Here is a 53853-nt window from a genome sequence, read left to right as displayed (position 1 = left end):
GCCAGCACACGCACGCGTTTCATGGCGTCGGGTTGCGTTGGGGGGGCACCGATAGCCAGCGCACCAAGCGCCTCGAAACCTTCGACAACCCGCCCGACCACCGTATAGTCGCGGTCGAGCCGCGGCACGGTATCGCGCATGATATAGAGTTCGCTGTTGGCAGAGTCCTTGGGCATATCATCACGCCCCATGCCTATCACGCCCCGACAGTGCGTTCCCCACGCCCGCACGCTGCCCGGCGGCATGTGACGGTCGGTCATCGCCACATAGGGCGTCGCCCCGATAAAGCCTGTCGTCGCCCCTTGTGGTCGAGCCACCACCGTATGCGGCACGGCGTCGCTCAGCTTGAAAATCGCTTCCAGTGGCAGGTTGGGCAGATCGCTCTTGCCGCCGTCCTTATTGTTCGGATTACCGGTTTGCGCCACGAAATGATCGACCACACGATGGAATAACAGCCCGTCATAGAACCCGCGCCGCGTCAGGGTTTTGATACGCGCGACCGCCTGAGGCGCCATATCGGGCCGCAATTCGATCAGCACCCGGCCCTTGGTCGTTTCGACGATCAGCGTATTATCCGTATCGAGCGGCTTCCAGTCCTGCGCCGCCACCGGACCGGCAGCGATCATCAAGCCCACAATCAATCCCCCCAAAGCTTTCATGATCACGCCTTTTCCACGAAGCTATCGATGACCTTCTTCTCGCCCGAGATATCGAAATCGACGATCAGCTTGTTGCCCTCGGTCGCCATCACCTCGCCATAGCCGAACTTGCTGTGGAAGACGCGTGTGCCGATGGTGAACCCCTTCGATGGCTGCGGTTTCGAGGGCGCGATGCGGTGCGGGGTAGGCTTGCGCTCCAGCCGGCTCATATCCACACCCGACAGGCGATCGCTGAAGCTGTCGGCCTTCTTCTCGTGGTTCGGCTGATAGCCCGCGCGATCCCAGCGCGATTCCTGCGATTGCCAGCCGGCCTGATTATAGCCGGTCTGCGACGAAGCCTCGACGTGGTCGATCGGCATTTCATCGACGAAGCGCGACGGTATCTGGTTTGTCCAGCGCCCGAAGACCTGCCGGTTGGCGACGAAACTGACCTTGGCCAGTTCGCGTGCCCGCGTCAGACCGACATAGGCCAGCCGCCGCTCTTCCTCCAGACTCTTCAACCCACCCTCGTCCAGCGCGCGCTGCGACGGAAACACGCCCTCCTCCCACCCCGGCAGGAAGACGACGGGGAATTCCAGCCCCTTGGCCGCGTGCAGGGTCGAGATGCGCACCGTGTCGTCGCCGCCCTTGCCCTCTATGTCCATGACCAGCGACACGTGTTCCAGATAGGATTCGAGATTATCGAAATCCTGCATGGAGTTCATCATTTCCTTGAGGTTGTCGATGCGCGTGGCCCCCGATACCTTGTCGGCGCGCTGCATGTCGTAATAGCCGCTGTCGGTCAGGACCACGTCGAGCAGGTTGTCGTGCGATGTCGTCGCGACCAGACCGGCCCACTTGCTGTAGTCGCGCAAAAAGGCGATCAGCGGCGTCTTTGTCCGCGTCGGCAATTCGTCCGTCTGCACCAGATCGCGCACGGCGGCCATGACGCTCTGCCCGGCCAGCCGCGCCTGCATCAGAAGCTTCTGCACCGTGGCGTCGCCGATCCCGCGTTTGGGGACATTGACGATGCGCTCGAAGGCCAGATCGTCGTCCGGCGACTGGATCAGGCGCAGATAGGCCAGGGCGTCGCGGATTTCGGCACGCTCGAAAAAGCGCGGGCCGCCAACCACCGTGTAGGGGATTTGCAGCATCAAAAACCGCTCTTCAAACGCCCGCATCTGGAAAGAAGCGCGTACCAGCACGGCCATGTCCTGATATTTACGGCCCTGCTTTTTCAGGCGCTCGATGTCCTCGGCGACGTTCTGGGCCTCGGCAGCCCCGTCCCACAAACCGTTGACGCGGACCTTTTCGCCACCCTGCTGATCGGTGAACAGCGTCTTACCCAGACGCGCGCTGTTCGACATGATCAGGCCCGAGGCCGCCGACAGGATATGCTGGGTCGAGCGGTAATTGCGCTCCAGCCGGATGACCTTGGCCCCCGGATAGTCGCGCTCGAATTTCAGGATATTATCGACCTCAGCCCCGCGCCAGCCATAGATCGACTGATCGTCGTCACCGACGCAGCACAGGTTGCGGTCGGCATTGGTCAGCAGCCTGAGCCACAGATACTGCGCGACATTGGTGTCCTGATATTCGTCGACCAGCACATATTTGAAGCGCCGGTGGTACTGCGCCAGAATGTCCGGATGTTCGGTCAGGATTTTCAGCGTGTGCAGCAACAAATCGCCGAAATCGCAGGCGTTGAGCACCCGCATCCGCTCCTGATACTCGGCATAGATTTGCGCGCCCGTATTGGAGGCGAATTGCGCGCCTTCGTCCGCGGTCATTTTCAGGACCTTGTCCGGCGTCAGGCCCTTGTTCTTCCACTGATCGAGGAAGTGCGCCATGACCTTGGGCGGGAAGCGCTTCACGTCGATGCGGCGCGCCTCCATGATCTGCTTGAGGAGGCGCGTCTGGTCGTCGTCGTCGATGATGTTGAAGCTCGATTTCAGCCCGACCAGATCGGCGTGACGGCGCAAGATTTGCGCGGCGATCGAGTGGAAGGTACCGAGGTTCGACAGGTCGCTGGCCGACGGGCCGATCAGGCGCTCGGCCCGCTCGCGCATCTCCCGTGCCGCCTTGTTGGTGAAGGTGACGCAGAGGATTTCCCACGGCTTCGCCAGACCCTGATTGAGGATATGGGCGATTCGCGTGGTCAGCACCCGCGTCTTGCCCGTCCCGGCCCCGGCCAGAACCAGCACCGGCCCTTGCGTCGAGCGCACGGCGTCAGCCTGTTCGGCATTAAGACCCTGAAAATAGTCGGCTGGGCGGCCAGCGCCGTTAACCGAGGCTTGCTGGCTGATCGACAGGCGTGAGGTTTGGGTTTCGTCTGACTGCATGATCGCAGTTTAGCCCGATCCGAAGATAGAACCAAACGGAAACAGAGAGGTCGCCGGTTTTGGAGGCGCTTATTCACAGGGCCCCGCGTCCGGCCCTCGCTAAACCTTCTTGCGTTTGACCGCCGCCCCCTTGCTCTGCACGAAGGCGAGCGCCGACAGGCGGCAGAACGAGGCCAGCAGACTTTCGCCGCGCCGCGAATCAAGATCGGCGATCAGCGCCGCCAGACTGATTCGCTTGTCCTGCGCCATGCTTTCCAGCACCGCCCAGAACTCCGGCTCCAGCGCCACGGAGGTCGCGTGTCCCGCAAGATTAACCGATCTCTTTTTCAATCCTGGCATAGTGTCCCTCCTGATCCCAGGTTGCCCCCGAAGAGCATGAGTCCCGTCATGCCCGCCCTAGTGTATGCGTTAGAGATACATTTACTTCAAATGTACTTGCGGTATCATTAAACCACTGACATATCTAAGATAATCGAGAGTTCTTTGTTTGATGTGAAACGTCAACTCTTTTTATCCGCGTCGTTTTTTTCAACGCGCAACTGATCCAGTTTACGTCCTTCCAGACGTTGGTTTTCAATAGCGGTTCGCCGTTCCCGCGCCGGAATGCCATAAGTCACCCGGTTTTGCGCCGCTGTCGCCGCCTTTTGATCTTTCCGACGTGCCTTGCGCGCCTTGTTGAGATTGATGATTTCACTCATCCTTACGCCCAAACCCTGATACAGCTTGACGCAACGCCCCCGCGTCGCAACAATTACAAAACGTTTTTTTGCAGATGGTTTTCGTTATACGCCAATACCGTTGCTTATGAAAGAAATTTAACGTGATCACAGCGCTAAACCCTTTATAATCTTGATTAAAACGACGTTACGTCAATGAAATCAACCCTTAAATGCGCGCCCACCGTCCGCTTTCGGAAAGAAAACCAATGACCTTTGTGCTGAACATATTGTGGTTCATTTTCGGCGGCTTCCTGACCGGGCTGGCCTGGTGTCTGGGCGGCTGTCTTCTGGCCATCACCATCGTCGGCCTGCCGTGGGCGGGCGCCGCCTTTCGTATCGCGGGCTTCAGCTTCTTCCCGTTCGGCAAGGCGATCGCCGACCGCGACCTGCACCTGGGTCGCGACGACCTCGGCACCGGTGTGTCGGGCGGCATCCTCAATATCGTGTGGATCCTGCTGGGCGGCTGGTACATCGCGCTGGGGCATCTGACGCTCGCTGTAGCGCAGGCCGTGACGATCATCGGCATTCCATTCGCCGTCAAAAACGTGCAACTGGCGTGGCTGGCGCTCGCCCCCATCGGCAAGATCGTCGTTGAAAAGCCGTAGTCATCCGGTTAGAGCCCGATCCGATTGGATCGAGCTCTAAGTTTTGCCTTGTCGCACATTTGAATCCGAAAACCGTTGCACACTTTTCGGAATGCGCTTTAAGCTTTCTCTAAATATACAGGGAAACGCCATGACCATTGATCGTCGCACGCTTTTGTCCGCAGGCCTGATCACGGCCGCTGCCGCGGGATCGGCCCGCGCCGTGACGCCGCAGGAGGTCATGCCCCTGCCCGACACGACCGAATATATCGACCTGTGGCCCAAGGGACCGGCGGGACGGCTCAACCCGGCCCTCAGCGAAACCTCCCCGGCTTCGGGCGAGCCGCCCATGCGCCGCACCTCCGGCATCGTAAATCCACGCATGGCGGTGTACCGACCGAAGAATCCGAACGGCGGTGCCATGCTGATCATTCCTGGCGGCGGCTACCGCATCGTCTCGATCGACAACGAAGGCCACTATATCGCCCGTTATCTCGCCGCCGCCGGTATCACCGCCTTCGTGCTGTTCTACCGTATGCCTGCCGAAGGCTGGGCCAATCAGGCCGATGCCCCTTTAGCCGACGCCCAGCGCGCCATCCGTCTGATCCGCGCCCATGCCAGGACCTACGGCGTGGACCCGGTCAGGGTCGGCGCTATGGGGTTCAGCGCCGGCGGGCACCTGTGCTGTTCACTGGCCACGCGCTACGCCGCCAATGTCTATCCGGCAGGCGACGCCGCCGATGCGCTGGATGCCCGTCCGGCCCTGTTTGCACCGATCTACCCGGTGGTTTCCATGCGCCCCGGCATCACCCACACCGGTTCGCGCGACAATCTGATCGGCGCCAATGCCGACGAGGCGAAACTGGCCCTTTATTCGACCGACGAGCAGGTCACGGCCGAGACCCCACCCGCCTTCATCGTCCATGCCGAGGACGACAAGACCGTACCGGTCGAGAACAGTCTGCGTCTGCGTGCCGCCCTGCGCAAGGCAGGCGTGGCCGTCGAAACCCATCTTTATCCCGACGGCGGCCACGGATTCGGCCTCAGATACCCCAAGGCTCAATGGGGCGACCTGTTCCTCGCCTTCGCCAAAAATCGCGGTTTGTACAACGGATAAGACGGTTCCGTGCGTACAGAAAACATCTCCGCATGACTCAAATGTAACAATGTTAAATACGCTTCATGACAGAGGTTTAATTTGACCCACAGGCTCAGTTGCGTGATTTTACGGGCAATGATTGGTGGATAAACTATAACCATGCGCGTATCCCTGCCCTTTTTTGCTCTGCTGACCCTGCCGCTGGCGGCTCAGGCCGGTGAGGATCGCGTCGAGTTGAAAAACGTCGCCGCGCGCGTCATCGTCATCGCGCAACCTCGTACCGACGTCGATGTCCGCGTCAAGGCTGGCGCGCGCGCCATGCCGCAGGTGACCATCGCGCGTCAGAACAACACCGTCCGCATCAACGGCAATGTGCCGGCCCGCAATCAGTCCTGCGGTGAGACGACCAATATCTTCGCCTTCAATTTTGCCGACAAGAACGTCACCACGGTAAGGGTTTCGGGGATGGGGCAGGTCAATCTCGGCGACCTTCCGATCATCTATGTCTATACGCCTGAAAACGTCGAAATCGTCAGTCACGGCGCCGTCTACGGCACCCTCAATGAGACCGGTAATCTGAAACTCAGCGTCCACGGTTGCGGCGACTGGCGTCTGGGGCCGGTGCGCGGTGATCTCAAGCTCCTGTCCACCGGATCGGGCAATATCTTCCTGCCCAATGCCGGACGCACCGAAATCGTCAGCGGCGGGTCGGGCGACATCGCCACCGGACCTTTACGCAGCCTCAAGGTCTCGCAGTCGGGATCGGGCGATATTTCCACGGGCCCTATCGCCGAAGGCCTGTCGGCAGCCCAGGCCGGTTCCGGCGACATGGCCATCGCCTCGGTCAACGGGCCCGTCGAGATCAGTCTGGCCGGGTCCGGAGACGTGACCATCGCGCGCGGTCGCGCCCAGAAGCTCGAGATCGCCATTGCCGGATCGGGCGACGTCCATTTTGGCGGCGAAGCTCAGCGGGTCGAAGCCGCCATCGTCGGTTCCGGCGACATCTATGTCGCCCGCGCCACGGGCTCGGTACAGAAAAAGGTGCTGGGGTCCGGCGAAGTCAACGTCGGCGGGCGCTAGAGACCGAGCTTAAATAATATCGTCGTCGTCCTTGAGGCGCTTGCGCAGCGAGGCGCGCAGCACCGACACTCCGATGATCAGCGGTGCCAGCGCCCAGACATAGGTCTTTCGCCACACCGTATCCGCGCGCTTGCGGAAGTAGTAGACCAGCCCCAGCCCCTTGTTCATCTCAACGAAGATCGGCTCGACGCGCGAGGTGTGACCTTCGTGGACAACCTCGGCCTTGGGATGGAACAAGACCGTGCCGCCCTGCTTGCGGATACGCCAGCACAGGTCGATATCCTCGACGTGCAGGAAGAAACGCGTATCGAACCCGCCCATATGCAGGAAATCGGCCCGCGCCATGGTAAAACAGGCACCCGAAATCGCCGGCACGGGGATCGGGTTTTCGGGCAAGTCCTGACCTTCCTGATGGATTTCGTAAGCCTTGAGGAACGGCAAAAAGCGTGACAGTTTCAATAATGACACCAGCGTGGTTACCGGTGTCACTTCACCGCGCCGTGCGCCGCGTTGCTCGGTCAGGTCCGTGTTGAGCACGCGCGCCCCCACCAGACAGGGCCGGGGGTGGTTCAGCGCCGTTTCGACCATCGCCTCGACCGCCCCGTCGCAGAGGCGCGCATCGGGGTTGAGGAACACCAGCCAGGGCTGCGCGGCCAGTTGCGCCCCCAGATTGGCGGCGCGCGCAAAACCGATATTGCCATGCCCCTGCACCAGCAGGAACCGCTCGTAGGACTGATCCAGTTCGCGCAGCATTTCCGCCGTGCGTTCGGGCGAGCCGTTATCGATGAGGATCAGCTGCTGGACGCTGGGCTCGGCCATGACACGATCGATGCTGTCGAACAGCACCTTGCCGGTGTGATAGGCGATCATGATAACCGTCACGCCACGGGTATGCCTCGGCGCGATCGTCGTCTCGATTCCCTTAACCAGATCAACCGCTTCTTCCGACGCCAATCGTTGCGCCTTGAGCAAATCACGGATAGAGGGCGGAAGGGAATGCTGCATCAAAATCGACTTTTTAAAATGGCATCAGGTCTTCAGATCGGGGGGTAAGCACTCGTCACTCAATCGGGCGACCGCTTCGGCGATCGTCAGTACACTCTGTCCCTCTTGACCCAGATAACGCAGGGCCACCTCGCCACTTTCCGCTTCTTTTCGTCCGACGACGGCGATCACCGGCACCTTGGCCAGCGAATGTTCCCGGATCTTATAATTTATCTTCTCATTCCGCAGGTCGGTGTCAACCCTGATACCGCTGGCGCGCAATTTTGCCGCAACCTGTTGTGCATAATCATTAGCATCTGAGGTGATCGGCGCAACCACAACCTGCACCGGAGCCAACCAAAGCGGGAACTTACCCCCATAATTTTCGATCATGATGCCGATAAAGCGCTCGAACGAGCCTAAAATGGCGCGGTGTAGCATTACCGGACGCTGACGCGAGCCGTCTTCGGCGACATATTCCGCATTGAGACGTTCCGGCAGGACGTAGTCGAGCTGGATCGTGCCGCACGTCCACTGTCGGCCGATGGCGTCGCGCACGACGAAATCGAGCTTCGGCGCATAGAAGGCCCCGTCGCCCTCGGCGATGACGGGTTCGACCCCGGCGGCGCGGGCGGCCTCCAGCATCTGAGTCTCAGCCTTGTCCCAGAACTCGTCGGAGCCCGCGCGCTGTTCCGGGCGGGTGGCCAACGCCACATATTCGGCCTGCATGTCGAGATCGGCATGGACCTGACGGCACAGGCGAATGAAGGCCGCCGTCTCTTCGACGATCTGGTCTTCGCGGCAGAAGATGTGGGCGTCGTCCTGCGTGAAGCCGCGCACACGCATCAGGCCGTGCAGGGATCCCGACGGTTCGTAGCGGTGACAGGCACCGAATTCGGCCATGCGGATCGGCAGTTCCTTATAGGAGCGCAGACCGACCTTGAATATCTGCACGTGACCGGGGCAGTTCATCGGCTTGAGCGACAGGGTTTCGCCCTCGACCGTCTCGCAGACGAACATGTTCGGACGGTACTTGTCCCAGTGGCCGGACTTTTCCCAGAAGGTGCGGTCCAGCACCTGCGGCGTCTTGACTTCAGTATAGCCGGCGGCGTCGAGACGGCGGCGCATATAGGCCTCCAGCGTCCGCCACAGCGTCCAGCCGTGCGGGTGCCAGAAGACCATGCCCCGGCCCTCTTCCTGCATATGGAACAGGTTCATCTGGCGGCCCAGCTTGCGGTGGTCGCGCTTTTCGGCCTCTTCCAGACGCGTCACATAGGCCTGCAAATCCTCTTCCGAGGCCCAGGCCGTGCCGTAGATGCGCTGAAGCTGCGCATTGTTCTGATCGCCACGCCAGTAGGCCCCGGCCAGCTTGGTCAGTTTGAACGCCTTGCCCACAAAGCGCGAGGACGGCAGGTGCGGCCCGCGGCACAGGTCTTTCCACGTGTCGCCGTGGCGGTAGACGGTGATGGTTTCCGTGCCCGGCAGGTCGCGTATGATCTCGGCCTTGTAGTGCTCGCCGATTTCCTCGAAATGTTTGATGGCCTCGGCGCGGTCCCAGACCTCACGCACGATCTTCTCGTCGCGGTCGACGATTTCCTTCATCTTCTTTTCGATCTTCGGCAGATCGTCGAGCGAGAACGGCTCGTCGCGGGCGAAGTCGTAATAGAAGCCGTCTTCGATCGCCGGACCGATGGTCACCTGCGTGCCGGGAAACAGCTCCTGCACGGCCTCGGCCAGCAGGTGCGCGGCGTCATGGCGGATGACCTCAAGCATTTCCGGCGCGTCGCGCGTCAGGATTTCGATGGCGGCGCTTTGGTCGATCGGGCGGTCGTAGTCGTAAAGTTCGCCGTCGAGCTTGATCAGCACGGCCTTCTTGGCCAGCGATTTCGACAGACCCTCCGCCACAGCCCGGCCGGTGGTCCCCGGCTCATAGGATCGAACAGCGCCGTCGGGGAACGTAAGGTCTATCATGTTACTTCTCTCGGTTTGCTCAGCCCCTACAACAGGCCAGAGCGTTTATGTAAGCCGCGCCCCTACGACAGGCGCCGGCGGTTTATTTCGCGTCTTTTGGTGGGACCGGATCGTATCCGTGACCGCCGCCGGGACGACACCGGCAAATCCGTTTAACGCCCATCCATGACCCTTTTACCGGGCCGTGGACGATCATGGCCTGTGCCGTATATTCCGAACAGGTCGGTAAAAACCGGCAGGCCTGCCCGATAAACGGCGACAGGGTCAGCTTATAGGCCCTGAGCCCCGTCATGACGGCCTTGGCATAGATGCCGCTCATCGCGCAATACCTTTTGGCGTAAACTACGACAGTGTTTGGGATATTTGCGCGCCCAAGGCAATCGAAAAAGTATGCCACAAAAAAGACATCACGTCATTATCACATCGAAATCACAGAAACGTGAAATCAAGAGGGGTAATATGAAACGTTTGATTATCGTGGCGGGCCTACTGGCCCTGACGGCCTGCTCAAAACCTGTAGAAGAAGCCGCCATGGACAGGTCGGTCGTCGGGCCGGATATGGAAAAGGCCGGACCGTTCGGAAATTTCAAACATATCACCTTCGCTGCCGTCCGGGCCGAAGACACACCCACCGACTCTCAACTGATGCGTATAGAACTGGTCAAGGGCGCAGGCGAAAACGTGGCCACCCTCTATAATCTGTTGTCAGACAGCAAATCCTATATGGCCGGCGTGACCTATCACGCCTTCGTACCCGTCATTGCCGAGACCAATGCCGAGCGTCATGACTACTGGATCGTCGGCATGAACCTGTCGCGTACGCCCGACAGGTCCGTCTATTCCGTCATCCGCTTTGCGCACGGCGCGACCTTTACGCCGGGCCAGACGGTAAAGGTCGATTATCTGAGCCTCGATTGCGACGACCTTGAGGTCGCGCGCCGCCCCGTCAGCTATTTCGAGCCGCAACCGGTCGATGCCGGCACGGACACCAGCGCGTCGGCCAGCGAAGACATCGAACCTCTGGAATTGCCTGAATTCAAACCCGAAGCGGGAGAATGTGAATTCAATAGCCTGACCGAGGCTTACCGCCTTACGCCAGAAATCCTGCGCCGTTACGATCAGATCAAACGCTTCGAAGACGCCCCGACCCCGCGCTGGCTGCCGCTGGTCGCGACGGTGGAATAGTCAGTTTGCCTTGCTCATCGCTTCGACCGTAGCTTCCAGCGCCAGTAGCGTCGAGGCGTGGCGGGCCGGGAAATCCTTGACCGATTTAAGGATGGCGAAGTCGGCGAAGCGCTCCGGATAGGCGTAATCCTCGCCCTTGAGCATGTGTTTCATACTATCGCGCGCAGCGACAATCTCGGCGCGCGAGGCACCGACGACCGACTGGCTGAGAATGGCGGCGGCGGCCTGACCCAGGGCACAGGCCTCGACCTCCTGCGCGAAGTCAGTGACGATATCGTCGGTGAGTTTGACCGCGACGTGGATGGTCGAACCACACAGCTTGGCCGTACGGTCAGCGCTGCCGTCGGGCGTTTCGAGCCGCCCGACGTGCTGAAGCTGCGTCGTCCGGCGCAGAATTTCACGGGAATAGAGTTCGTCGATCATGGCCCACTTTCCCTTCGCCCCTCCGGGGAGAAGGTGCCGTCCAATCCGCAGGGTTGGCGGCGGATGAGGGGGAGTCGCAGGCACCGTTGCCCCCTCACCCCAACCCTCTCCCCGTAAACGGGGCGAGGGGATTTAGCGTTATATCGCCCCTTCGGCCTTCGCCTTCAAGGCCTCGGCGAATTTCTCGAAACCCTCGCGCAGGAACTTGCGATAGCGCTTGCCTTCGCGTTCGGACAGAAAGCCCGAAAACTGCGCGCCGATGGTGAAGTGACAGGCCGTATCCGACAGGATTTCAAACTCGTAGAAGCGGATTAGCGACCCTTCGTAGAACTTTTTCGGCACGCCGATATGGATGTGCGACAGCGGCGTCCAGTCATCGACAAAACCGGCGACTTCCCACGTCCCCAGCCCTTCATAATATTCCTCGAACTTTACCGGCGCGCCGAAACCCAGCGTCCCTTCGGCGGACTTATGGATCGGGCTCCACGACGGCCAGCTATTGATATCGGCCATGATCTCATACGGCACGTCCACCGCCGTCGAAATCCCGATGCGTTTTTCAATCTTCAAGGCCATGCTACACCCCTGCCTTTAGTTTCCCTAGTTCTTCAACTTCCATGTGGCGCCGGTCGGGCCGTCCATGACCTCGACATTCAGCGCGTTCAGTTCATCGCGGATGCGATCGGCCTCGGCCCAGTTTTTCGCCGCCCGCGCATCCTTGCGCGCCACTAGCAGCGCCTCGACCTTTGCCGTCAGGTCGTCGTCGGCCCCGGCCTTGAACCACGCATCGGCATCGCCTTGCAGCACCCCAAGTAACGCTCCCGCCGCCAGCAATTCCGCCTTCAGACGCGGCTTATCCGCCGCCTCCGCCGTTTCCAGCGCATTGGCCAGCGCCGACAGTTCCGCCAGAGCGCGCGGCGTCGCCAGATCATCGCACAGAGCCTCAAGTACCGCTTCCGGCACCTCGGCCTCGACGGTTTCCACATCCGCCGTGCGGCGCAAGGCCCCGTACAAACCATCCAACCGCTTATGCGTCTGGGTCAGCAGGTCATGCGTCCAGTCGAGCGGCGCGCGGTAATGGGCCGATAACAAGGCCACGCGCAGCACCTCGCCGGGGAAGTGCTTGATCAGCTCATGCACCAGTTGCACATTGCCGATCGATTTCGACATCTTCTCGGAATCCATCGTCAGGAAGCCGTTGTGCATCCAGTAGCGCGCATAGGTCTCTTCCTTATGGGAATGACCGTGTTGCGCGCAAACGCCCTGCGCGATTTCGTTCTCATGGTGCGGGAAGACCAGATCGTGGCCGCCGCCGTGGATATCGATCGGCAGGCCGAGATTGGCCTCGATCATGGCCGAGCATTCGATATGCCAGCCCGGACGCCCCTCACCCCACGGGCTTGGCCAGCGCGGCTCGCCGGGTTTCGACGGCTTCCACAGCACGAAGTCCTGCGGGTTCTTTTTGTAGGGTGCCACCTCGACGCGCGCCCCGGCGATCATGTCGTCGAGCGAGCGGTTCGACAGCGAGCCATAGGCCTTGTAGCTTTCGACGTCGAACAGCACATGGCCTTCCGCCGCATAGGCGTGGCCGTTGCGCATCAGCGCCGCGATCTGCGCCACGATGGCGTTCATGTTCTGCGTCACGCGCGGCTGAATCGTCGGCTCCAGAGCCCCGAGCGCCTTCATGTCGGCATTATAGATGTCGGCGAATTTCGAGGTAATGATGTCGATATCGACGCCCTCAGTAATGGCCTTCTGATTGATCTTGTCGTCGACGTCGGTGATGTTGCGCGCATAAACGACATGCTGTTCACCATACAAGGCGCGCAGCAACCGGAACAGCACGTCGAACACCACGACAGGTCGCGCATTACCGATGTGGGCGTAATTATAGACGGTCGGGCCGCAGACATACATCGTCACGCGTTCGGGGTTTTTCGGAACGAATTCCGTCTTTTCGCGCTTCAGCGTGTCGTTGATCTTCAGTTTCATGACGATTTCGGTTGAACTCTTAAGGCTTTGCCCCATATAGACGCTGCGGCGGCTTACCACCAAGCGAATATGCACCGGAACACGTCCAAAAACGTGTTATATTCGTAAGCTGTTCACGAATTAAGGGCCCGGTCTCGCCCCATATACAAGAGGCCAAAGAGGGATGCCACGCGTCATTCCGGAGCCTTCGCTTCGGCGCCACTCGGCCCTCCGGAGAAGAGTAGAGAATTATGGACAGTTTCGAACCCGAACACCGCGAATCCAACGATCCGCTAGTTGCCGCCCTCAACGCCAGCCGCTCCAAAGGCTTTTCCGAAAGCCTGAACGTCGAGCGCCCGACCAAGGCACAGGCCATGGAAGCGGTAAAGACCCTGCTCGCCTGGGCCGGTGACGACCCGTCGCGCGAAGGGCTGATCGACACCCCCAAGCGCGTCGTCGAAGCCTACGAAGAATGGTTCCAGGGTTATCAGGCCGATCCGGCCAAGGAACTGTCGCGCACGTTTGAGGACGTGCAGGGCTATGACGACATGGTCATGCTGCGCCAGATCGACGTCGAATCGCATTGCGAACACCATATGGCGGCGTTCCTCGGCAAGGCCTATGTCGCCTATATGCCGACCTCGAAGGTCGTCGGTATTTCCAAAATCGCGCGTGTGGTCGAAATCTTCTCCAAGCGTCTGCAAACGCAGGAAACCCTGACCAAGCAGATCGCCGACGCTCTGGTCGATTCGCTCAGCCCTCTTGGTGTGGCCGTCCTGATCGACGCCGAGCATCAGTGCATGTCGACCCGTGGCGTCCATCATAAGAACGTCACCACCGTCACCACGCGCTTTACCGGTGTCTTCAAAACCGATCTGGCTTTACAGGACCGCTTCATGCGCTTCTGCCAATCGTAAACAGAGGCACGGCCCGCGTTTCGGATTACCCCAGACGCGGGAAATGTCGTAAACTCGTCATGAAGAATTTGTAATCTTGTGTGACCGAGGGGTTTACATTTGCGTTTGAGTTAGCCTAAATCGGGCATCTTATTTTTAGTGCCCGCTTCTGGCAGGGCCTCTAAGGGAGTTAAACATGGGCGCTAAGCTCGGTGGCGGTGGCGGTTCGCGCTACAATGTCGAACAGAATTCCGAAATCAACGTCACGCCGTTCGTTGATATCATGCTCGTGCTGCTGATCATCTTCATGGTGTCGGCCCCGATGGCAACCGTGTCGATCAAACTCGACCTGCCGCCCGCGGTGCCCAGCCAGGATACGAAGCCGCCGAAGGAGCCGGTGTTCATCTCGATCCAGGGCACCGACGACATCTATATCGGCCCGAACAAGACCTCACTGGCCACCCTGCCGGGCGATCTGGCGGTGGCTCTGGCGGTTGCCAACCCGACCGAAGAACGCGTTCTGGTCCGTGGCGACGCCGACATCGAATATAACGACTTCATGTCGGTGCTGAACGTCCTTCAGGACAACGGCTACTTCAAGGTCGGCCTAATCAACGAAGACATCGAGTAGTCTTTCTGATCCGACGAAAATCCGAACACGCCGGAAGTACCGCTTCCGGCGTGTTTTTCGTTATTCCCTTCGCCCCCCAATTCTTACTTTCGTGGGGGAGAAGGTGGTCCGAAGGACTGGATGAGGGGGCTTCTTTTTTTTAGCTTACTCAGTCTTTTAGCCCTCTCAGCCTCGCCGGCTGGCAACCCAACCCTCTCCCCCAATGGGGAGAGGGGGAATTGGCGAATGACCCCAATCTTTACCCCAACTGACGACGACATCGATGATGACCTGCCGCTCGCCGATACTGGTGAGGTGCTCGAACTCGTCCTGACACCCGATCTGTCGGGCGACCGGCTCGATCGCGCCCTGCTGCCGTTGCTGGGAGAGATGTCGCGCGCGCGTCTGCAAGCTCTCATCGCAGAAGGACGGTTGAGCCTTGACGGGCAGCCCGTCACCGACGGCAAGCACAAGGCCAAGGCGGGAACCTACACACTCACCATCCCTGCTCCCATCGCCGCGATCCCTGAACCGCAAGATATGAAACTGGAGGTGCTGTTCGAGGACGCCCACCTGATCGTCATCAACAAACCCGCCGGCATGGCCGCGCATCCCGCCCCCGGTACGCCTGACGGCACGCTGGTCAACGCCCTGCTGTTCCACTGCGGCGACACCCTGTCCGGCATCGGCGGCGTTTTGCGTCCGGGCATCGTCCACCGCCTCGACAAGGACACGTCCGGTGTCATGGTCGCCGCCAAGTCCGACGCCGCCCACCGTGGCCTGAGCGAACTGTTTTCCCGCCACGATATAGACCGCGCCTATGAAGCGCTGGTTCGTGGCTCACCGAAAAGCCCAAGCGCTACCGTCACCACGCGCATCGGGCGATCCCCGCACGACCGCAAGAAGATGGCTGTGCTGAAAACCGGCGGCCGCGAAGCTATCACCCACTATCGCGTGCTGGAAAGCTTCGGCACCGCTGCGACGCGCGTCCGCTGCACGCTGGAAACCGGGCGTACCCATCAAATTCGCGTGCATATGGCGCATCTGGGCTGTCCGTGTCTGGGCGATCCGGTCTATGGTTCAGGGGCCCCCGCCAAACCGGTCGCCGAGGCCTTACGCGAACAGGGCTTCACCCGTCAGGCCTTGCACGCGGCGCATCTCGGCTTCGTGCATCCCATTACCGGGGAGAAACTGAGCTTCGAAGCGCCTTTGCCGGAGGATATGTCGGCCCTTTATTCCGCCCTCAAAGGGCTCAATTAGAATTACCAACCGGTTCGCATAAAATTTTTTGCTGACGGGGTCTTTATTTCCGAAAAGGAGTCCCTACATGGAAATAGAAGACAAGAGCGTATCTTTTGCCGCGTCTCTGAAGACCCCAAGCGCATTCCAAAAAGTGTGCAGCGGTTTTTGGATCAAATGCGCGACTCTTTAAAAGAGGATATGCCGATGCCGAAAACATCAGGAGCGCCGGGGTCACCCCCGACCCTCGAAGGGGACACTCACATGGCCAGCAACGCCTTATCCATTCCCAATCCTTCGGCCCTGTCGCCCGATGGCGGCCTGAACCGTTACCTGTCGGAAATCCGCAAGTTCCCGATGCTGGCCAAGGACGAAGAGTTCATGCTGGCCAAGCGTTGGTCCGAACACGAAGACCCCAAAGCCGCGCATAAGCTGGTCACCTCGCACCTGCGCCTCGTGGCCAAGATCGCTATGGGCTACCGCGGCTACGGCCTGCCGATCGGCGAAGTGATCAGTGAAGGCAATGTCGGCCTGATGCAGGCCGTCAAGAAATTCGACCCGGACAAGGGCTTCCGTCTGGCCACCTACGCCATGTGGTGGATCAAGGCCTCGATCCAGGAATACGTCCTGCGCTCGTGGTCGCTGGTCAAGATGGGCACCACCGCCGCGCAGAAGAAGCTGTTCTTCAACCTGCGCAAGGTGAAGTCGGAAATCTCGGCCCTCGAAGAAGGCGACCTCCACCACGAACACGTGGAACAGATCGCCACCAAGCTGGGCGTGACCGAGGACGAGGTCATCAGCATGAACCGCCGCATGTCGGCGGGCGATTCGTCCCTCAACGCGCCGCTGCGCGCCGCCGAGGGCGATTCGGAATGGCAGGACTGGCTGGTCGACGACTCGACGCCGTCTCAGGAAAGCGTGCTGGCCGATTCGGAAGAATACAGCCTGCGCATGAGCCTGCTAGAAGAAGCCATGGGCGAACTGAACGACCGCGAAAAGGAAATCCTCAAGGCCCGTCGTTTGCAGGAAAGCCCGACCACGCTCGAAGAACTGGCCGACCGTTTCGGCGTGTCGCGCGAACGCGTCCGTCAGATCGAGGTCCGTGCGTTTGAAAAGCTGCAAAAGGCGATGATGGCCTCGGCCCAGGCCTAAGGCCTAAATGCCTAACAATAAAAAGCCCCGGTGTTTCACCGGGGCTTTTTTCATGCTTTTGCCGGTAGACTTTTAGCCGTGTAATCGAACAACGCGTTCGGCTTGAGCCACACCGCCCCTTGCGCATCGATCACCATATCGAAACGGCGAATAACGCCGATCCCGACCCAGCCCCCGTGGCTATCCGCGTCCGTATCCGGATTTGCTGCCGGATCGACCATGGTCACCGGTGCTGGATCGATGCGAAATACCCCGATCTCCAGCGGACTGAGCCCGCCGAACCGCGCCTTGGCGACCGCATCGCCATTGCGCACCGACCGCTCTTCGGGCTTCACCGCCGCATCCCAGAAGGCGTGGGCCTTGACCGTCTGCGCCGGCAGATAGGCGCCATAGGCCACGCTGGTATCGTAGATAAGCGACATGTTCTTGCCCGCAACCCGAGACGGCACGGTCAGGCGTCCCGACGCGTCGCGCGTCATCGCCGTTTTCTCATAGCCGGTCGTATCGGGCGTCGCGCCCACGAACAGGGTCATGTATCGGTGCTCGAAATTCAGCGCGCACGGCATCGACGTCAGAAAATCCGCACCGAGCATGATGGCGGCTTTCGGCACCTTCGCCGCCTTGAGCACCAGCCCCGGCCGCTTCGTACCGGCAAAATCGATCACGGAACCATCGTAACCGCCCGCGACCTTTTTCAGACCCAAGGCCGACGCGGTGTCCTCACCGACGGTGCTGACGCCCTGCCCGGTTTTCAGAAAGGCCAATACCGGCTTGTCCCCGACCTGCCCCCGGAAAATCAGACGGCGATCCTCACCCAACTGGAACGGTATGACCGGTTTTTCCACCGTCGAGGCCGGGATATGGCCGGATTCGACGGGTTTTTCCGGCGGTGCCAAAGCGGCCATCTGCCCGCTCGACTTGACCAGCATCGTCCGTTCCGGCGTCACAGCCAGCACGAATCCGCTCAGGAACGGCGACCCCAGCAGACCCTGATAGGGGGCATCCTTGGCATGACCGGCGCGGTCGTCGGGATCGCCGAGCGTGACCGCCATGCGCGGCACCCAGACGCCGCCGATCTGGATATCCTTCACCTCGACGACGCGCGTTCTGAGCGATTTACCATTGACGCCGATGACGCTGCTCTCATGCAGGGTCGGATACTTGTCCCACAGCTTGTGCTGACGCACATAGTCGCCGTGAACGAACAAGGGCGTCGCGGCCCCGGTATCGAGCAGGCACGACAGGGCGTGACCGGCAAACCCGATATCGACGATCACCGAGTCGGAAAAGCCGCGGATATTGGTGCGGAAATAGCTTTTCAGCGGCGCAAAACCCTCCAGCGGCATGGCGCTGTTCAGGTAGTAACGGATCTCCCGTGCCTGATAGTCCAACTGACACGGCAGACGCAGCAGCAGATCGGCCGCCAGCAGGCCGTCGAAGCCGAACTTTTCGATCCCTTCCGATGCATAGACTTCCCACTCACGCATCTTCAGCGCCGAACCGATAATGACTTCAGGGACGACATAGCGCACGACGCGCTCGGACCCCTTGACGCTGCGGGCATAGGCATCCCCACCGGGCACCAGCCCAAGCTCCGCCCCCAGCGAACGGCGCATGACCGTCATGCTGGCGCCGGTATCCAGCATAAAGCGATACGGCCCCTTGCCGTTGAGCATCACCTGAATGATCGGTTTGAGATCTTTCGACAGTTCGAACGGTACGCGGATGACCTTGCCCTGAGCAAAGGCATTCCCGGCCAGCAGCCCGACGGCGGACGCACCGATGCATATGTCGCGACGTGTTATCATGATTTCCCCCTCTTTTTCAGAAGAGGTAACATGCGCCCATCGCAACTGTCACGCGTATATTTTGTGAAATTATCAGGCCGCTGAGGGCGGCTTGCGGTCCTCGATCTTCATGAACTTGACGAGGCTGTAGATGGCCGGGCGGATGGCCTCAAGGTTCGGCACATCCATGCGCAGTTGCGTCAGGATGACCTTCACGTCTTCGCGAAATTGCTGGCTGGCGATCGTTTTGCAGGCAGGCACCAGCACTTCCAGCTGCGCATACATGGCGCGTCGGGCCTGGGCCGGATCGCTGGCATATTGCTCGTAGGACGCCTTGAGGATGCGCACGCCCTGCTCGATCGCCTGAAGCTTTTCGTCCCCCAGATCGGCGGCGCGCTTGCGCGGCCCGCTATAGTCGCCGGAGTTGAAGCGCCGCCGGTCGGGGCCGACATAGCCGACGGCCTCGATCCACGGACGCGCCTTCAACGACACGTGCTCGACGCGTTTTTGCAGGTCGCCCCAGGTGAACGGCTTGCGCATGAACTCGTCGGCGCCGCAGTCGCGCACCTCGTTCAGGAGGCTGAGCGTCGCCTCACCGGCGATCATGATGACAGGGGATTTGCGGCAGGCGGCGTTCGACCGGCGCAGCTTCTTCACCAGATTGAGGCTCTCGCATTCCTGCGGCTGATAGGCACAGACGATCAGGCTGTAATTATCGCCGACGACCTTGTCTTCGGCTTCCAGCGGGTCCTTATAGAGCGTGATATGTTCCGCCCCCAGCATCCGCAGCATGTCGGCCAGCATCCGCGCATAGTTCGGATTCGTCTCCAGCAGCATGACCTGCTTGAGCGTCCGTTTCAGCTTTTGCGCCGTGGCTGGGTTTTGCCCGTACACACCTTACCTCTTTGTTATTTCGGGATAACCCTAACAGAGAGGCGTAAACAGGCGATTTACGGCGGGTGCGAAATCACAATCTTATCCCCCTCTCCCTGAGGGAGAGGGGAAATTCAACCTAGTCCTGAAACGGATCGCGCATCAGGATCGTATCTTCACGTTCTGGGGACGTCGACAGAAGCGCGACCGGCGCACCGATCAGTTCCTCGATGCGGCGAACATATTTAACCGCATTGCCCGGCAGGTCTTTCCACGAGCGCGCGCCCTGAGTCGATTCCGACCAGCCTTCCAGCTCTTCGTAAACCGGCTCGATCCCGGCCTGCGCCTTGAACCCGGCAGGCAGGTAATCCAGCACCTTGTCGCCGACCTTGTAACCGACGCAGATCTTCAGCGTCTCGATACCGTCCAGCACGTCGAGCTTGGTCAGGGCCACGCCGTCGATGCCGTTGATGGCGATCGACTGACGCGCCAGTACCGCATCGAGCCAGCCGCAGCGGCGGGCGCGACCGGTGACCGTACCGAATTCATGACCGACGCGCGAGATACGCTCGCCGATTTCATCGAACAGTTCGGTCGGGAACGGGCCGGAGCCGACCCGCGTCGTATAGGCTTTCAGAATCCCCAGCACGTAACCCGCCGAGCGCGGCCCCATGCCCGAACCGGCGGCGGCCTGACCGGCGACCGTGTTGGACGAGGTGACGAACGGATAGGTGCCGTGGTCGATGTCGAGCAGCGCGCCTTGCGCCCCTTCGAACAGGATGCGCTTGCCTTCCTGTTTCGCCTTGTCGAGCACGTACCAGACGGGCTTGGCAAACGCCAGCAGACGCGGTGCGATCTCTTTCAGCGAGGCGACCAAGGCCGCCGTATCGACTTCGGGCAGGCCCAGACCCTTGCGCAGGGCATTGTGGTGGGTCAGCAGGCGCTCGATCTTGGCATCCAGCGCGTCGAAATCTTCGAGGTCGGCGACGCGGATGGCGCGACGGCCCACCTTGTCTTCGTAGGCCGGGCCGATGCCGCGACCGGTGGTGCCGATCTTGCCGGCCCCGGCGGCGGCTTCGCGCGCGGTGTCCAGTTCGCGGTGAATCGGCAGGATCAGGCAGGCATTGTCGGCCAGCACCAGCAGGTCGTTGGTAATCTTCAGGCCCAGCGCCTCGACGCGGCCGATCTCGTCGAACAGCGCCCACGGATCGACGACGACGCCGTTGCCGATGACCGACAGCTTGCCCTGCACGACGCCCGACGGCAGCAGCGACAGCTTATAGACCTTGCCGTCGACGACCAGGGTGTGACCGGCATTGTGGCCGCCCTGAAACCGCACCACCACGTCGGCGCGATTGGACAGCCAGTCCACCAGCTTACCCTTACCTTCGTCGCCCCACTGGGCGCCTACAACGGTCACATTGGCCAAGACTATATTCTCCGCAAGACGAAACGCCTCTCCCGCAAATTGGGAGGGGTTCGGACATAAAAATTTCAGGCGGTTGCAGCCTATAGACCACTCACTCGCCGTTGGTAACCCATAAAAGGGCGTCACACCCAATTAACTTTTCATACCTCCCCAGCTTGCTGGGGTATAGCGCCAGCGCAAGTATAGCTTGCGCAAGCGATGGGACCGCACGACGCTTGCGCAGCAAGCTAGATGCGGTGGTGGGGGCCTTCGCCGTAGATACATCGCCCTCGTCGGGCAAACCAATTTATGCGCGGTATTTACGCGAGCCCCCCCTCCGTCAGCCCTAACGGGCTGCCCATCGCTTGCGAAAGCTATACTTTCGCTGGCGCTATACCCGCCAGTAAACTGGGGGCGTAAAGTCAGGCCAGCACACCCTCACCCTTCAACGCTTCAACCGCCGCCGCATAGGCCCATTCCAGCCACGGCAGTAGCGCCTCGATATCATCGGCCTCGACAGTGCAGCCGCACCACAGACGCAGGCCCGGAGGGGCGGCGCGATAGCCCGTCACGTCGAAGGCCACGCCTTCCAGTTCCAGCAAAGTGCCGACCTTTGTCGCCAGTTTCGCCTGCACGTCGGCGGGCTGGACGCCGATCGCCGGATCGGTAAATTTCAGACAGACCGAGGTCGTCGAACGCGTTTCCGGCACCTCGGCGACGAAATCGACCCATTCAGTCTTTTCAATCCAATCGAACAGCACCTGCGCATTGCGCTCACAACGCCCGATCAGGCCGTCGAGCCCGCCTTCGCGCTGCCCCCAGCGCAGGGCGTCGAGATAGTCCTCGATGACCAGAAACGAGAAGGTATTGATCGCGTCGCCACCCATGATCGCAGGATCGGCAACGTCTTTTTTCTTCAGACGCAGCACCTTGGGGATCGGACGGCCCGAATCGAACGTATTCAGCCGCTCGATGGCCTTGGGCGACAGGACCAGCACACCGATACCGGCTTCGCCGCCGAGCGCCTTCTGGAACGAGAAGGTCGCGACATCGAGCTTATCCCACGGCAAATCCATGCAGAACGCCGCCGAGGTCGCATCGCAAAGTACAAGCCCCTGATGCCCTTCGAGGAAGTCGGCGTTCGGCACCTTGACGCCCGACGTCGTGCCGTTCCACGGAAAGACCAAATCGGCGGCAGGGTCGATCTGCGACAAATCCGGCAATTGGCCGTAGGGCGCGCTGAGCACCTCGCAGTCGAGTTTCAAATGCTGGGTGGCATCATCGGCCCAAAGCTGACCGAAATTTTCAAAGGCCAGAAGCTGCACCTTGCGCGGGCCCAGCAGATTCCACATGGCCGCTTCGAACGCGCCGGTGTCGGAGCCCGGCATCATGAACAGCTTATAGTCCGCCGGGATACCGAGGATTTCGCGCGTCATATCCAGCGCCTGCCGGATGCGGCCCACCGTCACCTTGGAACGGTTCGAACGCCCCACCGGCGCGCCGGACAGGGCCTGCGGCGTCCAGCCGGGACGCTTGGCCGTCGGGCCTGACGAGAACCACGGACGTTCAGGGGTGGTGGCGGGTTTGGCGCTCATGGACATGCCCTTTTCGGCGGCAAAAACTTTCGCGGCTTGTGCGACCAAATCCGTTTCAACACAAGTCCGGGGACTAAAAAAACATGAACTGAGAATGAACCGCACCGTTCAGGTTCGGTTCGAGTCGGGCGGTCTATAAAGGTCTCAACGCTGATCAACAGCGTCAACACGGAGCGCAATCCGAAAAGTGGATACCGGTTTTCGGATCAATTGCGCGACATTGAAAATGACCTAAAGGAGCCATACCATGCAAACCAAGTTCAAGATGTTCGCCATCGCCGCCATCGCCACCGTTTCGGCTTCGGCCCTCACCGTCCCCGCCATGGCCGCCGGTCAATACGACCGTCATGACCGCCGCGAAGACGTCCGCGACCGCCGCGACAACCAGGTCGACGCCCGCATCGACCGCCTCGAAGACCGTCTGGACCAAGGCCGCCGTTCGGGCCGTCTGAGCCGCGCCGAGTTCGTCCGCCTGAACAGCGAACTGAACGGCATCGACAACCTGTCGCGTCAGTACGAGCGTTCGGGCCGCGGCATCGACAGCCGTGAAATGGCCAATCTCGACTACCGCCTCGACCGTTTCGAAACCAAGCTGCGCTGGGAACGTAACGACCGCGACTACGGCATGCGCCGCTAGGACCGTCATGGGTTCGGCCGGAGCCTGATCAAACCGGCACCTCATGGCTCTGAAGGGTGTTCTCCCTCTTTTCCCTCCCCATCGGAGGGAGGACACCTCAGAGTTCACGAGCGCGTTCCAAAAAGTGTGCAGCGTTTTTGGAGTCAAACGCGCGACAAAAAATTCAAAGCACCCAGTTATGCCGCAACGGGCCATGCCCGTGCCCCAGATTCGGGGCCATCAGAATCGCCCCCAAGACATAGTCGCGCGCCATGCCGACGCTCTCGCTCAGAGGGCGCTCACTGGTAATCAAGGTTGCGCAGGCGCTGGCCAGAGTGCAACCCGTGCCGTGCGTATGCCGGGTTTCGACGCGCTTGGCGCTGTAGCGTTCGCCGCCGTCCGGTGTCATCAGCCAGTCCACCACCTCATCGCCATCGATATGCCCGCCCTTCATCAGCACGGCCTTCGCGCCGAGCTTGAGCAGGGCCTCGCCCGCTTTACGTTGCGAGTTTTCGTCAACGACCTCGATCCCCGTCAGCACCGCCGCTTCCGGCGCATTGGGCGTCAGTAAACCCGCGCGCGGGATCAGCACCGACCGGATGGCCGAAATCGCTTCCGACGGCAGCAGCGGGTGTCCGCCCTTTGCCACCATCACCGGATCGACCACGATGAAGGCGTCGGGCGCTTCGTCGATCAGCGCCGCTACGGTCTCGACCACCGGAATCGTCCCCAGCATCCCGGTCTTGATCGCGTCCGCGCCGATATCGCTGAGACAGGCACGGCCTTGCGCCGTGATGATCGCTTCCGGCACCGGCATCACGTCGGTCACCCCCAACGTGTTCTGCACCGTCAGGGCCGTGATCGCCGTCATGCCGTAGCCGCCCAGGCATGTCACGGCCTTCAGGTCGGCCTGAATCCCCGCCCCGCCCGAAGGGTCCGAACCCGCGATGATCAGCACACGACGCATAGCTATGCCTCCTAAGGAATTGACTTTCATTAGTCACGACGGCTCGCTAAGGAAAGACGCAAATGGAGGCCTTTGCCATGAGCCGTGCGATTTCCGACTACGACAGCGCCTTACCGACCGGGCTTTATCAGCATTACAAGGGCAAGACCTATGTGGTCTACGGCTCGGTCACCCACTCGGAAACCGAAGAGGTGCTGGTCCTGTATGCGCCCGTCGATCAGCCGTCCGGGGCGCGGTTATGGGTGCGCCCGCTGGCTATGTTCTGCGAATCCGTCGAAACTGAAGGTGGACCGGTGCCCCGGTTTTTGAAGATTTAAGCTGATATCCCCTCTCCCCTTCGGGGAGAGGGTTAGGGTGAGGGGGAAGTCCCCGCGCTCTTCTGTTTCCCCCTCACCCGGCGCTCACGCGCCGCCCTCTCCCCATAGGGGCGAGGGGATTTATTGACATGCCCTGTAAAAAAACACCGCCTGCCCGTTGGAACGAACTGGAACCCGATGCCTTTGGCGAGGCGGGCGATCCGCTGGTGCGCGTCATGCTGGGCAAGCTGGTCATCATTCGCCTGAACCAGATCGACGCCCGCGACGAGATGATCGGCTCGGAAATCATCGCCGGCAAGGTCGTACGCGCCAACCGCGCCGAAGGATTTGTGCTGTCTCTGGTCGGGCAGCGCAAGGGCGAGGAGTTTTACCTGCCGCTGGTCCCGCAGGCCTTCAAGCTCATCGATCCGGGGGACTACGGCTTAAGCTGCGGCACACCGATCCGTGACCCTGATTTTCAGGCCGCCTTCGATATTTATGCTAATCCGAATTAGAAGCGCATCCCAAAAAGGGTGAAGCGGTTTTTTGATGAGATGCGCGACAAGATTAGAAACGCGACGCGATGAATGCCCAGTCGTAGTCGCTGGACTTGGCCAGAGCTGCAATCGTGAGCCCCAGAACCAGAAACCCAATCGCTGGCAATAAAATGGTCAGAATATGCGTGCCGACGGATTTGGCAGGCTTATTTACCGTCCTGACCGGCGTCACGACGGTCTCTGCGGTCGTCCATTCGTAAGCCGGGGTTTCCAACTCTGCCACACCGACGGTCACCGGCGCTATCGTCACCGGCTCTGGCGTGGCGGGCGTTTCGACGGCGGTATGCGAGAACTTCAGATTCCGCTTGGGCCGCTCGGTCAGAACGGTTTTCTCGAACTGAGGTTTTTTCGTCAGCACCCGCTTCATCAGATAATCCCGTATCCGCCCCACCTGAGCGCCGCTCCCGCAGCGCACCCCAAAGGTTAACACGAGGCGGGCGGCGTCTGTAAATAGGCTTAATCGCGCCACTTCGTTTTTTTAAGCCGAAACTATCGGAGTGTTACATTTCAAAGACATATGACTCGCCTGTCAGGTGAGCGCCTGCCACAGGCGCAGGGCCTGCTTCATCGCCGCGACATCATGGACGCGCAGCATCCGCGCCCCGTTTTGCGCCGCATAAAGGTGCACGGCCATCGTCCCACCGATCCGCTGAGTGGCATCGGACGCCGCATCGCCATCACGTTCTTCCAGCGCCGCGATGAAACGCTTGCGCGATGCGGCCATCAGCAGCGGAAAGCCATGCGAGGCCAACCGTTCCGTCGCACGGATCAAAGCGAGATTATGCTCCAGCGCCTTGCCGAAGCCGATGCCCGGATCGAGCCAGATCCTGTCGCGCGCGATACCTGCGGCAATGGCGGCTTTGGCGCGGTCGAGCAGCCAGGCTTCGACCTCGACCACCACGTCCGTGTAGTGCGGCGCGGTCTGCATGGTACGCGGCTCACCCTGCATGTGCATCAGGATGACGTCGGCGTTCAGTTCGGCGGCGGTGCTCAGGCTATCCGGCGCATAGGTCAGCGCGGTGACATCGTTCCAGATCGTCGCTCCGGCATTGAAGGCGGCCCGCGCGACCTCCGGTTTGAGCGTGTCGATGCTGATCGGTCCGGACCATTCGGCGCGGATCGCTTCGATCAAGGGCGCGACTCGCGCGATCTCATCCTCGATGGACACCGGCGCGGCACCGGGACGCGTCGATTCGCCGCCGATATCGAGAACGTCCGCGCCTTCGGCAATCAGCTGGCGCGCACGGCTCAGCGGGTCATAACTCCCGCCGTCGGAAAACGAATCCGGCGTGGCATTGACGATGCCCATAATGAGGGGAAGGGATGTATGTGACGTCAAAGCGCCTCCTTCCCTTCGCCCCTGCGGGGAGAAGGTGGCCGATAGGCCGGATGAGGGGGAGTCAAAGGCACCGACGGCGGCCCCCTCACCCCAACCCTCTCCCCACAGGGAGAGGGGGTTAAGTTATTTGCGCCCGATGCGCTTGATTTCCCAATGCAGATCAATGCCGAACCTGTCTTTCACCTCGGCGCGCACCGTGTCGCCCAGACCTTCAAGGTCCGCCGCCGTCGCGTTGTCGGCATTGATCATGAAATTAGAATGCAGGTCCGAGAACTTGGCGCCGCCAAACAGCTTGCCACGCCAGCCCGCTTCGTCGACCAGCTTCCACGCCGAATGACCTTCGGGATTCTTGAACGTCGAGCCGCCGGTCTTTTCGCGGATCGGCTGGGTCGTTTCGCGGCGCGTGGTGATGGCTTCCATGCGTTCGGTCACGGCCTCGACACTGTCCGCCGTACCCTGATAGAGTGCCCCGACATAGATCAGATTTTCCGGTTCCGAATGCCGGTAGCTATAACCCATATCGGCGTTGGAAATGGTGATGCGCTCGCCGGCCCGCGTCAGGGCATAGGCTTCGACCAGAATGTCCTTGGTCTCCGAGCCATAGCACCCGGCATTCATCACCAGCGCCCCGCCGATGGTGCCCGGCACGCCGCGATAGAACTCAAGACCCGCGATACCGTTTTGCGCCGCGACCTTGGCCACGTTCGCATCGAGCGCCGCCGCCCCGGCATAGATGCGGTTATCGCCGCGCGCCTCGACCTGCGCGAAGTTGCGCCCGAGACGCACGACCACACCATCCAGCCCGCCGTCGCGGACCAGCAGGTTCGAGCCCACCCCGATCGGCGTCACCGGAATGGCCGGGTCGATCTTTTGCAAAAACGCCGCCAGATCGGCCTCGTCTTCAGGCAGGAAGATGACGTCCGCCGGGCCGCCGACGCGGAACCAGGTGAACGGCGCCAGTTCGGCGTTCTTCACGATCTTGCCGCGCACGGCAGGCAGGTTATCGATCCAGTTTTCAGGCAAGCTCAGGGTAAACGCTCCTGCAAATTCACAAAGCCCTCCGCGCGCTCATCAAGCTGCGTCGGTTCTTCCAGCGCACCGTCGCACAGTTTAAGCGACGGCCATTTCGATTCGATGCCGTGGTGCTGATCGAACGACACTGCGTTCGGATCATCGAGCGACCCCAGCGTCACATTGCACCACGTGCCCTTATTATAAGCGAAACTCAGCGGCGTCCCGCAGTCCCGGCAAAAGCCGCGCGTCGCGACCGTCGAGGACGCGTAAAAAACGGGTTCGCCCTTCGTCCACGCGAATTCGTCCTTGTGCGCGCCGCTGAACGCCCCGAAGACGTTGCCGACCGCGCGCTGACACATACGGCAGTGGCAGAAGCTGGCCGCGCCGGGCGCTACGGTAAAGCCGTAACGCACCGCGCCGCACTGGCATCCGCCCTCGGCCACATAGTGGCTCATCCCAAACTCTCTAGTTGCGCCGGCAGGGCATAGGCCCACTGCGTGATGTCGCCCGCGCCAAGCAGGACGACGATATCGCCGGACTTGGCCTCGCCGGCGACGATTTCCGCCAGCGCCGCCGGGCTTTCCAGCGCCACGGCGTTGCGGTGACCGAAGCGATGCAGAGCCTCGACCAGATCCTGTTTCGAGACGCCCTCGATCGGCTGTTCACCCGCCGAATAGACATCGGCGACGATGACCATGTCGGCGTCGTGGAAGCAGGTCGAAAACTCGGTCATCAGGTCGCGCAAACGCGTATAACGGTGCGGCTGAACGACCGCGAGGACACGGCCGGAACTGACCTGACGCGCGGCCTTGAGCACGGCGGCGATTTCGACCGGGTGGTGGCCGTAGTCGTCGATGACGCGGATGCCGTTGACCACGCCCGTAGTGGTGAAGCGACGCTTGACGCCGCCGAAACCTTCGAGGCCCTTGCGCACATCGGCTTCCGATACGCCCAGTTCGCGGGCGATGGCGATGGCCGCCGTGGCGTTCGACACATTGTGGTTGCCGGTCATCGGCAGCTTGAGGCCGGCCCAGGTAAACGGCTCGACGCCTGTGGGCGAAAAGACTACATCGAACACCGCGCCTTCTGGGCCGAAGTCAATATTGGTGCAGCGGACCTCGGCCTGAGGTGAGACACCGTAGGGTATCAGGCGGCGGTTCTCGACCTTGGCGGTCAGGGCCAGCACTTCCGGATGATCGACGCAGACGGCGGCGAAGCCATAGAACGGAATATTCTCGACGAAATCGACGAAGCCCTTTTTGACCGCTTCGAAATCACCCCAGTGATCGAGATGTTCGGCGTCGATATTGGTGACGATGGCCAGCGTCGATTTCAGACGCAGGAACGAGCCGTCGGACTCGTCGGCCTCGACCACGATCCAGTCACCGTCGCCGACCTTGGCATTGGTGCCGTAGGCGTTGATGATGCCGCCATTGACCACCGTCGGATCGAGCCCGCCCGCATCGAGCAGGGCCGCCACCATCGAGGTCGTCGTCGTCTTGCCGTGGGTGCCGCCGACCGCGATCGAAAATTGCAGACGCATCAGTTCGGCCAGCATCTCGGCGCGACGCACCAGCGGGATGCGGCGCGACCGCGCGGCCACCATTTCCGGATTGTCTTGCTTCACCGCCGTCGAATAGACCAGCGCCGAGACATCGTCGGTGACGTGGGCGGCTTCGTGGCCGATAAAGATCGTCGCGCCCAGCTTTTGCAGGCGCTCGGTATTGGCGGAGGCCTTGGCGTCGGAGCCCTGCACCTTGTAGCCGATCTTGATCATGATTTCGGCGATGCCGCTCATGCCGATGCCGCCGATGCCGACGAAATGCACGGGACCGAGATCGAAGGGCGTCGGGCGAAGCTTGGAAGGCGAAATCATGCGGGAATCTTCGTAAATCACAGAGGGATATTTGCTTTAATCCATCCGATTCCGCCTGTCACGGAGGATTTTGAGCGCAGTCTATAATCGGAATATTTGCGATCAGATCGGATTTAATGCTACTATGTCGGCATTCACAGGAGCATCGCTATGGCCAAGTTTTCCATTTCTATGACTGATCGCATGGCCGCCACCGTTCAGGCCCGCGTCGAGGCCGGCGACTATAACAATGTCAGCGAATATTTCCGCGATCTGATCCGCCGGGATGCTGAAAAGCGTGAGGCTGAAGACCGTCTGCGCGTCATCTTCGACGAAGCTGAAGCGAGCGGCGTCAGCGACAAGAGTTTCGATGAAATCTGGGACGAAGCCGAAGCCAACTACCTGAAACAGCAGGACGTCAAGCGCCATGCCTGAGTTCAGCCTCAGCGCTCAGGCGGGCCGCGACCTGATCGACATTTCACGATATACGTTCGAAACCTTCGGCCTGTCTCAGGCGCGTATCTATCGTCAGGAACTCTACGAAACTTTTACATCGATAGCCAATCATCCGCTGATGGGTGCACCATGCGACCACATACGCCCCGGCTTTCGTCGTCTGACGCACGGCTCACATACAGTCTATTACAGGGGCTTGCGTGGCAGTATCCGGATCATGCGGGTCCTGCACCAATCGCAGGACCCGCTCAAACATCTCTAACCCTTGGGCGACTCACCCGCCGCCTGAGCCTCGGCGCCGTGGTCGCCCAGCACTTCGCCGATATAGAACTTCATCACCAGCGTGTGCAGCACCACCGTCAGCGGCGTGGCGAACAGCACGCCTAAAGGCCCCAGCAAAGCACCGAAGCCCAGAACCGCAAACAGGGTAATCACCGTCGGGATCGAGGCGACGTGCTTTTGCACCATCGGCGTGATGACGTTCGACTCAAGTTGCGACACACCGATATAGATGACCAGAGCCGCAATGAAGGTCGTCGAGCTTTCCGAGGCCGCCAGAAGCAGGCCGGGTCCCGCCGACACGACCGGCCCGACGATCGGCACGAATTGCGCCAGACCCGACATCAGCCCCAGAGCCCCTGCCGACGGCACGCCCGCCGCATAAAGCCCGATGGCAGTCAGCGACCCCACCAGCACCATCGAGAACAACTGGCCCAGCAGCCACAGGCGCAGGGCCTTGCCGCTGAGGTTCAGACCTTCGCGCACCCGGTCTTTCTGCGATTTGGGAAAAAGGCGGACGATGCCGTCGCGATAGCTGAGGGGCTGCATAGCGATAAAGATACCGGCGACGATGACTACCACCAGATTGGCAATGGATGAAGCGACCTCCCCTGCGATCTTCGGTACCAGCGACAGAACGCCCGACGCCTTCTGACCCAGTTGATTGACCTGATCGAGGATCATGGCCCCGATATCGGATGTCCGAAGCTGCGCCTGAATGCGCTCCCAGGCCACCGGCAATTGCTCGGACAGATTGTTGGTTTGCAGGACGATCTCGCGTCCGAAGAAGAACCCGGCACCGACGATCAGCAGAATCAGGATCACCAGCCCCAGCAGGACGGCCCAGCTTTCCTTGAACTTCAGATATTTGATGAAGGGTTCCGCCGTGGCGCGTAACACGGTTGCTACGACGATGGCACCGAACACCAACAGCCACAGGCTGATCAACTTGACCGCCAGCAGGCTCAACGCCACCACCATCAGCAGGAACAGCGTCTTTTGCAGGAATGCGGTGTCGATCTTGTCGCGTTTGAAGAACATGGCGGCCCCCGTAATCACATCAATCTAATCCGATTTGAGGGCAGCACCATCAGGAATCAATGTTGTAAAGTTATTCCTGTGCCTTTTTCTTGATCGTGCGCTCGACCAGATCGGCCAAAAGCTCGGCGGCATCCGGGCGCGCGACCGACTTGGCGGCATCCGAGCGTTTTTTGAGCCCTGCCCCGCCCTCTTCGATCAGGCCGCGAATGGCGTAGGACAGGCTTTGCGCCGTGACATCATCTTCGCGCAGGACTACGGCGGCCCCGGCTTCTTTCAGGACGGCGGCGTTGTGGGTCTGGTGGTCATCGGCGGCGATTTTCAGCGGGATCAGGATCGACGGCTTGCCCGCCACGGCCAGTTCGGAACAGGTCGAGGCCCCCGACCGCCCGATGACGATGTGGGCGCGGCCCAGACGCTCGGCCATATTGTCGAAGAAGGGCGCGACCTCGGCATCGATTTCCGCATCGGCATAGGTTTTGGTGGCGAACTCGATCTGTTCGGCGCGGGTCTGCTGCTCGACTTTCAACAGGATACGCAAGCTGACCGGCAACAAGGCCAGAGCCTGAGGCACGGTTTCGGACAGGATCTTCGCGCCCTGCGACCCGCCCGTGATCAACAGGCGAATCTCCTTGTCGACCGCCGGATAGGGTGCCTCATAGAGGGCGCGGATATCAGGCCGAACCGGATTGCCGACGACCTGCACCTGACCTTCGAGCGCCGCCGGGGCCATTTTCAGCACCGGAAACGCGCAGGCCACCGCATCGACCTTGGCACAGACCTGGCGGTTGGAGCGGCCCAACACCGAGTTCTGTTCGTGCAGCAGAGTTACATCTTTACGCCCCAGCGCCGCCATCAGCGCCGGATAGGAGGGGTAACCGCCGAAACCGATCACCGCCCACGGCTTGAGGCGCTTGAAGGCTTTCGTCGCTTGCCGCGTACCGGCGAAGATTTTCAGCGCGGCCTTGGCCATGCCGACGACATCGCCTTTTTTGAAGGTCGCCGCTTCCAGCGATAGACGTTCGATGGCCGGGAATTTCTCGGCATAGGCCGCGCCGCGCGCATCGGACGCCAGCACCACCTGCCAGCCGCGAGAGATCAGTTCCCGCGCCAAGGCCTCTGCGGGGAACATGTGCCCGCCGGTTCCGCCTGCGGCGACGACGGCCAACGGCGTTTCGGAACGGGGTTTGGGTTTCTTGGTTTTGGGCATTCGGACCTCGCATTCTTCCCTTCTCCCGGCTTGCGGGAAGAAGGTGGTCCGAAGGACCGGATGAGGGGCGAGTCCCACGAAAGAAAGTGGCCCCTCACCCGACGCTTCGCGTCACCCTCTTCCCGTAAACGGGGCGAGGGAATTTGTCACCACTTCGTGTGATCGTCGGGCACGACTTCCGCCGGGCGTTTGCGCGTCAGGGCCAGAATCAACCCCATGCACAGCCCCATGGCCAGCAGCGACGACCCGCCATAGGAGATGAACGGCAGGGTCATGCCCTTGGGCGGAATGACCTGCAAATTGACGCTGACATTGATCAGAACCTGCATCCCCAGCATGATGTAAAGGCCCGACGTGGCGATCTGACGGAAGGCGTCCGGCATGGCCATCGCTTTCCACAGGCCACGAATGACCACGAAGGCGAAGATCGAAATCAGCAGCAGCGACAGCCACAGGCCATACTCTTCCGCCGCTACCGAATAGATGAAGTCGGTGTGCATGTCGGGGATCATGCGCTTCATGGTGCCTTCGCCGACGCCGGTCCCGGTCAGACCGCCATTGGCGATCGCCGCCGCCGCGCGTTCGACCTGAAAGCGATCGCCGGCGGGGTCGATGAAGTCCTTGATGCGGTCGCGAAAGTGCGGAAGGATGAAATAGAGACTGACCAGACCGGCGGCTCCGGCCCCTGACAGTCCTACGATCCACCGCGTCGGCACGCCCGATATATAGAAGCAGGCCCCGAAGGCGATGGTGATCAGGATCGACTGCCCCACATCCGGCTGAATCAGCAGCAAAGCGATACACAGGCCGTAGAGGCAGAAGGCGATGGTCACGCCGGGGACGCCCTTGCCCTTTTGCCCTTCGGCGAACATCCACGACACCAGCACGATCAGGGCGGGCTTGATGAATTCCGACGGCTGGAGGCTGAAAAAGCCGAGATCGAGCCAGCGACGACCGCCCTTTGAGGTGTGTCCGATTAGCGGCAACAGCGCCATGACGGTGATCGCCCCGCCATAGATGGCGACCGAGGCCCGGCGCACGCCCTTGAGCGAGAACATTGAAATGGCCAGCATCAGCCCGATCGAGGCTGCGGCAAACAGGAAGTGGCGCTGGGTGAAATAGAACTCATTGGCAATGCCGACCTTGGGCGCGGCAACCGGCGACGATGAAAATGAGAAGACCAGCCCGGCCATGATCAGCAACATCACGAAGGCGAGTGTCAGTTTATCGACCGTCCACCACCACATCGCCAACGGCGAGCGGTCGGTACGCGTGAACGGATGGGCAAAGCCGGTAGCCATAAGCAAGCCACTTTCACAAAGGATTGGGCACAGATTTACAGGAAGGTGCGCCAGTGACGCCAAGCGAGGAGAATCGCCGCAACACGGTTAATATGACGTTAAATCCGCGCATCTCACGTACTCGACACACAGCTTTTCGGCCTTATACTACAGCCCCATTAAGGGGAACAGGTCATGCGCACATTCATATTCTTGCTGGCCATCAGCCTGTCATTAATCTCTCCGGCAGCCGGGCATGCCGATGTCGTCAAGTGGGACAGCCGGACCCTGTGCAGCGCCAGCTATGCGCAATGGGCGTGGCGCAATCCCAATCTGGATGTCGATACCGAACCTTCAACGACTGACGTAAAAGGTCTCTATACGAATATTCTGACCTGTACGGTCGGCGGTCATCATGTCCGCATCAACTGGCGTGCGGAACCTAACCCCTTTTACCGCTGTGGCGCGACCGAAAACGGGATACTGAGCGCCTGGGTCGATGGCGTAAAGGTCGTCGATAAGGCCGCCTATGGTGATTATCAGGCCTGTCAGGGTGGAGATACCAAGACTCTGGTCAAGCTCATTATCAACAAACAGCTTAATCTGACCCTATGCGTCGGCGACCCTTTCGATAGCGATACGAAACCGGACTGCGCCCTTACGCCGCTTGATCTGAAAGACAAGCCGCGTGAGGCGCTGTATGCCGCTCCCTTAAAAGCGACACCACCAGCTCTAATCCTGCATACGATTCGGGAGTCGATCTGTGATGCCCTGACGCCCGATCTGAACCGTCAAACGGAAGACCCGATTGCGCTCAAAGTCCTGATCGGAACAACCTCTAATTTCGGCAAGGATATAGATCTTTTCGACCTCGATAAGCCGATCGACCGCACGTTTACCGCCGATATCGACAATGACAACAAGACCGACCATTTGCGGCTGCATTTCGAACCGACCCGGCGCAATATCCCCGGTATTTTTTCATGGCAAAGCGGCGCTCAGGGCCGGGAAATCGTCATCGACGGTCGCGCGCTGGGCGATAAAAACCCTGATACCGAATTGATCGATGACCTGCGCTTTGTGAAGCTGAACGGACGCGTTTACCTTTATCGCCTGACGCTCAGCCTGACCAATGGCTTTGTCGGCATCGAAACCGGTGAAGTCGAAGCCTATTTCGCCACCTTACCTGATCTGTCCGCCGTCGAAACGCGCCAGCTTTACGAACTGAGTCCCGATGGAAAGATCAAACCGCTCTGCGGCTGGTCACCCCGTCAGCGCCCGGAAGAGTATCTGTAAGGCATATCTGTAAAGACTCCGCTTGCACGGATAAATCTTTTCCTGTATCAGCCCCACCTTCCTACGGACTCGCCGGGCCAATGACATGCCTTGGCGGGTTTTCACCCCTTCCAAGAGGGCGACCCTAACCCGGTCGTACAGCAAATGTCAAAACTGAAGACCAAATCGGGCGCCAAAAAGCGTTTCCGTTTCACGGCCTCGGGCAAGGTAAAGGCCGGCGTCGCCGGTAAGCGCCACCGTCTGATCTCGCACAACAGCAAGTACATCCGTCAGAACCGCGGCACCTCGGTCATGTCGGCGGCTGATACCGTGAAGATCAAATCCTACATGCCCTACGCCTAAGGAGAACGTGAACCATGGCACGCGTTAAAAGAGGCGTAGTTTCCCACGCCCGTCACAAAAAAGTTCTGAAGCAGGCAAAAGGCTTTTACGGCCGCCGCAAGAACACCATCCGTACCGCCAAGGCGGCCGTCGATAAAGCCGGCCAATACGCCTACCGCGACCGCCGCGTCAACAAGCGCAACTTCCGCGCTCTGTGGATTCAGCGTATCAACGCTGCGGCCCGTCTGGAAGGCTTCACCTACTCGCAGTTCATCCACGGCCTGAACCTGGCCGGTATCGAACTGGACCGCAAGTCGCTCTCGAACATCGCGATGGACGACGCCGTGGCCTTCAAGGCCATTGCCGATCAGGTCCGCGCCGCGCTCGACGCCGCTCCGGTCGCCGCTTAAGTTTTTAAGCGACTGACGATAAGAAAACCCCGCGCTGGCAATAGCGCGGGGTTTTTCGTTTATCTCTCTTCTCTGACGCATAGCGGAGATAGAAAACGCTTCACTCGACGGCGATTGCGCACTAAACAGGCGCGACCAAAGTTAAAAGTGATCCGTGATGAGCAACTATTCCGACCTGGCTGCCGAAATCGAAGCCGAAATCCTGACCGCGCAAGACCTTGCGGCGCTCGACGCCGTGCGCGTGTCGGCGCTGGGCAAGACCGGGCGCATTTCCGGCCTGCTGAAAACGCTGGGCACCCTGCCGCCCGAAGAGCGCAAGGCGACCGGCGCGGCCATCAACGCCGTCCGCGACAGCGTTCAGGCGACGCTCGACGCCCGCAAGGACGTACTGGAAGCCGAGCATCTGGCCAAGCGCCTGCAATCCGAGCGCATCGACCTCTCCCTGCCCTCGGCCCCGCGTCCCAAAGGCGGCGTTCACCCGACCATGCAGGTCATGGACGAGATGGTCGCCATCTTCGCCGAGATGGGCTTCGAGGTCGCCGAAGGCCCGGATATCGAAGACGATTTCCACAACTTCACCGCCCTGAACTTCCCCGAGAAGCACCCGGCGCGCGAAATGCACGACACCTTCTTCTTTAATCCTGACGAACAGGGCGTGCGCAAGCTGCTGCGCACCCACACCTCGCCGGTCCAGATCCGCACCATGATTTCGGGCACCCCGCCGTTCCGCCTGATCGTACCGGGCCGCGTCTTCCGCTGCGACTCGGACCAGACCCACACGCCGATGTTCCATCAGATCGAAGGACTCGTCATCGACAAGGGTGCCCATATGGGCCACCTGAAGTGGGTGCTGGAAACCTTTATCTCGCGCTTCTTCGAGACGAACGACGTCACGACGCAGTTCCGCCCGCACCACTTCCCCTTCACCGAGCCCTCCGCCGAGCTGGACGTGCGCTGTTCGTGGGAAAAGGGCGAGCTCAAGGTGGGCTCCGGCGACTCGTGGCTCGAAGTGCTCGGCTGCGGCATGGTCCACCCGAACGTGCTCAAAGCCTGCGGCCTCGATCCCGAAGAATATCAGGGCTTTGCCTGGGGCATGGGCGTCGATCGCCTCGCCATGCTGAAATACGGCGTGCCGGACCTGCGCGACATGTTCGCCGCCGATACGCGCTGGCTCTCGCACTACGGGTTTAGCGGCTTCAACGCCCCGAACCCGGCTTCTGGCCTAAGCTAATTCATACTCCCCCGTGCTACGGGGGAGATGTCACGAAGTGACAGAGGGGGGCCTTTACGCTCTTGCAAAGGCCCCCCACCGTCTTTTACTTCGCAAAATCCACCTCCCCCGCGTGGCGGGGGAGTATTTCGAAGAAAACGCCATGAAATTCTCCCTGAGCTGGCTCAAAGATCACCTCGACACCGCCGCCGACATCCATGCGGTGGCTGCCGCCATGACCGCCGCAGGCCTTGAGGTCGAAGACGTCACCGATCCCTCGGCGAAGCTGAAACCCTTCACCGTCGCCAAGGTCGTTGAGGCCGCGCGCCACCCCAATGCCGACAAGCTTCAGGTGCTTCAGGTCGACACCGTCGACGGGCGCAAGGAAATCGTCTGCGGCGCGCCCAATGCCCGCGCCGGTCTGACCACTGTCTATGCCCCCATCGGTGCCTATGTGCCCGGCCTCGGTGTGACGCTGGTCGAAAAGCCCGTGCGCGGCGTCGTGTCGAACGGCATGATGTGTTCCGCCGCCGAGCTGGAACTCGACAGCGACTCCGACGGCATCATGGAGCTCTCCGACGACCTCGCCGTCGGCACGCCGGTCACCGAGGTCTTCGGCACCGAGCCCGTCATCGACTTCGAAGTCACCCCCAACCGTCCCGACTGGCTGGGCGTCCACGGCATCGCCCGCGACCTCGCCGCCACAGGCCTTGGCGCGTTCACTGAGAAAGCCATCGCACCGGTCGCAGGCACCTTCCCTTGCCCGATCACCGTCAAGGTCGATGGCGATGCCTGCCCGCTGTTCTCCGGTCGCGTCATTCGCGGTGTGAAAAACGGCCCGTCGCCCAAGTGGTTGCAGGACAAGCTGACCTCGATCGGCCTCAAGCCGATTTCGGCACTGGTCGACATCACCAACTATATGTCGTTCGACCGCGCCCGCCCGCTGCACGTCTATGATGTGGCGAAGCTGGTCGGCACCGTCATCGAAGCCCGCCTCGGCCACGACAACGCGCAGGCAGAGGGCGAACACGCCCATGCGCACGAACAACTGATCGCGCTCGATGGCAAGACCTACAGCCTGACGCCCGACATGTGCGTCATCGCCGACGCCAATGGCGAGCGCCCTATCGGCCTCGGCGGCGTCATGGGCGGCGAGTCCACCGGCGTCGACGTCGACACCGTGGACGTGTTCCTTGAATCGGCATGGTTCGACCCGATCCGCACAGCGCAGACGGGCCGCACCACGACCATCACGTCAGACGCGCAATACCGCTTCGCGCGCGGCGTCGATCCGGAATTCGTCGTCCCCGGCCTTGAACTGGCGACGCAACTGATCCTCGATCTGTGCGGCGGCGAGCCGTCGGAGATCGTGGTCGCGGGCGAAGCGCCGAAAGGCCGACCGGATATCATCTTCAAGTTGAATCACGTCGAGAAACTGACCGGCCTGAAAATCTCGCAGGACGAGATCAAGGACATACTGACCAGACTCGGCTTCGGCATCAAAGACCACACGGCGGCCGAAGAGACCTATCTCAACGCCGACAGCTATTACGAGCAGTTTATCAATGTCTCGGTACCGTCGTTCCGCCGCGACGTCGAAGGCAAGGCCGATCTGGTCGAGGAAATCGCCCGTATCTACGGCTTCAACCACATCCCTTCGACACCGCTGCCGGTCGTAGCCCCCAAAAACGGCGGCGTCCTCACCGCGTCGCAGGCCAGGGCCCGCGTTGCCCGCCGCGCGCTGGCCGCCTTCGGTTACTCCGAGGCCGTGACCTGGTCGTTCATGCGGCAGGACTGGGCCAGGCTGTTCGGCGGTGGCGACGATAAACTGCTGCTGGCCAATCCGATCGCCTCGGAACTGAACTGCATGCGCCCGTCGGCCTTGCCGAACCTGCTTGAAGCCGCCGGTCGCAACGCGGCCAAAGGCTTTGCCGGGTCGTACCTGTTCGAAATCGGCCCGGTCTATCAGGGGCTTGAACCCAACGACCAGAAAACGGTCATCACGGCGCTCCGCGCACCCGACAAGGCGCGTCACTGGGGTTCAACGGGCGAAGACGCCCTGTTCGGCCTGAAATCCGACCTGCTGCGTTTGTTGGAAGAATTGAACGTGCCGGTGGCGTCCTTGCAACTGGTGCAGGGGTCGAACAGTGCGCACTGGCATCCGGGTCGTTCGGCACGCCTGCAACTGGGCCCTAAGCAGGTTCTGGCCGAGTTCGGTGAACTGCATCCGTCGGTGCTCAAGGCGCTGGACCTGGATGGCGCTTATGCCGCGTTCGAGGTGCGCCTCGACCTCCTGCCCTCGCCGAAGGCAAAAAGCGGCAAGTCAAAGGGCGCGTTGAGCCTGTCGAACCTGATGCCGCTGACGCGCGACTTCGCCTTCCTTATGGACGCCAATGCCGTGTCGGGCGATCTGGTCAAGGCGATTAAGGGTGCGGACAAGGCGTTGATCACCGACGCCCGCGTGTTCGACGTCTATCGCGGTCAGGGCGTGCCGGAGGGTCAGGTGTCTCTGGCCATCGAAGTGACCCTGCAACCGACGGACAAGACCCTGACCGAGCCGGAAATTGACGCCGTGTCGCAAAAGATCGTCGCTGCCGCGAATAAGGCTGGGGCGACATTGCGTTCGTAACGCTTATACCTCCCTGCACTTGTGCGGGGAGGAGGGAGGCCGAAGGCCGGAAGGTGGGGTGTTTTTCTGACTTTCCGCGACCGCCGCTTTAAGAAAGTAAGAACCCCACCACCGCATCTAGCGCTTCGCGCGTCGTGCGGTCCCCCTTCCCGGCACGCCGGAGAGGTATGATTTAGAGTTAACCTCCCTTAACCCTCTCTTTACGCACGCTTTTAAGCTTTCGCGCGCATTATCCACAGACCGGCCCTCTCGGCCGACTCAGTGGATCGCGTACCATGATTGCTTTCAACACCGCCGCGATGGGCGCCCTCAACGCCGCTCAGCGGTTCGACAAGGCCGCCGTCAGATCCGTCAGCGAGACCGCGACGACGTCCGGCGCCCGCGACGTGGTCAGCGCCTTTGTCGAGCAGAAAGACGCGCGCACCGCCTTCGAGGCCAGCCTTCAGGTACTGAAAACCAGCGACGAAATGACCGGGCGTCTCCTGAACATCAAGGTATAAGAAAAAATAGTTCCTGCCGCAGGTTAATCGATGGCGCGCGCGTACAAGTGATACCGTTGCCTGAGGCGACGGGCGTTCACTTTGGAAACACCCACGGAATCCCCTCTCAGGACTCCTTGCCAGGAATCTCTCATGAAAAAATTGCTTATCGCTTCGGCGCTGCTGCTCATCGCGCCGGTCGCTGCCCTTGCGCAAGACGCTCCGCCCCCGCCGCCCGGCGGCGGCATGGGTCAAGGTGGCGGTCAAGGCCCGCGCATGACCCCCGAAGAGCGCTTCGCCCAGCAGGACGCCAACAAGGACGGCTTCATCACGAAAGACGAATATAAGGGCCGTCGCCCGGAAATGTTCGACGAGATGGACGCCGACAAGGACGGCAAGGTGTCGAAGGACGAAATGGTCGCGGCCTTCAAGGCCCGCATGGCTCAAGGCGGCGGTCAGCGCGGCCAGGGCGGTCAGGGCGGCGAGCAAAAGCCGAAGACCAACTAAACCCTATACCGGAAGGCTGGCGTTCCCAACCGCCTTCCCCCTTATCTTCCCTAAGGAATACCTCATGTCCCCTGCTTTTGTCAGGACTACCCTGATCGTCGCGGGTCTGCTGGTTGCGGCGGCCCCCGCTGTGGCTCAGAAACAAAACCCCGTCCCGACACAAACGCCGGATGGCCCGTGGCAGAAAAAAGACCGACCGCCCGAAGCCCTGCGCGAACGGTTCGAGCAACGCTTTTTCGAGAAGCTCGATGCCAACCGCGATGGCGTGGTGTCGCGCGACGAATTCCGCCGTCAGGCCGACGAGCGCTTCGACAAGCTGGACGCCAATAAGGACGGCAAGCTGTCGCGCGAAGAAATCCGCGCCGAAGTTCACAAGGGTCCCGATAAAAACCCGCCAAAGCCTCAATAACGGCGCGATGCTGGAACGCACCGCAGACAACGACCTGGTCAGACGCATGGCGGCGGGCGATACCGCGGCCTTCCGTCACCTCGTTGACCTGCATATGCCCAAAGCCCATGCCGTTGCCTATCGGGTGCTGCTCAACCGCGAAGACGCCGAAGATGCGGTTCAGGCAGCCTTCACCAAGGTGTGGACCCACGCCAAACGCTTCGATCCGGCAAAATCGGCCTTTTCGACCTGGCTCTACACCATCGTCACGCGCACTTGTCTCGACCGGTTGCGACGGGCAAAACCGGTCAGCCAGCCGATCGAGGACTGGACAGAACGCCTGAGCGACGACAGCCCCGATGCCCATACGGCGATGGAAACCCGGCAAAAGGCGCAGGCCGTGCGCGATGCCGTGGCCACCTTGCCGCCCAATCAGCGGATGGCCGTGGTCCTGTGTTATTTCGAGGGCTTCAGCAATGCCGAGGCGGCGCAAAGCCTGAAACTGAATGTAAAAGCGCTGGAATCCCTGCTGGTCAGGGCGCGCAAAAGCCTGAAAACTGTGTTAGGGTCCGATCATGGATGAATTCGTCAACAAGCTGAAAGTCTGGACCGCCCCCGCGCCGTCAACGGGTCTGAGCGAGCGGATCGTGGCCCGCGCCACCGCCCGAAGCGTGCGTCCTGCGATGCTCGATATCTGGCGCGAAGAACTCATGCTGTCCCTGACCGACTGGCGCTACGGCCTGACCTATAAGGCCGCGGCTTTGGCCGCCTGCGCCCTGATCGGCGTCGGCCTGACGATGAACCTCAACGACCCGGTACACGAAGACAGCAATCTGGAAGAAATCGCGTTTATTGTGGGGATTTAACCCATCTTCACGGTGCGGATCGAAAACTGCGACACCAGTTTCGACACCCCCGGCATGGACGACAGCACGTCGCGGTGGACGTCCTCGTACGACAGGCTTTCGCGCAGGACGATCTTGAGCAGGTAATCGGCCTCCCCCGACATCAGGTGGCATTCCTCGATCGCGGCGATCTGCACCACCGCCTTTTCGAACTTCTCGAAGGTCTCGCGCCGCTGGTCCTGAAGCGTGACATGTACGAAGACCATGCCCTGCTTGCCCTGCACGCTTTCGGCGATGACCGCTCGATAGCCGGCGATGATCCCGCGCTGCTCCAGCAGCTTGACACGACGGTGCGCGGCCGAGGGGCTGAGGCCGACCTTTTCCCCCAGTTCCGCCGCCGTCGCACGGGCATCGTTGCGCAGAACCTTGATCAGTTCGCGGTCGAAGGAATCGAGATCGGAAAATTTATCGGAATTGACCATGGAATTGAGAATATATCCCGCAAATCCGCAAGACAAGCCGCATAATTGCGAAAAAATCTCGTTAAATTTGATACGATTGCCCGTGAGGCCTGCGATACCTCACGAATTCCCCTTTATATCGCCTTTGCTTGACTCCGCCCGGTGAGCGCGTTTAGCTGCGCCAGACGACAGGTGGGGTCGTTTTGGGGGGACATCATGCGCAATCTTATAACCGGCCTTGGCATTCTGGCCTTGTCGCTTGCCGTGCCGGCGGGGGCTTACGCTGCCGAGGCGCCGAAGCCTGCCGCCAAAACCGCCAGTGTCGACTGGGCGAAGAAATCCTTCGATGAGATTCAGCAGGGCGCCTTCAAGGGCGATGCCGACGCCCAGTATCAACTCGGCCTCAGCTATATGTATGAGAGCCCGATTCAGGACTATTTCACGGCGCTGCGCTGGTTCCAGAGCGCCGCCGATCAGGGTCATGGTCTGGCCACCTATACGGCCGCCATCATGTATGCGCTGGGTCAGGGCACGCCGGTGGACTTCGGCCGCGCTATGGCCCTGTACAAGCTGGCCGCCGAACGCGGCGTCGTGCGCGCCTATTCCGACATCGGCATCGCCTATCGCGAAGGCGAGGCCGTGACCAAAGACCCGGTCGAGGCCGTCAAATGGTTCCGCAAGGGCGCCGACCTCAAGGATCCGCAGTCGATCATGCTGTTGGGGCGCAGCTATATCGACGGGATCGGCGTGGAAAAGGATATCGCCAAGGGTCTGGTCCTGATGGAAGCGGCAGCGACCCTGGGTGACATTCGCGCGCAGCAGTCGCTGGCCGCCTATTACTACTTCGGCAATCTGGGTATCACAGACTACACCAAGGCGTTCCAATGGGCCGAAAAAGCCGCCGAAAACGGCAGCGTATGGGGCCATTTCTATGCCGGGATGATGCACGAACTGGGCCGCGGCACGACGATCGATTACATCGCCGCGCTCCAGCACTATGCCATCGCCGTCAAGCAGAAGCACGCTCAGTCGCTGGTGCGCATGGCCGGCATGGCCTGCCGCGGTCAGGGCCTGAAACAGGATATCCCCGGCTGCACCAAAATTCTTTCCGGTCTGGCCGGTCAGGGCATGCCGGACGCCTTCTTCATGATGGGCGAACTTTACGAGACCGGCGGCGGCCTGCCGAAGGACCTGCCGCGCGCCTATGTGTGGAAACATTTCGGTATCATCCTGCGCGACGGCAAGGCGGACGAATGGCCGAAGGAACTGAACTATCTCAGCGACGGTTTCACGCTTGCCGAACGCGCCCGCTTGCCGGGTCTGCGCACCGAGGTCGCCAAGGCCGTCGGCATCCGCATCGAAGGCGCGGCCGACGGCAAGGTGTCGTGGAATGAGGTGCGACCGTCCGATTTCCACTTCTCGAACCTGCGTCAGCCTGTCGCACCGCTCGATGCGTCGTTTTCACAGCCGGTGATCTGGAAATCCGAAAACGAGCCCCTACATACACCTTACCAGCCGGGCTGACGTCCCCCCCTGAACGGTTCGGCTGAAGACCAGACGCTTAAGGCCCTCCCCCTGGCCTTAGGCGTCTTTTTTTGGCTATAAGACCGGCATGACCTTCACCATTACCCGCATCGACACCGCCGACCTGCCCCGTGTGACCGCCCTGGCCGAACGCATCTGGCCGGAATGCTTTGCCGGGATCATCGACGCCGACCGCATCCCGCACATGGTCGCTGAAATCTACGCGCCCGACACCCTGCGCGCCGATGTCGAGCAGCGCGGCCACGTCTATTGGCTGGCGCAGGTCGATGGCGAGGACGCCGGGTACGTGTCCGGTTTTACCGACGGCGACCGATTGTGGCTGAAGAAGCTCTACACGCTCGACAGCATGCGCGGACGCGGTCTCGGCAAGGCCCTGATGCAAACCGTGCGTACGCATTTCACCGGCGCGAAAACCCTCTCGCTCTATGTCTATTCGCTCAACGCCCCGGCCATTGCCTTTTATCAATCGCGCGGATTCACTGTCGAAGCCAAGGTGCCCGTGCAGATGGGACCGTACCGTTTCGAAGACTACATCATGAATCTGGACCTGAGGCAGTCGCTCACGAAAAGTGACAAGGGTTGAAATAAAAGATCGACTTTCGTGATTTCTGTGGCAACTTATTAACAGGCCATGTCCCGATGGCCCCTGAGGAAATGCCCTGGAAGACGTCAGAATGGCGCTCCGGATCGACCATGCCGCTACTTGCCCCAACCCGGAGGTCCGCCATGTCCCATACCGCGAAAATCCGCCGCATCAGCGTCGATGAACTGCCGATCGTGCGCGAACTGGCCATGCTCATCTGGCCGCGTCTGTACCGCAGCGTCGTGTCGCCGGTGCAGATGGACGCCATCCTCAGCGACCTGTTCGACCTCGACACCCTCGAAGAAGACATGGAGACGCGCGGCCACGTCTACTGGTTGGCCGAGGTGCATGGCAAGCCGGTCGGCTTCCTGTCGGCCAGTGCCGAACAGCGTCACGTCAGCATATACAAGGTCTATGTTCTGGCGGACTATCGCGGCGCCGGGATCGGCAAGGCGATGATGCAGTCCGCGCTCGACCATTTCGACGACGCCCGCACCCTGTCGCTGATCGTGCCGAAGGACCATGACCACGGCATGGGATTTTCGCTGAAATCGGGTTTCAGCTTCGACAAGGAGGTGCCGACCCGCGTCGGCGGCTACGACCTGACCAATTACGTGATGCAGAAGTCGCTGGTCGAAACGGTGGCCTAACCCATCAGGTCGGCCAGAGACGGCCCGCCCAGATAGGCTTTCCATGCCCAGACCAGCCCGGCGTGGAACACCACGGCGGGCCACAGTGAGCCTGTACAATATCGCAATAGCGCGCACCCCAGTCCGATCAGGCCCGCACATAGTAAAAAGGCGGGCTTGAGAAACAGGGTCGCGCCCGGAAGAAACAGTTTCGCTTCGGCGATATGCCACAGCACGAACATCACCAGTCCGCCAGCTATGACGATCATGGGGCGTTGCGTCTCATCGCGATCCGGCACCAGCAGACCGCGAAAAAACAGTTCCTCCGTGAAGGCCGGAACCATTAACACGCTCAGAAACAACAGAGGCAAGTTACCAGCCACAGGCTGCCATTTCAGGATGCCTGAGACGAAACCGGCCACTGACACTGTGGCGGCCACGCCGATCCCGATCAGCCCACATAGCGCCCACGCCCGCAGGTCAGGCCAGCGCGTCAGCGACCGCCCCAAGCTCAGAAATCGTTTGCGTGTCTCAGCCGCGACGTTCATCCGGTACAATTCCCATTCTGTCGAATAAGTAATCCTCATCGCCTCTTTTGCACAGGCGGATTTTATCCTATGTATAGGGTCTGTGTGCAGCCCTGAAGCGCCTGATGGCAGGCGACGGCGCACCCATTCGAGGGAGCTTCATTGCGATGAACCTTAAGCGTATTACCGGTCTGCTGGCCGTTGCCGGCGTGGCCCTGTCTCTGGTCGCCTGCGACGTCAACCGCATCCCGACCCAGGAAGAAGCCGCCAAGGCCTCGTGGTCCGAGGTCCAGAACCAGTATCAGCGCCGCAGCGATCTGGTCGGTAATCTGGTCGCCACGGTTCAGGGCGCGGCGATCGCCGAACGCGGCACGCTGACCGAAGTCGTCGAGGCGCGCGCCAAGGCGACCAGCGTCAATGTCGATGCCTCCACCATCAGCGATCCGGCCAAGTTCCAGCAGTTCCAGCAGGCGCAGGACGGCATGTCCTCGGCGCTGGGCCGCCTGATGGTCGTGGTCGAAAAATATCCTGAGCTCAAGAGCCAGCAGGGCTTCATCACCTTGCAATCGCAGCTCGAAGGCACGGAAAACCGCATCGCCATCGCGCGCAAGGACTATAACGCCTCGGCCCAGACCTATAACACCACCCTGCGCTCGTTCCCGCAGAATATCCTGGCCGGAACCATCCATTCGGGTTCCAAGCCGATGGAATATTTCAAGGCCGCGCCGGGTTCTGATCAGGCCCCCAAGGTCGATTTTTCGGGCGTCGCCCCCCAAAGCGACACCAAATCTGACACCGCTGCTTCGCAGTAATATCAACTGAAAAGACCGCCCATGTCCCTGTCTCTTCCCATTCTGAAGATCAGGGCCGCATGGGCGGTTTTGCTATTATCCTGTCTGGCCCTGTGGGCGTGCAGTGCATCGCCAGCCACTTTCCCAAAATTGACGGGGCGGGTCGTGGACGAGGCCGGTTTGTTGTCGCCACAGGCGGAAAAGGGGCTCGACCAGAAACTGAAAGCGCTTGAAACGGAAACCAGCGATCAGGTCGTCGTAGTGACCGTCAACAGCCTCAACGAACAAGATATCGCGGATTTTAGCCTCGCCCTGGCCAATCGCTGGGGCATCGGACAATCCGGCAAGGTTCGCGATGCCTACGGTCATTTGCACAAGGACAACGGCGTCATTCTGCTTGTGGCACCCCAAGAGAAAAGAGTGCGTATCGAGGTCGGTCGGGGGCTCGAAAAGATCATCAGCAATGAAAAGGCCGACGCCATACTGCAAGTGGATGTGCTTCCTCTTTTCCAGCAAAACCAGTACGAAAACGGTATTCTCTCCGGCAGCAATGCCATTATCGAAACCCTCAGGGAAAATCACGCCATGGCGCGCGACTATAAGGAGACACGGCTGTGAATATGAGGGCCGTCCCATCGCCAGAGCGTTCGCTGTGGTCCAAAGCGGGCCTTTTCGGCCTTATGGTCGCTACGCTTCTGATCGCGTTCCTGTCGGTATCGCACGCAGCCGAGCCGCAGTTCCCCGCCTTGACCGGACGCGTCATCGATCAGGCCAATCTGCTGACGCCCGAGGTCGAGGCCGCCCTTACGGCCAAGCTCAAAGCGCTTGAGGACGCCACCACCGATCAGGTCGTCGTCGTCACGCTCAACAGCCTGAATGATTACGAGATCGCCGACTACGGCTATCAGTTGGGGCGCCACTGGGGTATCGGTCAGAAGACGGCACAGGCCTCGGCCACATCAGGCTCAGAAGCCTTAGGTCAGTTCAAAAACAATGGCGTCATCCTCATCGTCGCGCCGAATGAGCGCAAGGTGCGCATCGAGGTCGGCTACGGCCTCGAACCGGTCCTGACCGACGCCTATAGCTCGCTGATCATCCAGAACGGTATTCTGCCGTCGTTCCGCGACGGCGACTATCAAGCTGGTATTGTCAGCGGCACTGACCTGATCATCGCGCAACTGGCGCAGGATCGCGGCACGGCGATCCAGAAGGCACAGGCGGCCGCCGAACCGGCGCAGCATGGCAAGCAACAGCGCATTCCGGCCTGGGTCGTGATCATCGTCATCCTGTTCATCATACTGTTCGCCCGCGGTTGGCTGCCGTTCATCCTCCTCGACGCCCTGTTCCGGGGCGGCGGTGGCGGTGGCTGGAGCGGCGGAGGCGGCGGCGGTTTCGGCGGCGGTGGATTCAGTGGCGGTGGTGGCGGCTTCGGCGGCGGCGGCTCTTCAGGAAGTTGGTAAGCACATGGCCTTGAACATCGACCACGCGCGCATCAATGCCGCCATCGCCCGCGCCGAAGAACATACCTCCGGCGAGATCACCTGCGTTATCAAGAAACGCGCTCTCGACTATCCCGAAACGCCGCTGATGTGGGCGGCGGGTACAGCCTTTATCCTGCCGCTCATTTTGCTGGGGCTGGGCGTATGGCCGCACGACTGGCTGGGACCGGTCCTGAGCGCCGTCGCCGGGTGGAATGCACCTAATGTCACGGGTGAATTGATGGCGGCCGAAGCGATTATCTTCTATGCCCTGATGCAGCTTATTCTGTTCGCAGCGGTATATCTCGTGGTGTCGCTGCCCAAGGTGAAACTGTGGCTGACGCCGCGATTCATCACCCGCCGCCGTGCGCACAAGAAGGCGATGGAGCAGTTTCTGGCCCGCGGTCTGCACCTGACCGCCGGACGCACTGGGGTCATGATCTTCTGCGCGCTGGAGGAACACTTCGTTGACGTCATCGCCGACGAAGGCATTTATTCGCGCGTCGACAAGAGCGTGTGGAACGAGACGGTCGCCGTGCTGATCGAGCACATCAAGACCAACGACCTGACCACTGGTTTCGAAGAAGCCGTGGCCAAGTGCGGCACGACCTTAAGCGCGCACTTCCCGCCGGATGCGGTCAATCTCAACGAACTGCCCGATGTGCTAATCGAAATTTAAGGCCTCACCTGAATGAACCGCACTCTGAAATGGCTTATGCTTATGTGCGGCTCGGTAGGATTGGCATCCTGCGCTCATGCCGGAAATACCGAGAGCAGCCCGAAGTGCGATTATTACGCAATCGCCAGAGCCGAAATTATCAAGCACAGCCCTAACTATCCTTTGGATGCCCGGACCATGGCGCACAAAAATCGCCTGACGATTGTTGAGGTGTTTTACCTCTTGCCGGAAGATGCGATGGGCGGCGGCCCCATCGTCAAAATCAGGAAGTCCGATTGCACGGTTAAGGACATTACGTTCTGGGAGTGAAGAACGCGCACTTTCCGCCGGACGCCATCACCCTCAAGGAGCTGCCCGACGTGCCGATCAAGATATGACTCCCTCCTCCCTACGCAGTGGGGAGGTGGCATTCGAGCTTTAGCGAGAATGACGGAGGGGTCCGACACCGAATATCCGACCGCCGCGCTTTGGGTTAACTATGGCGCTATACCCCTCCGTCACGCCTTCGGCGCGCCACCTCCCCACTACGTAGGAAGGAGGGAGTTTAACGCCAGCGCGTCTTGAGCAGCGACAAGGCAATCAGGACCAAAAACACGCCCACGATACCGCCCCTGAGATATCCATCCCACGGGGCCAGCAGGTGTTTGAACAGGGGATTTTGATTCAACAGAATGAAAATACCAATCTGAACCAGAAGGACGAGATAGCCCTGCCATTTCACAGGCACCCAATACCCCAACGGCCCAAATTTAAAGACAAACCAGGGATCGCCGAATACCGACGCCTCGCGCGTTTGCCATAGGGGTGTGCGTCCGTTCATCCCGCCCTCTGCTGATGTTCGCAACGTCTAAGAGTATGAGCCTCTGTCCTACGCGACACAAGCCCCTCTTCTACCTCCCTGGCACGCCGGGGAGGTAGAAGAAACCCATAGCCATCTCCGTCATTCCCGTGTAAACGCCGCGATCCTTTTTTGTGTGCATCGCGGTAAAGTCATGTCTCCCCGTCCCTATTGCGGTATCGATTTCGGCACCTCCAACTCCGCCGTCTGCGTCGGGCGCGGCGACGACCTGCATCTGGTGCCGATCGAAGGCGCCTCGGTGACCCTGCCGTCGGCGCTGTTTTTCAATACCGAGACCGAGCGCCTGACCTTTGGCCGCGAAGCCATCGCCGAATATCTCGACGGCTACGAAGGCCGGTTGATGCGGGCGTTGAAATCGGTGCTGGGCAGCCGCCTGATCGGGGAAACCACGCAGATCGGCAGCAAGCGCAAGGACTTCCGCGAGATCATCGGCAACTATATCGCGCACCTCAAACGCGCCGCCGAAGCCCATATCGGCGAGCCGCTCGAAGACGTGGTGCTGGGCCGTCCCGTCCACTTCGTCGACGACGATATCGAGGCCGACAACCGCGCCGAAGCCGAACTGCGCGGCATCGCCGAAGCCCAGGGCTTCAAGAACATCAGCTTCGAATACGAACCGCTGGCCGCCGCCCGCGACTATGCCAGTACGCTCAACCGCGAAGAAACCGTGCTGGTCGTCGATATCGGCGGCGGTACGTCGGACTTTTCCGTCCTGCGCCTGAGCCCGACCACGTCCGAGATTCTGGCCAATGCCGGGGTCCATATCGGCGGCACCGACTTCGACCGTAGCTTAAGCCTCAATACGGCGATGGTCGATATGGGCTATCAGTCGAAGCTGAAAAGCGGGCTCGACATGCCGCTGCTCAACTACCATCAGCTTTCGACCTGGCACCTGATCAACTTTCTCTATACGCAGAAGGCGATGCTGGGCATCCGCGAACTGCACTATCTGGCCGAACGCCGCGACCTGACCCAGCGCCTGATCACCGTGGTCGAGGAACGCAAGGGCCACAGCGTCGCCAACCGCATCGAAGCCGCCAAGATCGCCCTGTCCGAACACGACCTGACCTCGGTCGACTATACCGACATCGAAAAAGGCTGGGTGTCGGAAATCCACCGCGATACCCTGATGCAGGCGACCGGCAGCGACGTCGAAAAGATCGTCATCACGGCGGGCGATACCGTGGCGCAGGCCGGGCTTAAAGGCTCCGACATCCATACCCTGTTCATGACGGGGGGCTCGACCGCCATGCCGGGGTTCGAAGCCGCCATGCGCGCCGCCTTCCCTGAGGCGCAGGTCAATTACGGCGACCGTTTCTCGTCGGTGGCCTCGGGTCTGGGGCTGGCGGCCAAGGCGCGCTTCGCGGCTTGACAAAGGGCCACGTGTCCTTGCAATTCGCGGCATGACCGAAACACACCTCAGCACCGAACCTTACCGCCTTAAAGCCGGTGATATCGCCAGCTTCTGCGGCGTATGGGCTCAACGTAACCGTTTCAACCGCATTAGCCTGATCCGGTTTGGTGTAGTCTTTGTCGTGCTGATCATCATTTTCGCGGCAGGCCGAAGCGTCATGCCAGAGACCTATCCATCCGACCCTGTCCTGATCGGCGTCTTTTATCTTTTAGCCGCTGCCTTTTGGGCCGCCCTGATCAGCTTTTTCCTTCAACCTTTGTTGATTGGCGGCCTCCAGATCGTCAGCCATCTGCTGAAAGCCGCGCCGCCGGAGCAATCTGTCAGTCTGGATGAAACCGGCTTCACCAAACATCAGAATGGCGCGGTAAAAACCACCGAATGGACCGAAGTTCACGACGTGAAAGAAACCGCGCGCACGTTGCTGATATTCACCCGCCCCAACAGCGCGCTGATCGTGCCCAAGCGTGCCTTTGCAGCACCGGAAAACGAACACCGCTTCGTCCTCGCGGCCCAGCAATACCGGGACCATGCCCGCACGACCCCGACGGCATCGAAAAGCGCCGTGCCCGCCGACGCCGAGCAGGTGTTTTAGCACTAGCCCCGCCGGGTCTTTAAAAGGCCTGTGACAAACAGCACGGCAAACACGGCGACACTACCCATGCTCACATATAGCCCGAGTTGATCGCCGCGTTCGGATAGTGTCTCGCCATATTCCAATCCGCCGACAAGACAAATAAGTTCCGCCACGAGCAATAACAGGCCCTGCCAACTCGCCGGATAGATATAGGGCAACGGGGCGAATTTGATCAAAAACCACGCACCGCGCCCCCCCGGAATTCGACGTTTTTGATCCCATACGGGCTTGGGTGCCAAGGGTTCTGTTATATTCTGGCTGTCTGCCCAAACGCCCATGCTGGAGAGAAACAGATCGACGGCCTGCGCTTCGCCGGTCACGGTTATGCCTATATAGGTTTCGCTCTCGAAGGTGAGTTTCTGCCCCTTCACGGTATAGGTGCTGTTCGCGATATCCTGCGATCCGGCCAGACCTGACCAGAGCCCGATACGCCTTGCCTTAAGTGCCTTGAGTGCCTGCCTGATCCGTGCCTGTAACACCGGATCGTATTCCGCCCCCAGAACCATCGTTTTCTTCGGCATCCTGCTTCCCCCTGCGCAGACGGAACTTGCTCTGCCCTATGCATTACGGCAAGAGGGTAACGGCTTAAGAAATTCGTCGAAACCTCTTGCCTTCCCTTCCGTGCCGCTGTATTAGCGCGCTAACACATTAAAACAGACCCTCATGACCGACACATCGCCCGAGAGATACGCCGCCGACGAGGCCGAACTGGTGAAAGCCCTGCTGACGCTGGAAACGGCGGAAGAGATGCGCGCCTTTCTCGACGACCTGTGTACCCCATCGGAACTGAGGGCCTTTGCCGAACGGTTCAAGGTGGCACGGCTGCTGGCGGAAAACCAGTTGTCCTACCGCGACATCTCCGAAAAGACCGGGGCCTCGACCACCACGGTGACCCGCGTGGCGCGTTTCCTGCGCGACATGCCGCATAAGGGTTACCGGCTGGTGATCGATCGCCTCAAAAGCCAATAAGAAAGTACGACTATGTCCACCCGCCTCCGCATTGCCGTTCAGAAATCGGGCCGTCTGGCCGACCGCTCGCTGGAGCTGATCTCCGGCGCGGGCCTGCGCGTCATGAAGGGCGCCAACGAACTGCTCTATCGCGTCGAAAACCAGCCCATCGACCTGCTGCGCGTGCGCGACGACGACATCCCGACCTTCGTCGCCGACGGCGTGGCGGAACTGGGCATCGTCGGTTACAACGTGCTGGCCGAACACTTCCCGGATGACGACCTCGAAGAGCGCATCGTCATGCGCCTCGGCTTCGGCAAATGTACGCTGAAGATCGCCGTGCCGGAAGCCTTCGACTATCAGGGGCCGCAAAGCCTCGAAGGCAAGCGTCTGGCGACCTCCTATCCGAACATTCTGGGCAAGTGGCTGGCCGACAAGGGCATCACCGTGACCATCGTCGAGATGCGCGGCGCCGTCGAGGTCGCGCCCCGCATGAAGATCGCTCACGCCATCTGTGATCTGGTCTCGACCGGTGCGACGCTGGAAGCCAATGGCATGAAGGCCGTCGATCTGGTGCTGGCGTCCGAAGCCGTGCTGATCAAGGCCCCCCACGCCCCGCCGGCCGATCTGGAACACGTCTATGACATGCTGCTGCGCCGCTTCGATGGTGTGACGGCTTCGACGGGGGCGAAGTATGTGATGCTGAACGCCCCGCGCGAGCATCTGGACGAGATCATCGAACTGATCCCCGGCGCGGATTCCCCGACCATCATGCCGCTGGCGCACCGCGAAGACGCGGTCGCCGTCCACGCGGTGTGTCAGGAAAACGTGTTCTGGGACACGCTGGACAAACTCAAGGCGGCGGGCGCTTCGGCGATCCTGGTCCTGCCGATCGAAAAGATGATGAAATAGAGTAGTAAGGCCCCCCTCCGGCGCTACGCGCCACCTCCCCCACAAGTGGGGGGAGTATTACTTAAAAATACCTCCCCACTCGTGGGGAGGGGGACCGCGAGCGTAAGCGAGTGGTGGTGGGGGCCTTAAGGACAACGCACCGATGAAGACCTTTATCTGGAACGATCTCAGCGCAGCGGAACGCAAAACCGCCCTCGCCCGCCCGGAAAACCGGCGCGACGAGCGCGTGCTCGACACCGTGCGCACGATCTTCGACGACGTGGAATCGCGCGGCTTCACCGCCGTCAGCGACTGGGCCGTGCGTCTGGACGGTCACGCCCCGGTGCGCGTCGAACTGAACCCGTCGCTGGTCGACGAAGCCCGTGCCCTGCTCACCGCCGACGACCTCGAAGCCATGGAACTGGCGGTCGAACACGTCCGCGCCTTCCACGCCGCCGAACTGCCCACCACTGGCCCGATCATCGCGCCCGCCGAAGGCCTGAGCCTGCAACGCGTTTTCCGCCCGATTTCGACGGCCGGTCTGTATGTCCCCGGCGGCACCGCGCCGCTGTTTTCGACCCTGATCATGACCGCCGTTCCAGCCCTCGTTGCGGGCGTCCCCAACCGCGTCTGCGTCACCCCGCCCGCCAAGGATGGCTCGCTGCACCCGATGATGATCGCCGCCGGGGCCGCGGCCGGTCTCGACGCCATCTGGCGCGTCGGCGGCGCGCACGCCATAGCTGCCATGGCGCTCGGCGCGCTGCCGGATGTCCCTGCCGCCGACAAGCTGTTCGGCCCGGGCAACAAGTACGTCGCCGAAGCCAAGCGCTACGCTACCGAACGCCTGTCGGGCATCGCCATCGACA

The 53853-nt window shown here is 60.9% G+C and carries 63 protein-coding genes (2 of these 63 cut by a window edge); 36 read left to right on the top strand and 27 right to left on the bottom strand.

Going from position 1 to position 53853, the window contains the following annotated elements:
• From AEYBE204_RS29260 to AEYBE204_RS29250, 4 genes are all read right to left on the bottom strand, one after another.
• Nucleotides 1-659, bottom strand: partial view of a peptidylprolyl isomerase gene (locus tag AEYBE204_RS29260; protein WP_023462043.1) — the 5' portion only. The gene continues 148 nt to the left of window position 1, outside the view; only the first 659 of its 807 coding nucleotides appear in the window; its start codon is at nt 657-659; the stop codon falls past the left edge of the window.
• Nucleotides 660-661: 2 nt separating this feature from the next.
• Nucleotides 662-2980: an ATP-dependent helicase gene (locus AEYBE204_RS29255; RefSeq protein ID WP_023462042.1), complete on the bottom strand. Its 2319-nt coding sequence runs from the start codon at nt 2978-2980 to the stop codon at nt 662-664.
• A gap of 99 nt (nt 2981-3079) precedes the next feature.
• Complete coding sequence (locus tag AEYBE204_RS0120170; protein ID WP_031230355.1) at nt 3080-3319, bottom strand: ribbon-helix-helix domain-containing protein; 240 nt, start codon at nt 3317-3319, stop codon at nt 3080-3082.
• Nucleotides 3320-3480: 161 nt separating this feature from the next.
• Nucleotides 3481-3678 carry a DUF4169 family protein gene (locus AEYBE204_RS29250; RefSeq protein WP_023462040.1) on the bottom strand — a complete coding sequence of 66 codons (198 nt, stop codon included), beginning with the start codon at nt 3676-3678 and terminating at the stop codon, nt 3481-3483.
• A 227-nt stretch (nt 3679-3905) separates the two neighbouring features.
• On the opposite strand from AEYBE204_RS29250, the gene AEYBE204_RS29245 reads away from it, so the two are divergent.
• From AEYBE204_RS29245 to AEYBE204_RS0120165, 3 genes are all read left to right on the top strand, one after another.
• Nucleotides 3906-4304 carry a YccF domain-containing protein gene (locus tag AEYBE204_RS29245; protein WP_023462039.1) on the top strand — a complete coding sequence of 133 codons (399 nt, stop codon included), beginning with the start codon at nt 3906-3908 and terminating at the stop codon, nt 4302-4304.
• A 130-nt stretch (nt 4305-4434) separates the two neighbouring features.
• Nucleotides 4435-5400, top strand: a complete 966-nt coding sequence (locus AEYBE204_RS29240) for an alpha/beta hydrolase (RefSeq protein WP_023462038.1) — start codon at nt 4435-4437, stop codon at nt 5398-5400.
• Between the two features lie 141 nt (nt 5401-5541).
• The gene (locus AEYBE204_RS0120165) at nt 5542-6462 is read left to right on the top strand and encodes a GIN domain-containing protein (RefSeq protein ID WP_023462037.1); all 921 of its coding nucleotides are present in this window, start codon (nt 5542-5544) and stop codon (nt 6460-6462) included.
• Between the two features lie 9 nt (nt 6463-6471).
• On the opposite strand, the gene AEYBE204_RS29235 is transcribed toward AEYBE204_RS0120165, so the two are convergent.
• From AEYBE204_RS29235 to yidD, 3 genes are all read right to left on the bottom strand, one after another.
• Entirely contained in the window at nt 6472-7467 is a 996-nt protein-coding gene (locus tag AEYBE204_RS29235) for a glycosyltransferase family 2 protein (protein WP_031230353.1), read from the bottom strand.
• A gap of 24 nt (nt 7468-7491) precedes the next feature.
• Nucleotides 7492-9417 (bottom strand): threonine--tRNA ligase, encoded by a 1926-nt coding sequence (thrS, locus tag AEYBE204_RS29230; protein ID WP_031230352.1) that lies wholly within the window; start codon nt 9415-9417, stop codon nt 7492-7494.
• An 82-nt stretch (nt 9418-9499) separates the two neighbouring features.
• On the bottom strand, nt 9500-9736 hold the full coding sequence (yidD, locus tag AEYBE204_RS29225; protein ID WP_023462034.1) for a membrane protein insertion efficiency factor YidD: 237 nt from the start codon (nt 9734-9736) through the stop codon (nt 9500-9502).
• A 140-nt stretch (nt 9737-9876) separates the two neighbouring features.
• Between yidD and AEYBE204_RS29220 the strand changes: the two genes are divergently transcribed.
• Nucleotides 9877-10602 (top strand): hypothetical protein, encoded by a 726-nt coding sequence (locus AEYBE204_RS29220; protein WP_023462033.1) that lies wholly within the window; start codon nt 9877-9879, stop codon nt 10600-10602.
• Here AEYBE204_RS29220 and AEYBE204_RS29215 read toward each other — a convergent pair whose 3' ends face one another.
• From AEYBE204_RS29215 to cysS, 3 genes are all read right to left on the bottom strand, one after another.
• Nucleotides 10603-11025 (bottom strand): iron-sulfur cluster assembly scaffold protein, encoded by a 423-nt coding sequence (locus AEYBE204_RS29215; RefSeq protein WP_023462032.1) that lies wholly within the window; start codon nt 11023-11025, stop codon nt 10603-10605.
• Between the two features lie 138 nt (nt 11026-11163).
• Nucleotides 11164-11601 (bottom strand): SRPBCC domain-containing protein, encoded by a 438-nt coding sequence (locus tag AEYBE204_RS29210; protein ID WP_023462031.1) that lies wholly within the window; start codon nt 11599-11601, stop codon nt 11164-11166.
• 24 nt (nt 11602-11625) lie between these two features.
• Entirely contained in the window at nt 11626-13017 is a 1392-nt protein-coding gene (gene cysS, locus AEYBE204_RS29205) for a cysteine--tRNA ligase (protein WP_023462030.1), read from the bottom strand.
• A 230-nt stretch (nt 13018-13247) separates the two neighbouring features.
• Between cysS and folE the strand changes: the two genes are divergently transcribed.
• The 4 genes from folE to rpoH all read left to right on the top strand — a co-directional run bounded on the left by folE (nt 13248) and on the right by rpoH (nt 16893).
• The gene (folE, locus tag AEYBE204_RS29200; protein ID WP_023462029.1) at nt 13248-13913 is read left to right on the top strand and encodes a GTP cyclohydrolase I FolE; all 666 of its coding nucleotides are present in this window, start codon (nt 13248-13250) and stop codon (nt 13911-13913) included.
• A gap of 175 nt (nt 13914-14088) precedes the next feature.
• Nucleotides 14089-14523 carry a biopolymer transporter ExbD gene (locus tag AEYBE204_RS29195; protein WP_023462028.1) on the top strand — a complete coding sequence of 145 codons (435 nt, stop codon included), beginning with the start codon at nt 14089-14091 and terminating at the stop codon, nt 14521-14523.
• A gap of 225 nt (nt 14524-14748) precedes the next feature.
• The gene (locus AEYBE204_RS29190) at nt 14749-15762 is read left to right on the top strand and encodes an RluA family pseudouridine synthase (RefSeq protein WP_023462027.1); all 1014 of its coding nucleotides are present in this window, start codon (nt 14749-14751) and stop codon (nt 15760-15762) included.
• 243 nt (nt 15763-16005) lie between these two features.
• On the top strand, nt 16006-16893 hold the full coding sequence (gene rpoH, locus AEYBE204_RS29185) for an RNA polymerase sigma factor RpoH (protein WP_023462026.1): 888 nt from the start codon (nt 16006-16008) through the stop codon (nt 16891-16893).
• A 50-nt stretch (nt 16894-16943) separates the two neighbouring features.
• Here the strand turns inward: rpoH and AEYBE204_RS29180 are convergent, their stop codons facing one another.
• The 4 genes from AEYBE204_RS29180 to AEYBE204_RS29165 form a co-directional block, all read right to left on the bottom strand.
• Complete coding sequence (locus AEYBE204_RS29180) at nt 16944-18701, bottom strand: aspartyl protease family protein (RefSeq protein ID WP_023462025.1); 1758 nt, start codon at nt 18699-18701, stop codon at nt 16944-16946.
• A 72-nt stretch (nt 18702-18773) separates the two neighbouring features.
• Nucleotides 18774-19574 carry a PleD family two-component system response regulator gene (locus AEYBE204_RS29175; protein ID WP_023462024.1) on the bottom strand — a complete coding sequence of 267 codons (801 nt, stop codon included), beginning with the start codon at nt 19572-19574 and terminating at the stop codon, nt 18774-18776.
• Nucleotides 19575-19692: 118 nt separating this feature from the next.
• Nucleotides 19693-20982 carry an adenylosuccinate synthase gene (locus AEYBE204_RS29170; protein WP_023462023.1) on the bottom strand — a complete coding sequence of 430 codons (1290 nt, stop codon included), beginning with the start codon at nt 20980-20982 and terminating at the stop codon, nt 19693-19695.
• A 401-nt stretch (nt 20983-21383) separates the two neighbouring features.
• Nucleotides 21384-22556 (bottom strand): phosphoserine transaminase, encoded by a 1173-nt coding sequence (locus tag AEYBE204_RS29165; protein WP_369751878.1) that lies wholly within the window; start codon nt 22554-22556, stop codon nt 21384-21386.
• Nucleotides 22557-22803: 247 nt separating this feature from the next.
• Here AEYBE204_RS29165 and AEYBE204_RS29160 point away from each other — a divergent pair, with 247 nt between their 5' ends.
• On the top strand, nt 22804-23193 hold the full coding sequence (locus tag AEYBE204_RS29160) for a hypothetical protein (protein WP_023462021.1): 390 nt from the start codon (nt 22804-22806) through the stop codon (nt 23191-23193).
• Nucleotides 23194-23356: 163 nt separating this feature from the next.
• On the opposite strand, the gene thiD is transcribed toward AEYBE204_RS29160, so the two are convergent.
• Complete coding sequence (thiD, locus tag AEYBE204_RS29155) at nt 23357-24139, bottom strand: bifunctional hydroxymethylpyrimidine kinase/phosphomethylpyrimidine kinase (protein WP_023462020.1); 783 nt, start codon at nt 24137-24139, stop codon at nt 23357-23359.
• A gap of 77 nt (nt 24140-24216) precedes the next feature.
• Between thiD and AEYBE204_RS29150 the strand changes: the two genes are divergently transcribed.
• Entirely contained in the window at nt 24217-24456 is a 240-nt protein-coding gene (locus tag AEYBE204_RS29150) for a DUF1653 domain-containing protein (RefSeq protein WP_031230346.1), read from the top strand.
• 128 nt (nt 24457-24584) lie between these two features.
• A complete protein-coding gene (locus tag AEYBE204_RS29145; RefSeq protein WP_023462018.1) occupies nt 24585-24950 on the top strand; it encodes a hypothetical protein in 366 nt (121 codons plus the stop codon).
• Nucleotides 24951-25002: 52 nt separating this feature from the next.
• Here the strand turns inward: AEYBE204_RS29145 and AEYBE204_RS29140 are convergent, their stop codons facing one another.
• The 5 genes from AEYBE204_RS29140 to murC form a co-directional block, all read right to left on the bottom strand.
• On the bottom strand, nt 25003-25359 hold the full coding sequence (locus AEYBE204_RS29140) for a hypothetical protein (RefSeq protein ID WP_023462017.1): 357 nt from the start codon (nt 25357-25359) through the stop codon (nt 25003-25005).
• Between the two features lie 162 nt (nt 25360-25521).
• Nucleotides 25522-26301 carry a dihydropteroate synthase gene (folP, locus tag AEYBE204_RS29135; RefSeq protein WP_023462016.1) on the bottom strand — a complete coding sequence of 260 codons (780 nt, stop codon included), beginning with the start codon at nt 26299-26301 and terminating at the stop codon, nt 25522-25524.
• Between the two features lie 153 nt (nt 26302-26454).
• Nucleotides 26455-27354, bottom strand: a complete 900-nt coding sequence (gene murB, locus AEYBE204_RS29130; RefSeq protein WP_023462015.1) for a UDP-N-acetylmuramate dehydrogenase — start codon at nt 27352-27354, stop codon at nt 26455-26457.
• A gap of 2 nt (nt 27355-27356) precedes the next feature.
• Nucleotides 27357-27800, bottom strand: coding sequence for a GFA family protein (locus tag AEYBE204_RS29125; RefSeq protein WP_023462014.1), 444 nt, complete (start codon nt 27798-27800; stop codon nt 27357-27359).
• Entirely contained in the window at nt 27797-29221 is a 1425-nt protein-coding gene (murC, locus tag AEYBE204_RS29120) for a UDP-N-acetylmuramate--L-alanine ligase (RefSeq protein ID WP_023462013.1), read from the bottom strand. Before murC ends, AEYBE204_RS29125 begins: the two co-directional genes overlap by 4 nt.
• A gap of 150 nt (nt 29222-29371) precedes the next feature.
• Between murC and AEYBE204_RS29115 the strand changes: the two genes are divergently transcribed.
• Nucleotides 29372-29635 carry a hypothetical protein gene (locus tag AEYBE204_RS29115; RefSeq protein ID WP_023462012.1) on the top strand — a complete coding sequence of 88 codons (264 nt, stop codon included), beginning with the start codon at nt 29372-29374 and terminating at the stop codon, nt 29633-29635.
• A complete protein-coding gene (locus AEYBE204_RS29110) occupies nt 29628-29918 on the top strand; it encodes a type II toxin-antitoxin system RelE/ParE family toxin (protein WP_023462011.1) in 291 nt (96 codons plus the stop codon). Before AEYBE204_RS29115 ends, AEYBE204_RS29110 begins: the two co-directional genes overlap by 8 nt.
• On the opposite strand, the gene AEYBE204_RS29105 is transcribed toward AEYBE204_RS29110, so the two are convergent.
• The 3 genes from AEYBE204_RS29105 to AEYBE204_RS29095 all read right to left on the bottom strand — a co-directional run bounded on the left by AEYBE204_RS29105 (nt 29915) and on the right by AEYBE204_RS29095 (nt 33484).
• The gene (locus AEYBE204_RS29105; protein ID WP_023462010.1) at nt 29915-30976 is read right to left on the bottom strand and encodes an AI-2E family transporter; all 1062 of its coding nucleotides are present in this window, start codon (nt 30974-30976) and stop codon (nt 29915-29917) included. The genes AEYBE204_RS29110 and AEYBE204_RS29105 overlap by 4 nt on opposite strands.
• Nucleotides 30977-31046: 70 nt before the next feature.
• Nucleotides 31047-32183, bottom strand: coding sequence for an undecaprenyldiphospho-muramoylpentapeptide beta-N-acetylglucosaminyltransferase (gene murG, locus AEYBE204_RS29100; RefSeq protein ID WP_023462009.1), 1137 nt, complete (start codon nt 32181-32183; stop codon nt 31047-31049).
• A 146-nt stretch (nt 32184-32329) separates the two neighbouring features.
• A complete protein-coding gene (locus AEYBE204_RS29095) occupies nt 32330-33484 on the bottom strand; it encodes an FtsW/RodA/SpoVE family cell cycle protein (protein WP_023462008.1) in 1155 nt (384 codons plus the stop codon).
• A gap of 174 nt (nt 33485-33658) precedes the next feature.
• Here AEYBE204_RS29095 and AEYBE204_RS29090 point away from each other — a divergent pair, with 174 nt between their 5' ends.
• The 10 genes from AEYBE204_RS29090 to AEYBE204_RS29045 all read left to right on the top strand — a co-directional run bounded on the left by AEYBE204_RS29090 (nt 33659) and on the right by AEYBE204_RS29045 (nt 41569).
• Nucleotides 33659-34759 (top strand): hypothetical protein, encoded by a 1101-nt coding sequence (locus tag AEYBE204_RS29090; RefSeq protein WP_023462007.1) that lies wholly within the window; start codon nt 33659-33661, stop codon nt 34757-34759.
• A gap of 144 nt (nt 34760-34903) precedes the next feature.
• Nucleotides 34904-35101, top strand: a complete 198-nt coding sequence (gene rpmI, locus AEYBE204_RS29085; RefSeq protein WP_023462006.1) for a 50S ribosomal protein L35 — start codon at nt 34904-34906, stop codon at nt 35099-35101.
• 14 nt (nt 35102-35115) lie between these two features.
• Nucleotides 35116-35490, top strand: coding sequence for a 50S ribosomal protein L20 (gene rplT, locus AEYBE204_RS29080; RefSeq protein ID WP_023462005.1), 375 nt, complete (start codon nt 35116-35118; stop codon nt 35488-35490).
• 157 nt (nt 35491-35647) lie between these two features.
• Complete coding sequence (gene pheS, locus AEYBE204_RS29075) at nt 35648-36721, top strand: phenylalanine--tRNA ligase subunit alpha (RefSeq protein ID WP_023462004.1); 1074 nt, start codon at nt 35648-35650, stop codon at nt 36719-36721.
• Nucleotides 36722-36863: 142 nt separating this feature from the next.
• The gene (gene pheT, locus AEYBE204_RS29070) at nt 36864-39329 is read left to right on the top strand and encodes a phenylalanine--tRNA ligase subunit beta (protein ID WP_023462003.1); all 2466 of its coding nucleotides are present in this window, start codon (nt 36864-36866) and stop codon (nt 39327-39329) included.
• Between the two features lie 275 nt (nt 39330-39604).
• Entirely contained in the window at nt 39605-39829 is a 225-nt protein-coding gene (locus AEYBE204_RS29065; protein WP_023462002.1) for a hypothetical protein, read from the top strand.
• 132 nt (nt 39830-39961) lie between these two features.
• Complete coding sequence (locus AEYBE204_RS39480; RefSeq protein WP_023462001.1) at nt 39962-40315, top strand: hypothetical protein; 354 nt, start codon at nt 39962-39964, stop codon at nt 40313-40315.
• 64 nt (nt 40316-40379) lie between these two features.
• Nucleotides 40380-40724: an EF-hand domain-containing protein gene (locus AEYBE204_RS29055; protein ID WP_023462000.1), complete on the top strand. Its 345-nt coding sequence runs from the start codon at nt 40380-40382 to the stop codon at nt 40722-40724.
• Nucleotides 40725-40731: 7 nt separating this feature from the next.
• A complete protein-coding gene (locus AEYBE204_RS29050) occupies nt 40732-41286 on the top strand; it encodes a sigma-70 family RNA polymerase sigma factor (protein WP_023461999.1) in 555 nt (184 codons plus the stop codon).
• Complete coding sequence (locus tag AEYBE204_RS29045; RefSeq protein ID WP_023461998.1) at nt 41279-41569, top strand: hypothetical protein; 291 nt, start codon at nt 41279-41281, stop codon at nt 41567-41569. Before AEYBE204_RS29050 ends, AEYBE204_RS29045 begins: the two co-directional genes overlap by 8 nt.
• Here the strand turns inward: AEYBE204_RS29045 and AEYBE204_RS29040 are convergent.
• Nucleotides 41566-42030 carry an Lrp/AsnC family transcriptional regulator gene (locus tag AEYBE204_RS29040; RefSeq protein ID WP_023461997.1) on the bottom strand — a complete coding sequence of 155 codons (465 nt, stop codon included), beginning with the start codon at nt 42028-42030 and terminating at the stop codon, nt 41566-41568. The two genes, AEYBE204_RS29045 and AEYBE204_RS29040, sit on opposite strands and share 4 nt — an antisense overlap.
• 195 nt (nt 42031-42225) lie before the next feature.
• Here AEYBE204_RS29040 and AEYBE204_RS29035 point away from each other — a divergent pair, with 195 nt between their 5' ends.
• The 3 genes from AEYBE204_RS29035 (at nt 42226) to AEYBE204_RS29025 (ending at nt 44787) form a co-directional block, all read left to right on the top strand.
• Entirely contained in the window at nt 42226-43533 is a 1308-nt protein-coding gene (locus AEYBE204_RS29035) for a tetratricopeptide repeat protein (RefSeq protein ID WP_023461996.1), read from the top strand.
• A gap of 88 nt (nt 43534-43621) precedes the next feature.
• On the top strand, nt 43622-44137 hold the full coding sequence (locus AEYBE204_RS29030; RefSeq protein WP_023461995.1) for a GNAT family N-acetyltransferase: 516 nt from the start codon (nt 43622-43624) through the stop codon (nt 44135-44137).
• Nucleotides 44138-44280: 143 nt separating this feature from the next.
• On the top strand, nt 44281-44787 hold the full coding sequence (locus AEYBE204_RS29025) for a GNAT family N-acetyltransferase (RefSeq protein WP_023461994.1): 507 nt from the start codon (nt 44281-44283) through the stop codon (nt 44785-44787).
• On the opposite strand, the gene AEYBE204_RS29020 is transcribed toward AEYBE204_RS29025, so the two are convergent.
• Nucleotides 44784-45353: a type II CAAX prenyl endopeptidase Rce1 family protein gene (locus AEYBE204_RS29020; RefSeq protein ID WP_235068114.1), complete on the bottom strand. Its 570-nt coding sequence runs from the start codon at nt 45351-45353 to the stop codon at nt 44784-44786. The two genes, AEYBE204_RS29025 and AEYBE204_RS29020, sit on opposite strands and share 4 nt — an antisense overlap.
• 107 nt (nt 45354-45460) lie before the next feature.
• Between AEYBE204_RS29020 and AEYBE204_RS29015 the strand changes: the two genes are divergently transcribed.
• The 5 genes from AEYBE204_RS29015 to AEYBE204_RS29000 all read left to right on the top strand — a co-directional run bounded on the left by AEYBE204_RS29015 (nt 45461) and on the right by AEYBE204_RS29000 (nt 48550).
• Entirely contained in the window at nt 45461-46105 is a 645-nt protein-coding gene (locus tag AEYBE204_RS29015) for a LemA family protein (RefSeq protein ID WP_023461992.1), read from the top strand.
• A gap of 144 nt (nt 46106-46249) precedes the next feature.
• Nucleotides 46250-46702 (top strand): YgcG family protein, encoded by a 453-nt coding sequence (locus tag AEYBE204_RS0120160; protein ID WP_023461991.1) that lies wholly within the window; start codon nt 46250-46252, stop codon nt 46700-46702.
• Nucleotides 46703-46764: 62 nt separating this feature from the next.
• Nucleotides 46765-47544, top strand: a complete 780-nt coding sequence (locus AEYBE204_RS29010; protein ID WP_031230334.1) for a YgcG family protein — start codon at nt 46765-46767, stop codon at nt 47542-47544.
• A complete protein-coding gene (locus tag AEYBE204_RS29005) occupies nt 47441-48241 on the top strand; it encodes a TPM domain-containing protein (protein WP_235068112.1) in 801 nt (266 codons plus the stop codon). Before AEYBE204_RS29010 ends, AEYBE204_RS29005 begins: the two co-directional genes overlap by 104 nt.
• Nucleotides 48242-48253: 12 nt before the next feature.
• Complete coding sequence (locus AEYBE204_RS29000) at nt 48254-48550, top strand: hypothetical protein (RefSeq protein ID WP_023461988.1); 297 nt, start codon at nt 48254-48256, stop codon at nt 48548-48550.
• Between the two features lie 235 nt (nt 48551-48785).
• Here AEYBE204_RS29000 and AEYBE204_RS28995 read toward each other — a convergent pair whose 3' ends face one another.
• A complete protein-coding gene (locus tag AEYBE204_RS28995) occupies nt 48786-49061 on the bottom strand; it encodes a hypothetical protein (protein ID WP_023461987.1) in 276 nt (91 codons plus the stop codon).
• A gap of 172 nt (nt 49062-49233) precedes the next feature.
• On the opposite strand from AEYBE204_RS28995, the gene AEYBE204_RS28990 reads away from it, so the two are divergent.
• Together AEYBE204_RS28990 and AEYBE204_RS28985 are read left to right on the top strand one after the other, a co-directional pair.
• A complete protein-coding gene (locus tag AEYBE204_RS28990) occupies nt 49234-50472 on the top strand; it encodes an Hsp70 family protein (protein WP_023461986.1) in 1239 nt (412 codons plus the stop codon).
• Between the two features lie 31 nt (nt 50473-50503).
• Nucleotides 50504-51106 (top strand): YcxB family protein, encoded by a 603-nt coding sequence (locus tag AEYBE204_RS28985; protein WP_023461985.1) that lies wholly within the window; start codon nt 50504-50506, stop codon nt 51104-51106.
• 2 nt (nt 51107-51108) lie between these two features.
• On the opposite strand, the gene AEYBE204_RS28980 is transcribed toward AEYBE204_RS28985, so the two are convergent.
• Complete coding sequence (locus AEYBE204_RS28980) at nt 51109-51669, bottom strand: hypothetical protein (RefSeq protein WP_023461984.1); 561 nt, start codon at nt 51667-51669, stop codon at nt 51109-51111.
• Between the two features lie 142 nt (nt 51670-51811).
• Here AEYBE204_RS28980 and AEYBE204_RS28975 point away from each other — a divergent pair, with 142 nt between their 5' ends.
• From AEYBE204_RS28975 to hisD, 3 genes are all read left to right on the top strand, one after another.
• Entirely contained in the window at nt 51812-52117 is a 306-nt protein-coding gene (locus tag AEYBE204_RS28975) for a YerC/YecD family TrpR-related protein (RefSeq protein ID WP_023461983.1), read from the top strand.
• A 12-nt stretch (nt 52118-52129) separates the two neighbouring features.
• A complete protein-coding gene (hisG, locus tag AEYBE204_RS28970) occupies nt 52130-53008 on the top strand; it encodes an ATP phosphoribosyltransferase (RefSeq protein ID WP_023461982.1) in 879 nt (292 codons plus the stop codon).
• A gap of 142 nt (nt 53009-53150) precedes the next feature.
• Nucleotides 53151-53853, top strand: the 5' portion of a protein-coding gene (gene hisD, locus AEYBE204_RS28965) for a histidinol dehydrogenase (RefSeq protein ID WP_023461981.1). 596 nt of this gene lie beyond the right edge of the window; only the first 703 of its 1299 coding nucleotides appear in the window; the start codon lies at nt 53151-53153; its stop codon lies beyond the right edge, outside the window.

It is taken from the genome of Asticcacaulis sp. YBE204 (assembly GCF_000495855.1).
Classification (GTDB): Bacteria; Pseudomonadota; Alphaproteobacteria; order Caulobacterales; family Caulobacteraceae; genus Asticcacaulis.
This window is presented reverse-complemented; position numbering and strand designations above follow the sequence as displayed.

What these genes read in the sequence shown, in the direction of transcription:
- AEYBE204_RS29255 (WP_023462042.1), bottom strand. Translation starts at nt 2,980, where the DNA reads ATGCAGTCAGACGAAACCCAAACCTCACGCCTGTCGATCAGCCAGCAA.
- AEYBE204_RS0120170 (WP_031230355.1), bottom strand. Translation starts at nt 3,319, where the DNA reads ATGCCAGGATTGAAAAAGAGATCGGTTAATCTTGCGGGACACGCGACC.
- AEYBE204_RS29250 (WP_023462040.1), bottom strand. Translation starts at nt 3,678, where the DNA reads ATGAGTGAAATCATCAATCTCAACAAGGCGCGCAAGGCACGTCGGAAA.
- AEYBE204_RS29245 (WP_023462039.1), top strand. Translation starts at nt 3,906, where the DNA reads ATGACCTTTGTGCTGAACATATTGTGGTTCATTTTCGGCGGCTTCCTG.
- AEYBE204_RS29240 (WP_023462038.1), top strand. Translation starts at nt 4,435, where the DNA reads ATGACCATTGATCGTCGCACGCTTTTGTCCGCAGGCCTGATCACGGCC.
- AEYBE204_RS0120165 (WP_023462037.1), top strand. Translation starts at nt 5,542, where the DNA reads ATGCGCGTATCCCTGCCCTTTTTTGCTCTGCTGACCCTGCCGCTGGCG.
- AEYBE204_RS29235 (WP_031230353.1), bottom strand. Translation starts at nt 7,467, where the DNA reads ATGCAGCATTCCCTTCCGCCCTCTATCCGTGATTTGCTCAAGGCGCAA.
- thrS (WP_031230352.1), bottom strand. Translation starts at nt 9,417, where the DNA reads ATGATAGACCTTACGTTCCCCGACGGCGCTGTTCGATCCTATGAGCCG.
- yidD (WP_023462034.1), bottom strand. Translation starts at nt 9,736, where the DNA reads ATGAGCGGCATCTATGCCAAGGCCGTCATGACGGGGCTCAGGGCCTAT.
- AEYBE204_RS29220 (WP_023462033.1), top strand. Translation starts at nt 9,877, where the DNA reads ATGAAACGTTTGATTATCGTGGCGGGCCTACTGGCCCTGACGGCCTGC.
- AEYBE204_RS29215 (WP_023462032.1), bottom strand. Translation starts at nt 11,025, where the DNA reads ATGATCGACGAACTCTATTCCCGTGAAATTCTGCGCCGGACGACGCAG.
- AEYBE204_RS29210 (WP_023462031.1), bottom strand. Translation starts at nt 11,601, where the DNA reads ATGGCCTTGAAGATTGAAAAACGCATCGGGATTTCGACGGCGGTGGAC.
- cysS (WP_023462030.1), bottom strand. Translation starts at nt 13,017, where the DNA reads ATGAAACTGAAGATCAACGACACGCTGAAGCGCGAAAAGACGGAATTC.
- folE (WP_023462029.1), top strand. Translation starts at nt 13,248, where the DNA reads ATGGACAGTTTCGAACCCGAACACCGCGAATCCAACGATCCGCTAGTT.
- AEYBE204_RS29195 (WP_023462028.1), top strand. Translation starts at nt 14,089, where the DNA reads ATGGGCGCTAAGCTCGGTGGCGGTGGCGGTTCGCGCTACAATGTCGAA.
- AEYBE204_RS29190 (WP_023462027.1), top strand. Translation starts at nt 14,749, where the DNA reads ATGACCCCAATCTTTACCCCAACTGACGACGACATCGATGATGACCTG.
- rpoH (WP_023462026.1), top strand. Translation starts at nt 16,006, where the DNA reads ATGGCCAGCAACGCCTTATCCATTCCCAATCCTTCGGCCCTGTCGCCC.
- AEYBE204_RS29180 (WP_023462025.1), bottom strand. Translation starts at nt 18,701, where the DNA reads ATGATAACACGTCGCGACATATGCATCGGTGCGTCCGCCGTCGGGCTG.
- AEYBE204_RS29165 (WP_369751878.1), bottom strand. Translation starts at nt 22,556, where the DNA reads ATGAGCGCCAAACCCGCCACCACCCCTGAACGTCCGTGGTTCTCGTCA.
- AEYBE204_RS29160 (WP_023462021.1), top strand. Translation starts at nt 22,804, where the DNA reads ATGCAAACCAAGTTCAAGATGTTCGCCATCGCCGCCATCGCCACCGTT.
- thiD (WP_023462020.1), bottom strand. Translation starts at nt 24,139, where the DNA reads ATGCGTCGTGTGCTGATCATCGCGGGTTCGGACCCTTCGGGCGGGGCG.
- AEYBE204_RS29150 (WP_031230346.1), top strand. Translation starts at nt 24,217, where the DNA reads ATGAGCCGTGCGATTTCCGACTACGACAGCGCCTTACCGACCGGGCTT.
- AEYBE204_RS29145 (WP_023462018.1), top strand. Translation starts at nt 24,585, where the DNA reads ATGCCCTGTAAAAAAACACCGCCTGCCCGTTGGAACGAACTGGAACCC.
- AEYBE204_RS29140 (WP_023462017.1), bottom strand. Translation starts at nt 25,359, where the DNA reads ATGAAGCGGGTGCTGACGAAAAAACCTCAGTTCGAGAAAACCGTTCTG.
- folP (WP_023462016.1), bottom strand. Translation starts at nt 26,301, where the DNA reads ATGGGCATCGTCAATGCCACGCCGGATTCGTTTTCCGACGGCGGGAGT.
- AEYBE204_RS29125 (WP_023462014.1), bottom strand. Translation starts at nt 27,800, where the DNA reads ATGAGCCACTATGTGGCCGAGGGCGGATGCCAGTGCGGCGCGGTGCGT.
- murC (WP_023462013.1), bottom strand. Translation starts at nt 29,221, where the DNA reads ATGATTTCGCCTTCCAAGCTTCGCCCGACGCCCTTCGATCTCGGTCCC.
- AEYBE204_RS29115 (WP_023462012.1), top strand. Translation starts at nt 29,372, where the DNA reads ATGGCCAAGTTTTCCATTTCTATGACTGATCGCATGGCCGCCACCGTT.
- AEYBE204_RS29110 (WP_023462011.1), top strand. Translation starts at nt 29,628, where the DNA reads ATGCCTGAGTTCAGCCTCAGCGCTCAGGCGGGCCGCGACCTGATCGAC.
- AEYBE204_RS29105 (WP_023462010.1), bottom strand. Translation starts at nt 30,976, where the DNA reads ATGTTCTTCAAACGCGACAAGATCGACACCGCATTCCTGCAAAAGACG.
- murG (WP_023462009.1), bottom strand. Translation starts at nt 32,183, where the DNA reads ATGCCCAAAACCAAGAAACCCAAACCCCGTTCCGAAACGCCGTTGGCC.
- AEYBE204_RS29095 (WP_023462008.1), bottom strand. Translation starts at nt 33,484, where the DNA reads ATGGCTACCGGCTTTGCCCATCCGTTCACGCGTACCGACCGCTCGCCG.
- AEYBE204_RS29090 (WP_023462007.1), top strand. Translation starts at nt 33,659, where the DNA reads ATGCGCACATTCATATTCTTGCTGGCCATCAGCCTGTCATTAATCTCT.
- rpmI (WP_023462006.1), top strand. Translation starts at nt 34,904, where the DNA reads ATGTCAAAACTGAAGACCAAATCGGGCGCCAAAAAGCGTTTCCGTTTC.
- rplT (WP_023462005.1), top strand. Translation starts at nt 35,116, where the DNA reads ATGGCACGCGTTAAAAGAGGCGTAGTTTCCCACGCCCGTCACAAAAAA.
- pheS (WP_023462004.1), top strand. Translation starts at nt 35,648, where the DNA reads ATGAGCAACTATTCCGACCTGGCTGCCGAAATCGAAGCCGAAATCCTG.
- pheT (WP_023462003.1), top strand. Translation starts at nt 36,864, where the DNA reads ATGAAATTCTCCCTGAGCTGGCTCAAAGATCACCTCGACACCGCCGCC.
- AEYBE204_RS29065 (WP_023462002.1), top strand. Translation starts at nt 39,605, where the DNA reads ATGATTGCTTTCAACACCGCCGCGATGGGCGCCCTCAACGCCGCTCAG.
- AEYBE204_RS39480 (WP_023462001.1), top strand. Translation starts at nt 39,962, where the DNA reads ATGAAAAAATTGCTTATCGCTTCGGCGCTGCTGCTCATCGCGCCGGTC.
- AEYBE204_RS29055 (WP_023462000.1), top strand. Translation starts at nt 40,380, where the DNA reads ATGTCCCCTGCTTTTGTCAGGACTACCCTGATCGTCGCGGGTCTGCTG.
- AEYBE204_RS29050 (WP_023461999.1), top strand. Translation starts at nt 40,732, where the DNA reads ATGCTGGAACGCACCGCAGACAACGACCTGGTCAGACGCATGGCGGCG.
- AEYBE204_RS29045 (WP_023461998.1), top strand. Translation starts at nt 41,279, where the DNA reads ATGGATGAATTCGTCAACAAGCTGAAAGTCTGGACCGCCCCCGCGCCG.
- AEYBE204_RS29040 (WP_023461997.1), bottom strand. Translation starts at nt 42,030, where the DNA reads ATGGTCAATTCCGATAAATTTTCCGATCTCGATTCCTTCGACCGCGAA.
- AEYBE204_RS29035 (WP_023461996.1), top strand. Translation starts at nt 42,226, where the DNA reads ATGCGCAATCTTATAACCGGCCTTGGCATTCTGGCCTTGTCGCTTGCC.
- AEYBE204_RS29030 (WP_023461995.1), top strand. Translation starts at nt 43,622, where the DNA reads ATGACCTTCACCATTACCCGCATCGACACCGCCGACCTGCCCCGTGTG.
- AEYBE204_RS29025 (WP_023461994.1), top strand. Translation starts at nt 44,281, where the DNA reads ATGTCCCATACCGCGAAAATCCGCCGCATCAGCGTCGATGAACTGCCG.
- AEYBE204_RS29020 (WP_235068114.1), bottom strand. Translation starts at nt 45,353, where the DNA reads ATGAGGATTACTTATTCGACAGAATGGGAATTGTACCGGATGAACGTC.
- AEYBE204_RS29015 (WP_023461992.1), top strand. Translation starts at nt 45,461, where the DNA reads ATGAACCTTAAGCGTATTACCGGTCTGCTGGCCGTTGCCGGCGTGGCC.
- AEYBE204_RS29010 (WP_031230334.1), top strand. Translation starts at nt 46,765, where the DNA reads ATGGTCGCTACGCTTCTGATCGCGTTCCTGTCGGTATCGCACGCAGCC.
- AEYBE204_RS29000 (WP_023461988.1), top strand. Translation starts at nt 48,254, where the DNA reads ATGAACCGCACTCTGAAATGGCTTATGCTTATGTGCGGCTCGGTAGGA.
- AEYBE204_RS28995 (WP_023461987.1), bottom strand. Translation starts at nt 49,061, where the DNA reads ATGAACGGACGCACACCCCTATGGCAAACGCGCGAGGCGTCGGTATTC.
- AEYBE204_RS28990 (WP_023461986.1), top strand. Translation starts at nt 49,234, where the DNA reads ATGTCTCCCCGTCCCTATTGCGGTATCGATTTCGGCACCTCCAACTCC.
- AEYBE204_RS28985 (WP_023461985.1), top strand. Translation starts at nt 50,504, where the DNA reads ATGACCGAAACACACCTCAGCACCGAACCTTACCGCCTTAAAGCCGGT.
- AEYBE204_RS28980 (WP_023461984.1), bottom strand. Translation starts at nt 51,669, where the DNA reads ATGCCGAAGAAAACGATGGTTCTGGGGGCGGAATACGATCCGGTGTTA.
- AEYBE204_RS28975 (WP_023461983.1), top strand. Translation starts at nt 51,812, where the DNA reads ATGACCGACACATCGCCCGAGAGATACGCCGCCGACGAGGCCGAACTG.
- hisG (WP_023461982.1), top strand. Translation starts at nt 52,130, where the DNA reads ATGTCCACCCGCCTCCGCATTGCCGTTCAGAAATCGGGCCGTCTGGCC.